Annotated in this window: 44 protein-coding genes; 22 read left to right on the forward strand and 22 right to left on the reverse strand. The window is 65.2% G+C overall.

Going from position 1 to position 42,010, the window contains the following annotated elements; genetic code table 11:
* Positions 1-1,284, forward strand: a 1,284-nt coding sequence (locus tag WEB52_06270; GenBank protein ID MEX2226034.1) for an AAA family ATPase, incomplete at its 5' end; no start/stop codon positions are given.
* Positions 1,285-1,362: 78 nt separating this feature from the next.
* Here WEB52_06270 and WEB52_06275 read toward each other — a convergent pair.
* Positions 1,363-1,974, reverse strand: a complete 612-nt coding sequence (locus WEB52_06275; GenBank protein MEX2226035.1) for an archaellin/type IV pilin N-terminal domain-containing protein — start codon at positions 1,972-1,974, stop codon at positions 1,363-1,365.
* Positions 1,975-2,248: 274 nt separating this feature from the next.
* Between WEB52_06275 and rplU the strand changes: the two genes are divergently transcribed.
* The 4 genes from rplU (at position 2,249) to WEB52_06295 (ending at position 5,031) form a co-directional block, all read left to right on the forward strand.
* Complete coding sequence (gene rplU, locus WEB52_06280; protein MEX2226036.1) at positions 2,249-2,842, forward strand: 50S ribosomal protein L21; 594 nt, start codon at positions 2,249-2,251, stop codon at positions 2,840-2,842.
* A 6-nt stretch (positions 2,843-2,848) separates the two neighbouring features.
* A complete protein-coding gene (gene rpmA, locus WEB52_06285) occupies positions 2,849-3,121 on the forward strand; it encodes a 50S ribosomal protein L27 (GenBank protein ID MEX2226037.1) in 273 nt (90 codons plus the stop codon).
* 26 nt (positions 3,122-3,147) lie between these two features.
* Positions 3,148-3,375: a 50S ribosomal protein L31 gene (gene rpmE / locus WEB52_06290; protein ID MEX2226038.1), complete on the forward strand. Its 228-nt coding sequence runs from the start codon at positions 3,148-3,150 to the stop codon at positions 3,373-3,375.
* A gap of 84 nt (positions 3,376-3,459) precedes the next feature.
* The gene (locus tag WEB52_06295) at positions 3,460-5,031 is read left to right on the forward strand and encodes an amidohydrolase (protein ID MEX2226039.1); all 1,572 of its coding nucleotides are present in this window, start codon (positions 3,460-3,462) and stop codon (positions 5,029-5,031) included.
* 22 nt (positions 5,032-5,053) lie between these two features.
* Here WEB52_06295 and WEB52_06300 read toward each other — a convergent pair whose 3' ends face one another.
* Positions 5,054-6,001: an aldolase gene (locus WEB52_06300; protein MEX2226040.1), complete on the reverse strand. Its 948-nt coding sequence runs from the start codon at positions 5,999-6,001 to the stop codon at positions 5,054-5,056.
* A 149-nt stretch (positions 6,002-6,150) separates the two neighbouring features.
* On the opposite strand from WEB52_06300, the gene WEB52_06305 reads away from it, so the two are divergent.
* Complete coding sequence (locus WEB52_06305) at positions 6,151-7,059, forward strand: DUF1385 domain-containing protein (protein MEX2226041.1); 909 nt, start codon at positions 6,151-6,153, stop codon at positions 7,057-7,059.
* Here the strand turns inward: WEB52_06305 and hisI are convergent.
* From hisI to WEB52_06340, 7 genes are all read right to left on the reverse strand, one after another.
* Positions 7,056-7,379, reverse strand: coding sequence for a phosphoribosyl-AMP cyclohydrolase (hisI, locus tag WEB52_06310; protein ID MEX2226042.1), 324 nt, complete (start codon positions 7,377-7,379; stop codon positions 7,056-7,058). The two genes, WEB52_06305 and hisI, sit on opposite strands and share 4 nt — an antisense overlap.
* A 74-nt stretch (positions 7,380-7,453) precedes the next feature.
* The gene (hisF, locus tag WEB52_06315; protein MEX2226043.1) at positions 7,454-8,212 is read right to left on the reverse strand and encodes an imidazole glycerol phosphate synthase subunit HisF; all 759 of its coding nucleotides are present in this window, start codon (positions 8,210-8,212) and stop codon (positions 7,454-7,456) included.
* A gap of 41 nt (positions 8,213-8,253) precedes the next feature.
* Positions 8,254-8,979, reverse strand: a complete 726-nt coding sequence (locus WEB52_06320; protein MEX2226044.1) for a class I SAM-dependent methyltransferase — start codon at positions 8,977-8,979, stop codon at positions 8,254-8,256.
* Between the two features lie 3 nt (positions 8,980-8,982).
* Positions 8,983-9,354 carry a permease prefix domain 1-containing protein gene (locus tag WEB52_06325; protein ID MEX2226045.1) on the reverse strand — a complete coding sequence of 124 codons (372 nt, stop codon included), beginning with the start codon at positions 9,352-9,354 and terminating at the stop codon, positions 8,983-8,985.
* Positions 9,351-9,698 carry a helix-turn-helix transcriptional regulator gene (locus WEB52_06330; GenBank protein ID MEX2226046.1) on the reverse strand — a complete coding sequence of 116 codons (348 nt, stop codon included), beginning with the start codon at positions 9,696-9,698 and terminating at the stop codon, positions 9,351-9,353. The genes WEB52_06325 and WEB52_06330 overlap by 4 nt, the downstream gene beginning before the upstream one ends.
* A 39-nt stretch (positions 9,699-9,737) precedes the next feature.
* Positions 9,738-10,271, reverse strand: a complete 534-nt coding sequence (locus WEB52_06335; protein ID MEX2226047.1) for a hypothetical protein — start codon at positions 10,269-10,271, stop codon at positions 9,738-9,740.
* Between the two features lie 8 nt (positions 10,272-10,279).
* Positions 10,280-10,903, reverse strand: coding sequence for a ubiquinol-cytochrome c reductase iron-sulfur subunit (locus tag WEB52_06340; GenBank protein ID MEX2226048.1), 624 nt, complete (start codon positions 10,901-10,903; stop codon positions 10,280-10,282).
* A gap of 194 nt (positions 10,904-11,097) precedes the next feature.
* Between WEB52_06340 and rpsB the strand changes: the two genes are divergently transcribed.
* The 13 genes from rpsB to WEB52_06405 all read left to right on the forward strand — a co-directional run bounded on the left by rpsB (position 11,098) and on the right by WEB52_06405 (position 24,107).
* On the forward strand, positions 11,098-11,937 hold the full coding sequence (gene rpsB / locus WEB52_06345) for a 30S ribosomal protein S2 (GenBank protein MEX2226049.1): 840 nt from the start codon (positions 11,098-11,100) through the stop codon (positions 11,935-11,937).
* 18 nt (positions 11,938-11,955) lie between these two features.
* Positions 11,956-12,462 carry a translation elongation factor Ts gene (tsf, locus tag WEB52_06350; GenBank protein MEX2226050.1) on the forward strand — a complete coding sequence of 169 codons (507 nt, stop codon included), beginning with the start codon at positions 11,956-11,958 and terminating at the stop codon, positions 12,460-12,462.
* A 10-nt stretch (positions 12,463-12,472) separates the two neighbouring features.
* On the forward strand, positions 12,473-13,216 hold the full coding sequence (pyrH, locus tag WEB52_06355; protein ID MEX2226051.1) for a UMP kinase: 744 nt from the start codon (positions 12,473-12,475) through the stop codon (positions 13,214-13,216).
* A gap of 69 nt (positions 13,217-13,285) precedes the next feature.
* Positions 13,286-13,840, forward strand: coding sequence for a ribosome recycling factor (gene frr / locus WEB52_06360; GenBank protein ID MEX2226052.1), 555 nt, complete (start codon positions 13,286-13,288; stop codon positions 13,838-13,840).
* A gap of 96 nt (positions 13,841-13,936) precedes the next feature.
* Entirely contained in the window at positions 13,937-14,674 is a 738-nt protein-coding gene (uppS, locus tag WEB52_06365) for a polyprenyl diphosphate synthase (GenBank protein MEX2226053.1), read from the forward strand.
* Complete coding sequence (locus WEB52_06370) at positions 14,675-15,463, forward strand: phosphatidate cytidylyltransferase (GenBank protein ID MEX2226054.1); 789 nt, start codon at positions 14,675-14,677, stop codon at positions 15,461-15,463. It abuts the gene before it with no gap.
* Positions 15,448-16,620, forward strand: coding sequence for a 1-deoxy-D-xylulose-5-phosphate reductoisomerase (locus WEB52_06375; GenBank protein MEX2226055.1), 1,173 nt, complete (start codon positions 15,448-15,450; stop codon positions 16,618-16,620). The genes WEB52_06370 and WEB52_06375 overlap by 16 nt, the downstream gene beginning before the upstream one ends.
* A 40-nt stretch (positions 16,621-16,660) precedes the next feature.
* On the forward strand, positions 16,661-18,046 hold the full coding sequence (locus WEB52_06380) for a M50 family metallopeptidase (GenBank protein MEX2226056.1): 1,386 nt from the start codon (positions 16,661-16,663) through the stop codon (positions 18,044-18,046).
* The gene (gene ispG / locus WEB52_06385) at positions 18,046-19,191 is read left to right on the forward strand and encodes a flavodoxin-dependent (E)-4-hydroxy-3-methylbut-2-enyl-diphosphate synthase (GenBank protein ID MEX2226057.1); all 1,146 of its coding nucleotides are present in this window, start codon (positions 18,046-18,048) and stop codon (positions 19,189-19,191) included. The genes WEB52_06380 and ispG overlap by 1 nt, the downstream gene beginning before the upstream one ends.
* 69 nt (positions 19,192-19,260) lie before the next feature.
* Positions 19,261-20,070, forward strand: a complete 810-nt coding sequence (locus tag WEB52_06390; protein ID MEX2226058.1) for a methyltransferase — start codon at positions 19,261-19,263, stop codon at positions 20,068-20,070.
* The gene (locus tag WEB52_06395; protein ID MEX2226059.1) at positions 20,067-20,987 is read left to right on the forward strand and encodes a hypothetical protein; all 921 of its coding nucleotides are present in this window, start codon (positions 20,067-20,069) and stop codon (positions 20,985-20,987) included. The genes WEB52_06390 and WEB52_06395 overlap by 4 nt, the downstream gene beginning before the upstream one ends.
* A 37-nt stretch (positions 20,988-21,024) precedes the next feature.
* On the forward strand, positions 21,025-22,518 hold the full coding sequence (glpK, locus tag WEB52_06400; GenBank protein MEX2226060.1) for a glycerol kinase GlpK: 1,494 nt from the start codon (positions 21,025-21,027) through the stop codon (positions 22,516-22,518).
* Positions 22,515-24,107 (forward strand): glycerol-3-phosphate dehydrogenase/oxidase, encoded by a 1,593-nt coding sequence (locus WEB52_06405; protein ID MEX2226061.1) that lies wholly within the window; start codon positions 22,515-22,517, stop codon positions 24,105-24,107. The genes glpK and WEB52_06405 overlap by 4 nt, the downstream gene beginning before the upstream one ends.
* Here WEB52_06405 and WEB52_06410 read toward each other — a convergent pair whose 3' ends face one another.
* The 12 genes from WEB52_06410 to WEB52_06465 form a co-directional block, all read right to left on the reverse strand.
* The gene (locus WEB52_06410) at positions 24,108-24,998 is read right to left on the reverse strand and encodes a hypothetical protein (GenBank protein MEX2226062.1); all 891 of its coding nucleotides are present in this window, start codon (positions 24,996-24,998) and stop codon (positions 24,108-24,110) included.
* Entirely contained in the window at positions 24,998-25,729 is a 732-nt protein-coding gene (locus WEB52_06415; protein ID MEX2226063.1) for a DnaJ domain-containing protein, read from the reverse strand. The genes WEB52_06410 and WEB52_06415 overlap by 1 nt, the downstream gene beginning before the upstream one ends.
* Before the next feature lie 36 nt (positions 25,730-25,765).
* Positions 25,766-27,058 (reverse strand): phosphopyruvate hydratase, encoded by a 1,293-nt coding sequence (gene eno / locus WEB52_06420; protein MEX2226064.1) that lies wholly within the window; start codon positions 27,056-27,058, stop codon positions 25,766-25,768.
* Positions 27,059-27,068: 10 nt separating this feature from the next.
* Positions 27,069-27,590, reverse strand: coding sequence for a PaaI family thioesterase (locus WEB52_06425; protein ID MEX2226065.1), 522 nt, complete (start codon positions 27,588-27,590; stop codon positions 27,069-27,071).
* A 66-nt stretch (positions 27,591-27,656) separates the two neighbouring features.
* Entirely contained in the window at positions 27,657-29,576 is a 1,920-nt protein-coding gene (locus WEB52_06430; GenBank protein MEX2226066.1) for a hypothetical protein, read from the reverse strand.
* 37 nt (positions 29,577-29,613) lie between these two features.
* Positions 29,614-30,519, reverse strand: coding sequence for a site-specific tyrosine recombinase XerD (gene xerD / locus WEB52_06435; protein ID MEX2226067.1), 906 nt, complete (start codon positions 30,517-30,519; stop codon positions 29,614-29,616).
* Between the two features lie 203 nt (positions 30,520-30,722).
* Complete coding sequence (locus WEB52_06440) at positions 30,723-31,379, reverse strand: protein-L-isoaspartate(D-aspartate) O-methyltransferase (protein MEX2226068.1); 657 nt, start codon at positions 31,377-31,379, stop codon at positions 30,723-30,725.
* Positions 31,379-33,271: an excinuclease ABC subunit UvrC gene (gene uvrC, locus WEB52_06445; GenBank protein ID MEX2226069.1), complete on the reverse strand. Its 1,893-nt coding sequence runs from the start codon at positions 33,269-33,271 to the stop codon at positions 31,379-31,381. Before uvrC ends, WEB52_06440 begins: the two co-directional genes overlap by 1 nt.
* A gap of 4 nt (positions 33,272-33,275) precedes the next feature.
* Complete coding sequence (locus WEB52_06450) at positions 33,276-34,541, reverse strand: ribonuclease H-like domain-containing protein (protein MEX2226070.1); 1,266 nt, start codon at positions 34,539-34,541, stop codon at positions 33,276-33,278.
* Between the two features lie 2 nt (positions 34,542-34,543).
* A complete protein-coding gene (locus tag WEB52_06455) occupies positions 34,544-35,953 on the reverse strand; it encodes a Zn-binding domain-containing protein (protein MEX2226071.1) in 1,410 nt (469 codons plus the stop codon).
* Entirely contained in the window at positions 35,865-36,818 is a 954-nt protein-coding gene (locus WEB52_06460; GenBank protein MEX2226072.1) for a DEAD/DEAH box helicase, read from the reverse strand. Before WEB52_06460 ends, WEB52_06455 begins: the two co-directional genes overlap by 89 nt.
* Before the next feature lie 182 nt (positions 36,819-37,000).
* On the reverse strand, positions 37,001-37,228 hold the full coding sequence (locus WEB52_06465; GenBank protein ID MEX2226073.1) for a hypothetical protein: 228 nt from the start codon (positions 37,226-37,228) through the stop codon (positions 37,001-37,003).
* Between WEB52_06465 and WEB52_06470 the strand changes: the two genes are divergently transcribed.
* Positions 37,223-39,592 (forward strand): hypothetical protein, encoded by a 2,370-nt coding sequence (locus WEB52_06470; protein ID MEX2226074.1) that lies wholly within the window; start codon positions 37,223-37,225, stop codon positions 39,590-39,592. The genes WEB52_06465 and WEB52_06470 overlap by 6 nt on opposite strands.
* Before the next feature lie 78 nt (positions 39,593-39,670).
* On the opposite strand, the gene WEB52_06475 is transcribed toward WEB52_06470, so the two are convergent.
* Positions 39,671-40,387: a response regulator transcription factor gene (locus WEB52_06475; protein MEX2226075.1), complete on the reverse strand. Its 717-nt coding sequence runs from the start codon at positions 40,385-40,387 to the stop codon at positions 39,671-39,673.
* A gap of 235 nt (positions 40,388-40,622) precedes the next feature.
* Between WEB52_06475 and WEB52_06480 the strand changes: the two genes are divergently transcribed.
* A complete protein-coding gene (locus tag WEB52_06480) occupies positions 40,623-41,201 on the forward strand; it encodes a hypothetical protein (protein ID MEX2226076.1) in 579 nt (192 codons plus the stop codon).
* 197 nt (positions 41,202-41,398) lie between these two features.
* A complete protein-coding gene (locus WEB52_06485) occupies positions 41,399-41,980 on the forward strand; it encodes an archaellin/type IV pilin N-terminal domain-containing protein (GenBank protein ID MEX2226077.1) in 582 nt (193 codons plus the stop codon).
* The last annotated feature ends 30 nt before the right edge of the window (positions 41,981-42,010 follow it).

Below are 42,010 nucleotides of genomic sequence, written 5' to 3' on the forward strand. Positions count from 1 at the left end.
GAGATGTTCGTCGGCGTCGGCGCCAGCCGCGTGCGCGACCTCTTCGACCAGGCCAAGCGCAACGCGCCATGCATCGTCTTCGTCGACGAAATCGATGCCGTTGGCCGCCAGCGTGGCGCCGGTCTTGGCGGCTCTCACGATGAGCGCGAGCAGACGCTGAACCAGATCCTCGTCGAAATGGACGGCTTCGACACCAACACCAACGTGATCGTCGTCGCGGCGACGAACCGTCCCGACATCCTCGACCCGGCGCTGCTGCGCCCCGGCCGTTTCGACCGGCAGGTCATTCTCGATCGCCCCGACAGCCGCGGACGGCAGATGATCCTGGACGTTCATGCGAAGGGTAAGCCGTTCGAGAAGGACGTCGATCTGCACGTGCTGGCGAAGCAGACGCCCGGATTCTCCGGCGCCGACCTCGCGAATCTCGTCAACGAGGCGGCCATTCTGGCAGCGCGCCGGAACAAAAAGAAGATCACGATGGGCGAGTTCAACGAGGCCGTCGACCGCGTGATCGCCGGTCCGGAGCGCAAGAGCCGCGTCATCACGCCGCGCGAGAAGGAGATCATCGCGTACCACGAGGGCGGGCACGCGCTCGTGGGTCACCTCCTCGAGCACGCGGATCCGCCCTACAAGGTAAGCATTGTCTCGCGCGGGATGGCAGGCGGTTTCACACGCTATCTGCCAGAAGAAGACCGTCACCTCATGTCGCGTTCGAACTTCAAGGACGTGCTCGCGTCCAGCCTCGGCGGGCTCGTGGCAGAGGAGTTGATCCTCAAAGGCGAGTCGACGACAGGCCCCTCCGACGACCTGAACAAGGCGACGACGATTGCCCGGAACATGGTCACGCAGTGGGGCATGAGCGAGCGCCTGGGGCCGCGAACGTTCGGCAACAAGCAGGAGTTGGTGTTCCTCGGCCGTGAGATTGGCGAGCAACGCAACTACAGCGAAAAGGTGGCCGAAGAGATCGACGAGGAGGTGCGCCGCCTCATCGATCACGCATATCAGACAGCACGCACACTGCTCGTCGAGAACCGCGAGCGGCTCGACCGGCTGGTGAAGATCTTGCTGGAGGTCGAGACGATCGAGGGCGACGACCTCAAGCGCGTGCTGGACGGTCTCGACAGCGACGAGCCGGCGGCGCCTGACGCGCCGGCCATGCCGGCCGAAGAGCCCGAAGAGAAGGCGGAGCCCGAGACATCGCCGGGACCGCAACCCAAGCTCGGTCCGCCGGGGCTCGCGTGGGGCAGTCAGTCCAACATCAAGCTCGACGCGGACGGCGACTAACGTCCACAAACGCGATCCTGAGTTGTCAGAAGGCTCCCCATGGGAGCCTTCTTGCTTTGTGAGCGTTGGCGGCAGCGGTCAGTTGAGCTGGTTGACGAGCTGGAACGCCGGCGGGGCCGTGCGTTGAATAACCAGATAGGAGCCCGTCGGCGGCTTCACCTCCAGCGAGAACGAAGCATTGGGCCCGACTACCAACCCCTCGGCCGCAAGGTCGATCGTGATGCGTATAAGTTCGCCGGGTTCCAGCAGCGTATCGGCGTCGCCACGAAGCGCGGCGGCGGTGAAATTCACGTCGGGGACAAGGTTGTCCGAGTCGAAGTATGTGATCACGGTGCTGTTGCTTACCGCGGTGGGATCGAGATTCACGGTGTCGCCGCCCGCGGCAAGCGTGAGGTCGAACTCGATCGTGTCAATCTGCGTCAGCCCCGCGTTCGCGTTCGCGACGAGACCGCTGGAGAGCGTCATGGTGCTGCGCGTTTTCGCCAGGCCGGCGTACACCGCCTCCTTGCCGCGCTCCGAGCTGAAAAGCCCCGTGCTGAGCACGACGAACGCAAACACGGCGGCGACGACGACGAACGCGATGAGGATGATCGCCGTTTCGAGGCCGGTGACGCCGTGTTCCTCCTGGAATCGCTTCCAGGCGCTGCGCACGCTGCTCAGGCGACGCGCCGTCGCTTCGATGAATCGCACTGGAGCCACCTCCCGTCCCCGGCGCCTCGTTCCGGCGGGCGTCCCCCGGGGTCAACCTTCGTGGAACCACTAGGTGGAGTCCCTAGGGATGTTTCGGCCAGCCCATCGCGCGGCTTTAGGAGAGCGTGCATAAATTTTGCCGCCACGGCTGCCCGGCCAGCGCAGATTCGCCTCGTTTGACAGATTCAAGATTTCGTCGATAGAATGACCTCCGAGCCTGCCGCCGCGGCAGGTGTTCCCTTGTCTGCAGGTGTTCCCTTGTCTGGAGGAAGCCGTGTACGCCGTCGTACGGACCGGTGGGAAGCAGTACCGCGTCGAAGAAGGCCGCGCCGTGAAGGTGGACCGCCTTCCCGGAGAGCCGGGCGACACCGTGGAACTCGGCGACGTGCTGCTCATGGGCGAGGGTGAGGCGATCACCATCGGCGCGCCGACGGTCGAGGGCGCGCGCGTGCTGGGCACGATCGCCGAGCAGGGACGCGACGCCAAGATCGTGGTCTTCCGCTACAAATCCAAGACGCGCTCCCGCAAGAAGACCGGCCACCGCCAGCACTTCACGAAGATCGTGGTCGATGACATCCTGGCCGCGGGCCAGCAGGCGAAGCCGAAGCCGGTCGCCACGGCGCCTGAAGAGGAACCCGCTGCGGAAGCTCCGAAGAAGCGGGGACGTCGCAAGGCGGTCGCCGAGCAGAACATCGAAGTCGAAGAGCGCGTCGCGGGGCTCGCAGATCCAAGCGCCGAGGCAGCCGAGACTCCCGATGCCGAGTCTGCGGAGGCTGCCCCCGAAGCCGCGGCCGACGAGGCGCCGGCTGAAAACGTCGAGGCGCCGGCGGAAAAGCCAAAGCGTCCACGCAAGAAGACGACGGAGTAACCAGGCATGGCACATAAAAAAGGCGTCGGCAGTTCGCGGAACGGGCGCGACAGCAACTCGAAACGCCTGGGCGTCAAGCGCTCTGACGGCATGATCGTGCGTCCCGGGACGATCATTTTGCGGCAGCGCGGCACGCGGTTTCACGCCGGCGTGAACGTCGGGGTCGGCCGCGACCACACGCTCTACGCCCTCGAGGACGGACTCGTGAAGTTCGAGCCGTACGCGAAGGGCCGCCGCAAGCAGGTCAGCATTTACCCGGCGACATCGGATGCAAGCTAGATAGCAGAGGAACGAGAACAGACGACATGAAAGCCAAGATTCACCCCGAATACACGGAATCGACGGTCCACTGCGCATGCGGTAACCGCTGGCAGACGCGCTCGACGAAGCCCGACCTGCACGTCGAGATCTGCAGTAATTGTCATCCGTTCTTCACGGGGCAACAGCGCATCGTCGACACGGCGGGACGCGTCGAGCGTTTTGCGAAGCGTCTCGAGAAGTCCCAGGCGGCGAAGGCGAAGCGCAGCAAGTAATCTTCTCGACCGAAAGGCGTACGAAGGGCGGTGCTTGTGCACCGCCCTTCGCTTCTCCGCATCGTGCGTGGTATCACACTGCGGATGCACGATCTGTACATCCGCAACGCGCGCATCCCGGTTGGCGACGGAGCGTACGCCGATGCGGCGCTGATCCGCGACGGTCGATTTGCTTTCGTCGGCGCCGAGATCGACGCGAACGTCGCTGCGGACACGCAGACGTTCGACGCGCGCGGCCGCCTGCTCCTGCCGGGGTTCGTGGATGGACACGCGCATCTGCTGGGCACCGGCTTCGCGATGCGAAACGTCGATCTGAAGGAAACGTCGAGCGCTGAAGAGGCGGCGCAACGCGTGGCCGCACGAGCGAGTCTCGGCAAACCCGGTGCGTGGATCCGTGGCGCCGGTTGGGACCAGAACGACTGGCCCCGCGCGCGCTTTCCACATCGAAACGTGCTCGACAGGCTGATACCTGATCACCCGGTCGCGTTGAACCACACGTCTGGACACTGCATATGGGTGAATAGCGCCGCACTGGGCGCTGCGGGCGTGACGCGCGAGCACGAAGCGCCGTTCGGCGGCGCCATCGATCGCGACGAAGCCGGGGAGCTTACTGGCATCCTCCGCGACACCGCGTCCAAGCTGATCACTGATGCAATACCGTCGCCGTCAGCAGCGGAGCGCGACGCCGCGATGTCCGAAGCGATCGCACACGCACATGCGCTCGGCGTCACGGGCGTCCACGCGATGAACGTGGGCCGCGGCGAATACCAGGCTGTGCTGGCGCTCCGTGACTCAGAGCGGCTGCGACTCCGCATTCGTGCGTTCATGACCGCTGATCGCCTCGACGAGTGGTTGGAGCGCAATCTGGCTACGGGCGACGGTGACGACATGATGCGCATCGGCGGCGTCAAGTTCTTCGCAGATGGCGCACTGGGATCGATGACGGCATGGATGCTGGAACCCTACGAAGACGTACCGGACGCCGGGTTCCCGCTGCAGCCCGTCGAGGAACTCGAGATGAAGGTACGCGCGTGCCTCGAGCACGGGCTGGCACCGGCGGTCCATGCGATCGGTGACCGCGCGAACCGCGAAGTGCTCGACCTGTACGAGCGGCTACGGGATGTCGCACCAACGCTTCCGCGGCGGATCGAACACGCCCAGTTGCTCACGCGCCACGAGATCCCCCGATTCGGCGCGCTGGGGGTGACTGCGTCCGTGCAGCCGATCCATGCGACGCAAGACATGCAAAAGGTGGACAGATCGTGGGGCGCACGTGGCGACGGCGCCTACGCGTTTGCGTCATTACTCAACGCAGCCGCGACGCTGGCCTTCGGATCGGATACGCCCGTTGAGACCATGGATCCGATCGCCGGCCTCCACGCAGCCGTAACGCGACAGCGGCGAGACGGCGAGCCATCAGATGGGTGGCATCCGGAAGAGCGCATCTCGCTCGACGCGGCGATCCGAGCCTATACCGCGGGATGCGCACATGCCGTAGCTGAGGAAGACGTTTCGGGCAGGATCGCGGAGGGTTACTTCGCAGATTGCGTCGTTTTATCCGACGACCTGCTATCGGTCGACGACCCCGCACGCCTTCTCGACGCCCGCGTCGACGCTACGATCGTCGGCGGCGAGATCGTGTACGAACGCAACTAATCGGATCGCGCGGCCGCTGCGATTACAGCGAGAACTGCTTCTTGCCCTCGTAGACGTCCATCGCCTCATCGACACTGAGGCCGCCGTAGGTGACGGCCGCGATCGCGTTCGTCATTCGCACGGCTTCCTTCAGCGACTTCTGGTGAATGTTACGCCCGGTCGCACTGCCTGCCGCTCCGGCGATGAAAATCTGATCGTGCAGCGTCTGCAGGAACTTACGCACGTCGGTACTGGAACCGCCGGCCGTGATCACGCGGGTGCGCCCGGCCGCCTTCACGGCTTCCTTGAACGCCTCGGCGGCGGCGCCCTCCTTGGGCTTGGGATAGTTCACCTTCACGAAATCGGCACCCAGCGTCGCCCCGAGCCCCGTCGCGCCGGCGATCAGGTGCGGATCTTGCTCCTCGGGCACGGCTTCGCCGCGCGGGTAGATCCAGAGGACGGCGACCATGCCGCGGCGGTGCGCGTGCATGCACGCCTGCGCGGCTTCGCGCATCTGATCGTGCTCGTACTCACTGCCGAGATACACGGTGTAGCCAACGCCGACGACATTGAGGCCGGCATCGCGGAGCGTGAGTGCATCGTCCACGCTGACCCACGCCAGGCTCTGCGGATCGCGCTGCTTCGTCTTGATCAAATGCGACTTGGAGTTGAGCTTGACCAGGTACGGCAGCGTGGGATAGTCGCGCCCGTAGCGCGCGATCAGCCCGAACTGCGTGGCGAAGCAACCGATCACGCCTTCAGAAGCGATGCGGAACAAGTGCTCCGGATCGGCATCGTCCATGTGGATCGGCTCACCGCTGCTGAGCGCGCCGTAGAAGTCGTCGTTGAGGTGCTCGACTTTTTGGTCGCCGGCAAACAGCATCAGCCTGCCGGTGCCCTTCGTGATGGTCTGGATGTTCTGCTCATACAGGTCCGCGTGCTCCGACGGGACGTCCGCCGGGACATCGACCTTGGTCAAGAGCGTCGTCATTCGGTCCTCCATCGATCGCGGTGGCTTGCCTGCTCCCATGATCGCGTGCCGGCGTGACAGCTTCAAGGCTCGGCACCTTGACAGGAGGTAACAGCGGCGTTCATGAGCCGCTGCTAGCCGCACCCGAACGCAGCGGATAGGCTCCGATGATGGCAGGAGTCAGGCGCCCCGGGACGCGCTTCGGCGGGCAGGCGGTCATCGAAGGCGTCATGATGCGCGCGCCGACGCACATGGCCGTCGCCGTCCGCGCGCCGGACGGTCGCATCGTAACGATGTCGCGGCGATTCGAGCGGGCGGCGACTGGCCGCGTCCGCGACATACCGTTGCTGCGAGGCATCGTCACGCTGTACGAGACGTTGACCCTCGGCGTTCACGCGCTCACCTGGTCCTCGCTCGTCGCCGCCGGCAAGGAAGACGAGCGCATCAACGATGCCCAGGTGGCGTCCACCGTCGCGTTCATGGTCACCATGGTCACCGCCGTTTTCTTCATTGCGCCCGTGCTGTTGACCGCCTGGACCAGCGGGATCCTGGGGAGTGAGTACGCAGAAGTGCTGTTCGAGGGCGTCCTGCGCGTCGTCATGCTGCTCGCGTACATCGCGTTGCTCGGCCGCTCACCGCAGATTGCCCGTGTGTTCGCCTATCACGCTGCGGAACACCGGACGATCCACGCGTACGAGCACGACCTGCCGCTCACGATCGAGAACGTACGCCGGTTTCCGAACGCACACGCACGTTGCGGCACGGCGTTCCTGCTCACCGTCGTAGTGCTCGCGATGATCCTGTTTCTGTTCCTGGGCGCCCCGCCGTTGTGGCTGCGGCTGCTCTCACGTATCGCGCTGGTGCCCGTCGTCGCCGCGCTGGCGTATGAAGTGCTGCGGCTCGGCCAGCGGTTCGAGCGCACGCCGGTGCTCGGGCTGATTTATCGCCCGAACCTGTGGCTGCAATCATTTACGACGCGCGACCCGGACGACGCGCAAATCGAAGTAGCGATTCAGGCGCTCGACGTCGCGATCGCAAACGAGGTGCAGCCGGAGGCCGCGGAACAGCCGTTGACCTAGGCGGTCGCCGATCCTTCGACCTCGTTGAAGAAGCAGGACTTCGCGCCGGTGTGACAGACGGCGTTACCGAGCATTTTGACGCGAACCAGGAGCGAATTGTTCTCGCAGTCCGCCTTGATTGAGCGGACCTCGAGGTAATCGCCGCTCGTCGCGCCCTTGTGCCACACCTCGTTGCGGCTACGGCTCCAGAACACCACCTGGCCGATCTCCTTCGACGTTCGCAGGGTGTCGGCGTTCATGTAGCCAAGCATGAGCACGGCGTCCGTGTCGTCGTCCTGGATGATGGCCGGAATCAGGCCCTGGTCGTTGTAGTTAAGCAACTGCGTGTTTCCTCAGCGCTACGGCCCGCACGGGCCCGATGGACGATTCGTTCGCAGAAGGCGCCGGCACAGCACTACAGCCGCACCGGCAGGCCATGCGCCTGCATGTAGCGCTTCGTCTCGCCAATGGAATACTCGCCGAAATGGAAAATGCTCGCGGCCAGCACCGCGTCCGCGCGGCCGTGGACAATGACGTCGACGAAGTGTTGCGGGTGGCCAGCGCCGCCACTGGCGATCACCGGCACATCGACAGCCTCCCCTATCGTCCGCGTCAGCGCGATGTCGTAGCCACTCTTGTGACCGTCGGTGTCCATGCTCGTCAGCAGGATCTCGCCGGCGCCCAATTCGACCACGCTCTTCGCCCATGCGACGGCGTCGAGGCCTGTTGCCCGCCGGCCACCGTGCGTGTACACCTCCCAGCGCCCCTCCCCCATCGCCTTTGCGTCGATCGCCACCACGATGCACTGCGAGCCGAAACGATCCGCGCTCTTGCCGACGAGCTTCGGATCCGCGACGGCGGCGCTGTTCAGCGACACCTTGTCGGCGCCAAGCTCGAGCAGGACGCGCACGTCCTGATCGCTGCGGACGCCGCCGCCGACCGTGAACGGGATGAATACCTCACCGGCGGTGCGCTCGACCATGTCATACACCGTGGTACGATCGTCGCTGGACGCCGTTATGTCGAGGAAGACGAGTTCGTCGGCCCCCTGCTCGTCGTAGATCTTCGCCAGCTCGACCGGATCCCCAGCATCGCGCAGTTCGACGAACGAAATGCCCTTGACGACGCGTCCATCGGCAACGTCGAAACACGGGATCACGCGCTTGGTCAACATGGTGTTCGAATGGTAGCAAACGTCCTCGCGCCTGAGTCGGGCTATCGCCTGCGCCCGACGGCCAGCAGGTTGACGCGCAGGTGTTTCAGGGCGTCGAAGCGGTTGACGAGTCGCTCAAAGCCGACGCCCAGGGCGTAGGTCGGCGTGCTGAATGCCAGGTACTCCGGTTCCGTCTCGAACTGGAAGAGATGCTCGATCTCCAATCCAGAACGCTCATACAGCCCACGCAGCCGTCCGGCGGTGTTGGCGCGGTAGACCGTCGGGAAGATATCGTCGACGTCGACCCCGCGCGATCGGTTGAAGCGAAGATGGAACCTATGCGGCAGCAGCGCCGCGCTCATCGTCACGTAATGCCACCGGTTCGGCGTGAGGACGAGCAGGCGGCCCCCAGGCTTAAGGACGCGAGCCAGCTCGCTGAACACTGCGTCGGGCCGGGTCAGGTGCTCGGCCACATGACTCGAGACGGCGATATCGAACGTCGCGTCGCGAAACGGGAGCCGCGCGAGGTCAGCGCGCGCGGCCGCATCGACGTTGCGGTTTCCCCGCGGTTCGGAGGTGAGGTCGACGCCCACGATGAGCTTCGGGCGACAGGCATCCGCGAACGCGTACTGAAATACGCGTCCACTGCCGCAGCCGGCGTCGAGCATCACGTCGCCCTTGCGGACGTGATCGTGCACCACGTCGGAAAAGCGGTCATACATGCCGCGAAAGTCAGCCGGATAGAAGCGCTCGCGCAGGGCTTGTTTCTGCCAGCGAAGACGTGACATGTGCTAGGGCCAGACGTAGACGATCGACACGGCGACAGTCATGACCGCCATGGCGGCGAGCGCGAGGAGCATGCGGGCGGGCAGGTGATGGGCGCTGCGCCGTTCGAGGATCAATGCGCCGGCCGGCCGCGTGACCGGCCGCCGAAGCGGCGCCTTGCCCCGAGACGAGCGCAGGGAGCGGCCGAGCAGGGTCGCGTCGCCGAGATCGCGAACCGCTTGCCCGATCGCGGCATCTCCGTCGACGCCGTCAAGTTGCAGCTCGCGCACCTGGTCGCGTATGTGGCCGCGCAGTTCGTCGCGTGCGGCCTGCTGCTCCGCGAACGAGCCGCCCATTGCCCACGAAACTTCGTTGAGATAGCCGTCGATGGGGTTCATCCGCTCTTTGACGTTCGATCTGGTTCAAGCACGAGCGACATCGCGCGCGAGAAGGCGTCCCACTCGCTGCGCTTTGCCTTGAGCTCGGCACGACCCCTGGCTGTGATCACGTAGCGCTTGCGGCTCGGCGTACCCGTCGACTGCTCCCACTCGCCGTCGATCAGACCGCGATCCTCCATCCGATGCAGGATCGGGTAGAGCACGCCCTGGCCCAGCTCCAGCGCGTCGCCGCTGCGACTCCGCATCTCCTTCGCGATCTGGTAGCCGTGCAGCGGCCCCTCATCCAGAATCGCGAGGACGACGGTGGCGGTATTGCCCTTGAGCAGTTCCCGGTCAAAGCGCATGGCAGCACCAGTATGAAGGGACGGAGGCGCAGGCGACAATCATACGGCGGGCCACCGCACTGCCCGCATCGGGTTGGTCGGCGTACCTTCGCGGATCCTGGCCGCATCGATGATAACGTCGCCGAACGGCGTCACTCGCAGCGCGATCGTATCGAGCGAGCGTGGCGGCGGTCCGAAGACGCGGACGCCGGCCTTCGTGAATACGCCGCCACGGCACGGACAGACGAGCCACTCGGAGCCGGGTTGACTGCCGAGGTGGTAGTCATCTCGCCATCGCGCATCGCAATGGAGATGCGTACAGCGTGCGTTGACGGCCAGCAGGCCACCGGGCGCCGCGCCCGCGTGATCGGCTGCGTAGCCTTCTCCGGGCGTCAGGTTCACAAGCAAGACGCGCCCTTCGACGCGTAGCGGAGGCGACCCTGGCGACGGCACATGGTCGCGCGGGACTACGACCTCGTTCCCGCGATTTGTCGCGCGAGGATAGGTGATTGCCACTACTGCCGCGCCGCCGGCGGCGCCCAGAGCGGCGATCGAGCCGGCGAGCGCGATCTTCGCGAAGCGCCTGCGGTCCACCGGCCCGATCATGTTTGGGCCGTCGATCGATACGGCACGGCGCGCGCCGGATTGTCGGTGCCGCCCTCGGTGATGCTTCCCGTCTGCACGATGATGTCACCGCTATCACTCACCTCGATCGCCATCGTATCCATGGAACGAGGTGCGGGGCCGAAGACGCGTACGCCGGCCCGGGTGTAGGTCGAGCCATGGCATGGGCAGAGAAAGACGCCTCGCAGGTCCTTGTAGCGGGCATCGCTCTTCCACGGGATCGTGCAACCGAGGTGCGGGCACTTCTTGTAGAGCGCGACGAGTCCGCCGGGCGACCGCGCCTCATCGCCGGGCATGGCGCCTTCTCCGGACTCGAGGTTCACGAGCACGAACCGGCCTTCCGCAAAGGATCGCGGCGCGTCGCCGGGTCCGGGAATCCGGCTCGCCAGCACGCTGATCGGCCCGCCGAATCCGGTGACGTTCCGCGGGTACAGCGAGTTGAGCACTGAGCCGACGCCTGCCACAACGAGCGTGCCGATCCCCGCCCAGAACGTGGCGATCAGTGCGCGGCGTCGGCTCAGGCGTCCCGAGGCGACGTCGGCGGCGGGCGGGACCGAGACGGCAGGGGTGATCTTCGCGTCGGCGGTGATGATGTCGGGCATGCTGCCCTCCTCTACTTAGATGGTATTACTATCTAGTGAGGGGCGCAAGGCCGCGGGTGCTTCGTGGGGGCGCGTGGAACGCATCGTTTTCACTCGCATCGGGCGCTGATATACTGCGGGCGTTCTGAGAACGAGAGTCCGGACGCTGGGGCCAAGGAAGGCCTCAAATTTATGTCTGGAAGATTGGAGAACCGATGACCACCGCAGCTGCCGCACCCCCACCCGTCTCCATGAAGGCGCTCCTCGAAGCCGGTGTGCATTTCGGGCACCAGACGCATCGCTGGAATCCGCGCATGAAGCCGTTCATCTACACCGAGCGCAACGGCATCCACATCATCGATCTGGCGCAGACAGTCCCGTTGCTCAAGCGCGCGATGGACTTCGTCCGTGGCGTCAGCGCGCGGGGCGATGCCATCCTCTTCGTGGGCACGAAGAAGCAAGCGCAGGACGCGATTGAGACGGAGGCGACGCGTGCCGGCCAGCCGTTCGTCACGAACCGCTGGCTCGGCGGCACCCTCACCAACTTCCAGACCATCGAGAGCCGCATAGACCATCTGATCCGGCTAGAGGATCGCCGCGACCGGGGCGAACTCGCGGTGCTCACGAAGAAGGAGGCCGGCAAGATCCTCGAAGAGGTCGAACGGATGAACCGCTACTTCGGCGGCATCAAGAACATGAAGCGCCTTCCCGGCGCATTGTTTATCATCGACCCGCCGATGGAACGCATCGCCGTCACCGAAGCACTCCGCATCGGCATCCCGATCATTGCCATGTGCGATACGAACTGCAATCCGGACGAGATCGATCACCCGATCCCATCGAACGATGATGCGATTCGCGCAGTGAAGCTGATCGCAAGCCGCATCGCCGATGCCGCGATCGAGGGACGCTCGTTGGGCCAGACGTACGCGGCAGAGGTCGACGCGGGCGAGGTCGACATGGAAGCGATTGCGGCGGGCACCTATTCGGCTTCGCCGGACGACCCGGAGCCCCGGACCACTGCGGAAGAGGCGCCACCAGCGCCCCAGGCCTGACCGAAGGAAGGACACCACGTGGCGGCAACTGCTGAAGACGTAAGACGGCTGCGTGAACTCACAAACGCAGGCGTGATGGACTGCAAGCGCGCCCTCGATGAGGCCGCCGGCAATATCGATCGCGCGGTCGAGATCCTCAAGGAGCGCGGCGCCGCATCGGCCGCGAAACGATCGAGTAGAGAGACATCGCAGGGGCTCGTCGACTCGTACATTCACGCAGGAGGCCGCATCGGCGTACTCGTCGAAGTGAATTGCGAGACCGACTTTGTGGCCCGCACGGACACCTTCAAGCAGCTCGTACACGACATCGCGATGCAGATCGCCGGTATCCCGACCACGCTTGCGATCAGGGAAGAGGAACTGCCCGACGATGCCGAGGGGTCGCCGGAAGAGACGGTGCTTCTCAAGCAGCCGTTCATCCGCAACGGCTCCCAGACCATCGCGCAGCTAGTGCAGGGAGCGATCGCACAGACGGGCGAGAACATCCGGATCAGGCGTTTCGCGCGCTTCGAGCTCGGCCAGTAGGCGCCGGGCGATGGGCGACGGCCCCTACAAGCGCATACTGCTGAAAGTCAGCGGCGAAGCCCTCATGGGGCCGGCTGCGTACGGCATCGATCCGGCGACTGTTCGTGCCATAGCGACCCAGATCAACCGCGTCAACGAACTGGGCGTCGAGACTGCCGTCGTCGTCGGAGGCGGCAACATCTGGCGGGGCGCGCAGGTCAGCGAGACCGGCATGGACCGCGCAACCGCGGACTACGCCGGCATGCTCGCAACCGTCATGAACGCACTCGCGCTGCAGGACGCCATCGAGCAGGTGGGCGGGAGCGTACGGACGCAGACGGCCATTCCGATCCAGCAGGTCGCGGAGCCCTACATTCGACGGCGCGCGATCAGGCACCTCGAAAAGCACCGGGTCGTGATCTTTGCAGCCGGCACCGGCAACCCGTTTATGACCACCGACACCGCGGCCGCCCTTCGCGCGATCGAAATCGACGCGGAGGTGCTGCTGATCGCCAAGAACCGCGTCGACGGCGTGTACGATGCCGACCCACGCAAGAATGCCGGTGCGCGGCGGTTTGCGACGCTGTCGTATATGGACGCGCTCAGCCGCCGGCTCGAAGTCATGGACAGCACGGCACTGTCGTTGTGCATGGAAAACGAGTTACCGATCGTCGTCTTTGACGTCGGATCGGCCGAGGGCATTGTCCGTGCCGTGCAGGGTGAGGGCATCGGCACGCAGGTAGGAGCGACGGAGACGGCGCTGGCGCCTGCATGACGGGTAGAACGGGCTGAGGCGGCGGAGGCGTGATGTACCATGGAGCCGGTCGGAGGAAGCTGAGCGATGATCGACGACGCGCTCCGTGATGCGGAGCACCGGATGCAGAGCGCCATCGCTGCGCTGGACCGCGAACTGGACACAGTGCGCACCGGCCGTGCACGGCCGGCGTTGGTCGAGTCGCTGAAAGTCGACTACTACGGTGCGCCGACGCCGTTGAACCAGGTAGCGACGATTAATGCGCCTGAGCCCCGGATGATCACGATCCAGCCCTGGGATAAGACGCAGCTCGGCACTATCGAGAAGGCGATCCAGAAGTCAGATCTCGGTTTGAATCCGACGAACGACGGCAACATCATCCGCCTCGTCATTCCCGCGCTGACGGAAGACCGTCGCAAAGATCTGGTGAAGGTCGTACACAAGAAGACCGAAGATGGACGCGTAGCCGTGCGCAACGTGCGGCGTGACGCGCTGGAGGAGCTGCGTAAGCTCCAACACGACAAGCAGGTCTCCGACGACGAAGAGCGGCGCGCGCAGGAGCGGCTCCAGAAGTTGACGGACAAGTACGTCGCCGAGATCGAAAGACACGGCCAAACGAAGGAACAGGAACTCCTGGAAGTCTAGGGTTGCCGACGGGCGCCGAACGGGTCTTTGATGCGCATCAACGGGAAACGGAATGCAAAGGGCGCGACCGCTGAGCGCGAAGCGGAAGCGGCGCCCCTGCATGAGCCTACGCGCCACCCGGCACCGCCGCGTCATGTTGCGATCATCATGGACGGCAACGGGCGCTGGGCGGCGGCGCGGGGGCTCTCCCGCAACGCGGGCCATCGTGCCGGCACAGAGAATATACGGCGCATCATCCAGGCATTCGGCGAGCGCGGGGTCGAGGTGCTGACGCTCTACGCGTTCTCGACCGAGAACTGGAGCCGGCCCCGCCGCGAGGTAAACGCGCTGATCCGGCTCATCCCGCGCGTCGTAAGCCGTGAAGTGAAGGAACTGCACAAGCGCGGCGTGAAGCTCGTGCACATCGGCAGCCTCGAACCACTCTCGGCGGACCTGCGCGCAAAGGTCGAGGATGCGATTGCGCTCACCAAGGACAATAGCCGGATGACGGTAGCGCTGGCATTCAATTACGGCGGCCGCGCGGAGATCGTCGAGGCGGCGCGGCGGCTCGTGGCGTCCGGCGTGGCGCCGGAGGAGATCGATGAGGAGGTGTTTGCATCGCACCTCTTCACTGCGGGCCTTCCGGAGCCGGACTTGATCGTCCGTACCGGCGGCGAGGCGCGCATCTCCAACTTCCTGCTCTGGCAAGCGGCTTACGCAGAGTTCTACGCGACGGAGACGTACTGGCCCGACTTCGACGAAGTCGATATCGACCGCGCCCTCGACGCGTACACGCGCCGGGAACGGCGCTTCGGCGGCGTCGAAGCGCGAAATGGCGTGAAGCACCACGCGTAGGTGTTAGCGCAGCGGATCGCGACCGCCGTCGTCGGCGTCCCTCTCATCTTTCTTCTGATTCTCGTTGGCGGGAACTGGTACGTGGCGTTCGTCGCGGCGGCGCTTGCTATCGCCTCTCTGGAGTTCCAGCACCCGCGTCTTGGCTGGCTGCATCACGTGAGCCTGCTCGCGGCGGCCTTCTGCGCGGCGATGGCCAGCGGGGCGCACGTCGGGCTCAACTGGGTCCTCTGGTTCATGGCGGGCGCAATCCTGCTCACGCTCGCGGCATCGCTGATCCCGTTCGACGCAGACCGCATGCTTACGGATTGGCTGTGGACAATCGGGGGGATCGCCTACGTCGGGTTCCTGGGCAGCTTCATCGTGCTGCTGCGAGACTTCCCTAACGGCCGCGACTGGGTGTACCTGGCGCTCTTCAGCACGTTCTCCGTCGATACGACCGCCTACTTCACGGGTCGCGCATTCGGCAGCCACCCGCTGGCGCCCGCCATCAGTCCGAAAAAGACGGTCGAAGGATTTGTCGGCGGCTACGCAGGGGGCTTCGCCGCCGTGCTGCTGCTCAATTATTTCCTTGGCCTGCGTATTGAAGCGTCGCAAGCCGTCTTGCTGGGGTTAGTGTTCCCGCTCGCTGCGACGGTTGGCGACCTCGCGGAATCCGGAATCAAGCGCTCCATGCATATCAAGGACGCCAGCGAACTGATTCCCGGGCACGGCGGCGTGCTCGACAGGCTGGATTCCATCCTGTTTACGTTCACGCTGGTATACTTGTTCACACAATGGATCATCCTGTGACCGGCGTTGCAATTCTCGGGTCCACCGGCTCGATAGGACGCCAGGCACTCGATGTCATCCGCCGGCTTCCCGGGCGTTTTCGCGTCGTGGCGCTGGCCGGCGGCTCCAACCACACCCTCCTCGAAGACCAGGCGCGCGAATTTCGGCCGGCCTACGTCTGGTGCCAGGACGATGCCAGGCACATGGACGTGAAAGCTGCCGCGGGCCGGACCGCGCGCTGGGCGACGATGGAAGAGATGGCGTCGAACCCAGGCGTTGACGTGGTGGTCGTCGCGACGGCGGGCAAGGCGGGCTTGATGCCGACGCTGGCAGCGTTGCGCGCGGGAAAGGCCGTCGCGCTCGCCAACAAGGAAGTGCTGGTCATGGCCGGCCACATCGTCACGAAGGCGGCGGAAACGGGGCATGGCGAACTGCGGCCGGTAGACAGCGAGCACAGCGCCATCTGGCAATGTCTCTGGGGTGAGGACATCGCGGCCGTCGAGAAGATCATCCTGACGGCTTCGGGGGGCGCCTTCAGGGACCTTTCCGCCTCGGAGTTGGCGCGCGTGACGCCGCAGCAAGCGCTTCGCCACCCGACGTGGGACATGGGACGCAAGATCACGATCGATTCCGCGACGCTGATGAACAAGGGCTTCGAGGCGATCGAGGCGCGCTGGTTGTTTAACGTGCCGATGGATCGCATCGAGATCGTCATGCACCGCGAGAGCATCGTGCATTCGATGGTGGAGTTCAGCGATGGCAGCGTGAAGGCGCAGCTCGGCGAGCCGGACATGCGACTGCCCATTCTCTGCGCGCTCACATATCCCGACCGTACGGCCTGTGACGACGTCCCGAAGCTGCATCTCGCACGAAAGGGGACGCTGACGTTCGGAGAAACAGATCTCGGACGGTATCCGTGCCTGCGTCTCGCGCTGGAGGCTGGCGCCAAAGGCGGAACGTGGCCCGTCGCACTTGCCGCGGCCGACGAGGTCGCCGTCGAAGACTTCATGCGGGGTACGCTCGGGTTCACGGATATCGCGAAGGTGGTGGACGCGACGCTGTCGGCGCACGCCGGGCGGGCCGATCCTACACTCGACGAAGTGCTGGAAGCCGACGCATGGGCGCGGGAGTTCGCGCGTGAACATACGAAGACCCCGGCGGCGAGCCGGCACCGTTGAACCAACTCCCACGGCGCGACGTAGTACCTGACGAGGGCCCTTGGACCTACTGACCCAGTCGATCATCCCGTTCGTCATCATCCTGCTGGGACTGATCGTCCTGCACGAGGCCGGCCACTACTTCACCGCCAAGCTTTTCGGCGTGAAGGTGCTCGAGGCAGGGGTCGGGCTACCGCCACGCATCTGGGGATTCACCTGGCGCGGGACGGACTACACGATCAACGCGCTCCCGTTCGGTGCCTTCGTCCGCATGCTGGGCGAGGAAGACCCGAGCGATCCGCAAAGCCTCGCCGCGCAGGTGAAGTGGAAGCGGATCGTCATCATCGCGTCCGGCGCGGTCATGAATCTCATCGCCGCGATCGTGCTCTTCGCGGTCAGCCTCATGGTGCCGCAGGAGGTATCACAAGGTGGGGCCATCGTCACCGAGGTGATCCCGAATAGCCCCGCGCAAGAGGGCGGTCTGCAAGCAGGCGACCAGATCCTCGCGATCAACGGACGCGATGCAGAGAGCGCCCAGGACGCGAGTTACCTCGTCCGGCTCTACCAGGGGTCAAACATCGACTTCACGGTGAAGCGCACGGATCCTCGAAGCGGGCCGCAGGAACTGGTCATCGAAGACGTGTACGCACGCTGGGATCCTCCACCGTACGTCGATGAGTGTGGCGTGGAGCAGCGTCAGGGCATGACGGGCATCGGCCTGGGCGTGCGCCACGGGCAATTCGTGCCCTATAGCGCTGACGACAAGGTAGAACTGCAGAAGATCAATCGCGAGGCGTTCACCGAGTATCGTGAGAAGGTGCCGGGCGATGCGCCGGCATCGTGTTCGGACGGACGAGATTTCGGGTTCATTCCGCTGAACGCAAACCAGTGCGCCGACCTCGATGCGGACGTGCGGGCGCGTGCGGTTGCGCTGAAGAACGAACTGTTCCCCGGATCGACGGCGGACTGCTACCGGTTCGACCCGGGCCAGGACTTCGAGCCGTTCGTACGCACGCGATCGCAGCCGCCGTGGGAAGCGTTCCCGAACGCTCTGCGGCTGAGCTTCGAATCGCTCATCTACACGCGGAATACCGTCTGGAGCCTGGTCCGCGGCTTCGACACGGGTGGACCGGCGCTGGCGGGACCCGTCGGCATCGCGCAGGCGACTGGTGAGGTCGTCGAAGCCGGCGGCTGGCTGCCGCTGATCACGGTCGCGGCTTCGTTGAGCATGAGCCTCGCGATACTGAACATCCTGCCGCTTCCGATGGTCGACGGCGGCCGCCTGCTGTTTATATTCATCGAGTTCATAAGAGGTGGCCGACGCATCGATCCGCAGAAAGAAGCGCTGGTACACTTAGCTGGATTCGCCGCAATGATCGTGCTGGCGCTCGTGATGACGTACTTTGATCTCGCGCGTTGGATTGGTGGAGATAGCCTGCTGCAATGATGAGCCCTCGCCGCACCTCGAAGCCCGTATTCGTCGGCGACGTGCAGATCGGTGGCGACGCGGCCGTCGTCGTGCAGTCGATGTGCGCGACGGACACATCTGACGTCGCCGCGACGGTCCGGCAGCTCGACGAGTTGAAGGAAGCCGGCTGCGAAGTGGTGCGCATCGCGGTGCCAGACCGTGCCGCGGCCGAGGCGTTGCCGGACATCGTGCGACAGAAACCGCTGCCGATCATCGCCGACATTCACTTCGACTACCGGTGGGCGCTCGCGTCCATCGATGCCGGTTTCGATGCGTTGCGCCTGAATCCGGGCAACATCCGGGACGTCGACAAGGTGAAGCTCGTGGCGCAGAAGGCGAAGGAGCGCGGCATGCCGATTCGCATCGGCGTGAACGCCGGCTCGCTGCCGCCGATCCGCGCACTGGCGGACGGCGAACTGCCGCCGACGTTGCCCGACCGCATGGTGGAAGCGGCGCTCTGGGAGATCAAAGTCCTCAACGATGCGGACTTCGATGACATCAAGATATCGATGAAGGCGTTCGACGTGCCGACGATGGTCGAGGCGTACCGGCGCATCGCGAAGCTCGTCGAGTATCCGCTGCACCTGGGCGTCACGGAAGCTGGCACGCCGCGGGCGGGCTCGGTGCGCAGCGCGATCGGGATCGGCATGCTGCTGGCAGAGGGTATCGGCGACACGATCCGCGTCTCATTGGCGGCGGATCCGGTCGAAGAAGTGCCCGTTTGCTGGGACATCCTCAACACGCTCAACATTCGCAAGCGCGGCGCCACGCTGGTCGCCTGTCCGACGTGCGGCCGCATCGAGATCGAGTTGATCCCGCTCGCCAACAAGGTCGAGGAATACTTCACGAGGCGCGGCAAGGAGATCACGGTCGCCGTTATGGGCTGCGTCGTCAATGGCCCGGGCGAGGCGAAGATGGCCGACCTGGGCATCGCCGGCGGGAAGGGCCGTGGCGTCATCTTCCGCAAGGGCGAAATCGTGAAGACCGTCGACGAGCCGGAGTTCATGTCGGCGCTCATCGAGGAAGGCGAGAAGATCATCGCGGAGATGGAAGCGGGCACGTACACGCCGGTCGGTCACGGCGATGACAACGTGATCCCATTGATGGAAGTACCGGGCCGCTAGGCACCGCGACGCGACGAACAAGCACGCGCCCGCGCACGATCGCCCGGGCGTTTTTCGTGGGAGGGGCGAGTGCACGAGTACATGGGGGCGAACCGCCGCCACTGGGACGAGGTCGTGCCGCTGCACGCGGCTTCTGAGTTCTACGACGTCGCAAACTTCCGGGCGGGCGCGTCCACGCTGAAGACCATCGAACTCCAGGAACTCGGCGACGTGAGCGGCAAGACGCTGCTGCACGTGCAGTGCCACTTTGGCATGGACACGCTTTCCTGGGCGCGACAAGGCGCGATCGTGACAGGCGCGGACTTCTCGAAGCAGGCGCTGGCCACCGCGGCGCAGCTGGCCGTTGAAGCTGACCTCGACGCGCGATGGGTACAGTCGAACGTCTACGACCTGCCGAATAATCTCGACGGGCAGTTCGACATCGTCTTCACGTCGTACGGCGTGCTGAGCTGGATGCCCGACATCGGCGCGTGGGCGCGATCCGTCGCACACTTCGTGCGGCCCGGCGGCACGTTTTACATCGCCGAGTTCCACCCGGTGAGCATGATCTTCGATGATTCGGACGGCGCAGACGATTTGATCGTACGCTATCCATACTTTCCGACAGCGGAACCGCTCAAGTGGGACGGTGATGGCACGTACGCCGTGGGAAACGCCAATCTGGAGCATCGCGACACGTACAACTGGCCTTACACGCTCGGTAACGTCGTCACGTCCCTGATCGAGGCGGGACTGCGCATTGACTTCCTTCACGAGTTCCCGTTCAGCACGTACCAGTTCCTGCCTATTACGCACGTCGCCCACGACGGCAGTGTCCGGCTGACACAACACGACGGCTCCGTGCCGCTTGTGTTCTCCATCAAGGCGACCAGGCCGTGAAGCGCAAGCCGCAGGCGAGCGCATCGCGAGCACGGCTGCAAGTGCTCGCGGCCGCCGATGCGAAGAAGTTCCGCGAACTCGTCGGTGAGATGCTCGCGTCGCCGCAACGCCTGGACCGCGAGGCCGCGTTGGAAGCGCTCGTCGAGCGGCCGGACTCGGAGCTTCGACTGGGCCTCCGCGACCTGTACTTCGCGCTGAACGCGGACGGCATCAAGCGCGACCAGGGCGCCATCCAGCGCATCGCGATTATCAAAGTGCTGCGCTCGATCCGCGATTCGCGCGACGTCGATGTCGGCGTAGCAGCAATCGACGCGCGTGAGGTGGCGTTCGGCGAGGACATCGCGTGGGAGTTGCGCGTACACGGACTGTTGCTGCTCGCCGAGATCGCCCCCGACGTCTTTCCGTACTACGCCATCGAGCATCTCGACGATATGGCGGGGCCAGAGGAGAGCGAGCCTGCGAGCACCGCGTTTCAGCTTCTAGCCGGAACCGGCAATGACGTGGCGCTCTACCAGTGGCTACTGCGATCCCCCGGCGGCGAGACCGCACAGCGCGTCTTCGAGCTGTTCATCGAAAAGGCGCCACCGGAGATCGTGCAGCGTTACGCGACGAGCGCGCTCACCATCGCGATCAAACGCGAGGACGATGCGTTATGCACGGTGCTCGTAGAGTCGATCGTGCGGCTGGAGCTGCAGGCGTGCTATCCAGCGCTTGCGGCGATGATGTTCGCAAAGATCTCGGACGAACTGTATGCGTATGCCGGCATGCTGCTTGCCGGCACGAACCGCACGCCACTGCTGGCCATCCTCGAAGACCAGTTGCACCGCGGGCGACGTCCGAAGCTCATTGCCGAGGCGCTCCGCGTCCGGAACACGCCGGAGCAGGAAGCGATCCTGCAGCGATGGGAGGACGGCTAGTCTCGCTCATCGGAGGCAGCTTCCGTACACTGCCGCCATGCCCGAATATATCCTGGCGCTCGACCAGGGGACGTCCAGCTCACGCGCTATCTTGTTCGACCGTGAGGGCCGGTCCGTCGCGCAGGCTTCCCGCGAATTCCCGCAGATCTACCCCCAGCCCGGATGGGTTTCGCACGATCCGGAAGCGCTCTGGTCATCGCAGTTGGAAGCCGCCAGCCAGGTGCTTGCCGGGCGGGACGCGAACGCGGACGACGTCGCCGCCATCGGCATCACGAACCAGCGCGAAACAACGATTGTCTGGGACCGCGCGACGGGCGGCGCCATCAACGACGCCGTCGTCTGGCAGTGCCGCCGCACGGCATCGATCTGCGAAGACCTGCGCAACCGTGGCCTCGAGACGGACGTGCGCGCGCGCACCGGCTTGCTGATCGACGCATACTTTTCCGGCAGCAAAGTGCGGTGGCTCCTCGACAACTCCGGCGATGGCATCGCCGAGCGTGCCGAGCGAGGCGAGCTGGCGTTCGGCACGGTTGATTCGTGGCTCATCCACAAGCTGACGGGCGGCCGCATGCACGTCATCGATGCGACGAACGCTTCGCGAACGATGCTCTACAACCTGCGCGACGGCGACTGGGACGAACGCCTGCTCTCCGAACTGGCGATACCGCGCGCGATCTTGCCGCGCGTCGTGGACAGCAGCGGTGTCGTTGCCGAGACGGAAGCTTCGATCTTCGGGCGGGCGATTCCAATCGCGGGGATCGCCGGCGACCAGCAAGCCGCATTGTTCGGCCAGGGCTGCTTCGAAGCCGGCGCCGCCAAGAATACTTACGGTACCGGTTGCTTCATCCTCCAGCACACCGGGGAAACGGCGGCATTCTCGAAACGCGGCCTGTTGACTACGGTCGCATCGCGCATTGCCGGAACCCAGCGATTCGCCGTCGAGGGAAGCATCTTCATCGCCGGTGCGGCGATCCAGTGGCTACGCGACGGGCTCGGCGTGATCCGAACGGCTGCCGATAGCGAGCCGCTGGCCGGCTCGGTGCCCACAAGCGATGGCGTATACGTTGTGCCGGCGTTCGCGGGGCTCGGTGCGCCGCACTGGGATATGTACGCGCGCGGAACGATCGTCGGGTTGACGCGCGGTAGTACCGCCGCCCACATCACCCGTGCCACGCTTGAGTCGATCGCGCTGCAAACGCTCGATGTCGTCGAACTGATGGAACGCGAAACCGGCACACCGATGCGCGAGCTGCGCGTTGACGGCGGCGCCGCGAGCAACAACCTGCTCATGCAGATCCAGGCCGACATCCTGCAACGGCCGGTCGTGCGCTGTGCGACCGCCGAGACGACGGCGCTCGGCGCCGCCTACCTCGCCGGCCTGGCGGTAGGATTCTGGCGCGACCAGAGCGAAATCAGCAGGATCTGGCGCGCAGACCGCACCTTCGAGCCGCGCATGCCCGCGGGCGAGCGCGACGCACTCGTGGACGGCTGGCGCCGGGCGGTGGATCGCGCGAAGGGCTGGGCTTCGTGAGACGATCGCTCGCCGATATCGCGCCTGCCCGCTTCGACGTGATCGTCATTGGCGGTGGTATCAATGGCGCCGGCATCGCGCGGGAAACGCAGCTCGCCGGCTTTCGTACACTGCTTATCGAACGCAATGACTTCGGCTCCGGCACCACGTCCCGCGCGACGAGACTGATCCACGGCGGCTTGCGATATCTCGAGCATGGTGAGTTTGGCCTCGTCTACGAGTCGCTCGCTGAGCGAGAAGCGCTTGTGCGCGACGCCGCCCATCTCGTGAGGCCGCTTGAACTGCTGGTGCCGGTGTATGCCGGTGACCAGCGGCCGCCGTGGAAGGTACGCGCGGGGCTCGTGTTGTACGACATCCTCTCGTTTCGAAAATCGCTGCCCCGGCATCGCGCTGTTCCATCGCGCAAAATCGATGAGTTGGCGCCGGCGCTGAACCGCGACGGCCTGCGCGGCGCTTTCACCTTCCACGACGCGCAGGTCGAATTTCCTGAGCGCCTCGTCATCGAAGCCGTACGCGACTTCTCGGACGCCGGCGGCGTCGCGCTGAATCACGTATCGGCGCTGCGGCTGGTATCACCCGGCGGCGTGCTGCAAGGCGTCATCGCGCGAGATGAGTTGACGCACGATGAAGCGCAACTCAATGCCGGCGTAGTCATCAACGCCACCGGCCCGTGGGTCGACAACCTGCTTTGCGGCAGCGATGCCGAGCGGCACGAACCGTTGATCGGAGGCACGAAGGGCAGCCATCTCGTCGTGGCCTGGCCCGATGCGCCGAAGCGCGCGATCTTCGCGTCGGCGAAGGCGGACGGACGTCCGTTCTTCATCCTGCCCTGGTATCGCTGCACGCTCATCGGTACGACGGATATGCGTTACGACGGTGACCCTTCGACGGCGCGAGCGACGGCGGCCGAAGTCAGCTATCTCATCGACGAGACGAATCGCCTCTTCCCGACGACGCCGCTTGGTCGAGAACATGTGCTGTATACGTACTCAGGCGTACGTCCCTTGCCGCACACAACAGGCAATGACGAGAGCACGATCACGCGCAGTCATTTCGTCATCGACCACGTGAAGCGCGGCGGTCCCGCGGGGCTTCTGACAATCGTCGGAGGAAAGTTGACGACATATCGAAGCCTGGCCCGCATCGCGCTCGGTGCGGTGAGGAAGCATGTCAAGCCGTCCGGCGATCCGCAGCCGTCGTTGCGTCCATCGCAGGCGCGCGCCGTATCCGCGTACGCGCGGATCGACGATGATCCGCTCGCGCTGTATGGTGCTCGCGCCGATGAAGTGCGCGCGCTCGCCGGCGCCGAGCCGCGCCTGAACGAGCCGATGTCCGATGAGAACCCGGAACTGCTCGCGCAGGTGGCATACGCCATCGACCGCGAGCATGCGGTGACGATTGCCGATGTCCTGCTGCGCCGGTTGCCCTCGGGCTGGGCGAAGGGGCACGCGTTTGATGGAGTCGAACGAGTCGCCGAGGTGATGGCCGAGCGCCTGGGATGGGATGCGTCGGAGCGTCTGCGCGCTATCGATGCGTATCAAGAGGAGTTGCGGCAGACGCTGGTGCCGCTCGATGCGATCTCGCAGTAGCTAGAGCAAGTACTTCTTCGGCGCGCCGGATGGCTGCCGGCGAAAGTTTTGGACGAGCCAGCGCTTGAAGCCATCCTGCTCCACTTCCTCGATGTGCGCTCGGCTGCGGCTCGAGAGGGCCTCGTTCACGCCAGCCGCGTAGTCACCGTAGGCGTCGTGCGCCTCTGGCGTGATATTCAATACATCCGGCATGTGTACCGCGACCGCGACCTGCCGCTCGTTGAGGCGCAGGAGCCATCCGAGCTCGATCTCTGCCCACCCAACGTGGAAGGCCGCCTCGCCAAACGTGTAGGCAAGACGCAGGTTGTTGGACTCCGGCCCGATCTCGAGCAGCGTAGCGCCGAAGTTCGGGCGGCCAAGATCGCTCGATGCGCGATACACGACGCGTAGCTGCTCATCAGCCGCCAGCGTCGTGCCGGCGAAGAAGTGGCCCATCCCGACGTCGAACGCCTTGTAGGCTTCGTCGGGTTTCAGGTGGCCCAGCATCCAGCCGATGAACTCGCCCATCTCCTGGTGCACGACCTGATGCTGCGCCGCGAGCAGTTCGCACGCCGCTCGGACGAGATTCGGAACGCTGACGTAGGAGCCGCGCGTGACGAGCAGTGCAGCATCGGCGAGTGCGCTAAACGTCCGGGACCATTGGCCGACGACAGCGGCGTAGGCATGCGTGCGAAAGCGTGAGTGCGACGAGTCGTTGAGGATCCGGAGCTGCAGGTTCATGCCATCGGCGAAGATCCGCAGGTCGTCCCCGAGTACGAACGCGGTCTGGCGATAGGCGTCCTGCGCGGCGGCAGACGCAGCGTCGTCGGGCCTGGCCGGAAGCGCGTACGTCTCCGGGAAGTCGACGCCGCTGACGCGCTGGCCCGGGGTCGGGTACGGTGGCTGCACCATCAGCGACGCGTCCAGCGGCGGCGGCGCTGACGGACGTAGGCGCTGTCGGTCGCGGGCACCACGCGTCGCTTCGTCGGCTCGTAGCCGGCAATCTTCACCGGGATGACGCCCGTCCACTGGTTGCCGACAAACAGCGCACGCGCGATCCCCGGGAACGTCACCTTTCGCGCGACGACCTCAATGGGGAACTCGATCGTCTCGCCGGGGCCGGCCGTAAGCTTGCCGACGGGCCCCCACACCCACGGCTCGGATGTCGATACGTCGCCGGTGAGCGTACAGGCGCAACGATTCGTGATGCGGATCGTGCGCCGCACACGCGCCGACGCACGCAGTTCCGCCATGTCAACTTCGATCTCGAGCGGTGCGATGAGAGGCTCGGTCGAATGAGCGTGCGCCGCGCGCCTACCGGGCACGTTCGCCGCGACGATGTCTTCCCAGTCCTCCTGCTCTGCCCAGTGCGCGTACATCCGGTCGTTTCGCATGCGCGTGGAACGCGGCTTCACGACCGCCGGCGCCCGCTGTTCGTCGTAGGTACGCCGTTTCACCGGGTCGCCGAGCGTCTCGAAGGCGTGATTGATGCGCGCGGCCTTGCGCGTCGCTTCCGGGTCGCTGACGTTTGCGTCGGGATGCACCTCTCGCATCAGGCGGCGATAACGCCGCTTGATCTCGTCCTGCGTAGCTGTGCGCGGCAGGTCAAGCGTCGCGTAGTGGTCGGATTCGGGGTTCCTCACGCCTTCATGGTATCGAACGGCGCTGCGTAGGCGGCGCTAGGGGCGAGTGACCTTCAGCGCGCTCCATCCAGCGTATCGGCCATTGCGGCCGAGTTCTTCTTCGATCCGCAGGAGCTGGTTGTACTTTGCTGTCCGGTCCGAGCGCGCCGGTGCGCCCATCTTCGCCTGGCCGATACCTGTAGCCACCGCCAGATCGGCGATCGTCGTGTCCTCGGTCTCGCCGCTGCGGTGGCTCATCACCGACGTCCAGCCGGCGTCGGATGCCATGCGAATCGCTTCGAGCGTCTCCGTAAGCGTGCCTATCTGATTGACCTTGATCAGCACGCTGTTCGCCGATCGCTCGCGGATGCCCCGTTCTATCCGTCTGGTGTTGGTGACAAACAGGTCGTCGCCGACAAGTTGCACGCGCTCGCCGAGGCGCTGCGAAAGCACGGCCCAGCCGCGCCAGTCGTCCTCCGCCATGCCATCTTCGATACTCACGATAGGAAATTGCTCACACCACGATTCCCAGTGCTGCGCCAATTCGTCGCTGGTGAGCGACATGCCCTCCCTCGACAGCACGTACCGCTCCTGCTTCGCGTCCCACAGCTCGCTCGATGCCGGGTCGAGCGCGATTGCGAGATCCTTCCCGGGATCGAAGCCCGCTTTCGCGATCGCCTGGAGGATGACGTCGATCGCCGGTTCGTTGCCACCGAGCGAAGGCGCGAAGCCGCCTTCATCGCCGACATTCGTCTGATGGCCCATCTTCTGCAGCACAGCAGCAAGCGCGTGGTACACCTCGACGGCCCAGCGCAGGCCTTCCTTGTAATTCGGTGCGCCGAGGGGCATCACCATGAACTCCTGGAAGTCGGTCGAGTCCGTGGCATGCTTACCGCCGTTGAGGATGTTGAACATCGGGACGGGGAGCAGGCTCGCGGTGGGGCCGCCCAGATAGCGCCATAACGGCTCGCCGGCCGAAGCCGCCGCTGCGCGTGCATTCGCCAGTGATACGCCGAGGATCGCGTTGGCGCCAAGACGGCCCTTGTCCGCCGTGCCATCGAGTTCGACGAGCTTGCGGTCCAGCCCTGCCTGGTCGCCCGCGGACATTCCGATGATCGCGGGCTCGATCTCACGGTTCACGTTGACCACGGCCGTCAGCACACCCTTGCCGCCATACCGGCGTCGATCGCCGTCACGCAGCTCGGCGGCTTCGTACTCGCCCGTGCTCGCGCCCGAAGGAACGCCCGCGCGCCCGAAGGCGCCGTCGGACAGTCGCACGTCGACTTCGATCGTCGGATTGCCGCGCGAATCAAGGATCTCGCGAGCGTGGACGCTTGCTATCTCTGCCACGTGTTCCCTTTCACGTTCCCGGCACGGTCGACGGCCTGATGACCGCAAACGATCCGCTCGCTGCGGCGACCACAGCTCCCACGTCATCGGTAACCTTCGACTCGAGAAACACGACGTTCTTGCCGCGCTTGATAATCTCGGTGGCGCACGTCAGGCGGCCGCCGCGCACGCCTGCGAGGTAGCTGATCTTGACTTCAATCGTTGCGCAGATCTCGCCCGGCGGGAGCACAGACATCGTCGCACCGCCCATGCTGTAGTCGACCATGACGTAGACGGCGCCGCCATGCAACACGCCGTGGGGGTTCAAAAGGTTGGGCGCGACATCGAGGTAGTAGGTGGCGCGGCCACCGGCCATGCCGCCGTTCGTGATGTGCAGTTGCTCCGCGAGCGGTCCGATGCTTGAGCCCGGCGACCGGGCGTTCTGGACGTTGGTGCTGATCGAACCCGCCCAATCCAGCAGCCGCTGCCGCTGCGCGTCGTCGAGGCGCTCGATGGCATGGTCCAGCCGCGCGCGGATGGTCTCGTCAGGCATGGCGGCGTTGACGGCTGGGGATCATGGTTCGATGAGCATACCCCCGCGCCAGACGAGGCGCGAGCGTCACTCGCGCAGTAGCTCGATGCTGTACGGCGCCCGCTGCGTCGTACCCTCGGTGGACGCGGCAACGGCGACCACGACGTCCTGAAGCCCCACGGTGTCGAAGGTCAGCGTGCCCGTCCCGCCAGGCGAGATCCTCGCATCAAGTACGACTGGCTCGCCGTCCGAACCCTCCGCGATCAGACGCACGATCCACGTCTGCGGCAGGGCCCTGTCGATGCGCACCCATCCGTCGAAGTCCCAATCCGGGTCCGTCCCGTCAAGGTCAGTGAGACCGGTGCCCTCGATCGCGATGTCATCGACGGCCCAGCCATCGCCGTGCGTCGAGCCGTCGGTGACATACTCGAACCGCAACAGGATACGTTGTCCGGCAAACTCCGCGAGGCTGATGCGCTCGTCCACCCACTCGGCGACGTCGGCGCCGCCGCTCGTGTCGGTGTAGCCGGGCCCATATGCTACTTCGACAGGATCGTCATCGGTCGTATTCGCGCCCGCCAGCGCACGCCACGTGTTGCCGCCGTCCGTTGAAACGGCGACGTATCCCCAGTCATACCAGGGCTCGATCTTAAACCACGTCCTGAACGTCAGCGCGGGCGTCGTCGCGTCCGTAAGGTCGATGGCGCGCGTGAGCGTCGTGTCGACGTCGTCCTGTGCATTCGACCAGAGCATCGGCCCGCCGGCGGGGGACGTTGTCGGCAAGATCGCGACCTCCGACGAACCTTCAAAGCGGAGCGTGTGCGGTACGTCCTCTAACGCCTCGAACAGATAATAATCGGTGCCGAACTGAGTCGCTTCGGCATCGATCCTGTCGCCCGGCGCGAGTGTGTCCTCGATGCGCAGATCGAGCGGGCTGCCCGGATTGCCGTAGGGGCCCTCGACGCGATCGAGCGCGTTCGCGGCTATCCAGTCCGCAAAGACGTCCCGAAAGGAAGGTACGCCAGCCACACCTGCAAGGAACTCATCGATGCCTGCTGCGCCATCGCTGCGCGCCGCGGCGATCTCACCGAGCGCCGCGTTGCCGCCGAACCGGTGCGCGAGATACCGGGTGAACGCGGCACCGGCTCCGTAATGCGCGGAGCTATCCTCGCTCGACCATGTGTTGAGCTGGATCGCAGGCTCGGCGGCAAAGCTCTCGACCGACGACATGGCGCCGCCAACCAGCGCTGACGCTGCCTCCGCCAGGCCTTCGTTCACCCACGCTTCCTCGCCGCTGTCGAGGTGCGCATGCACGAGATGCTGCAGCTCATGCGCGAGCACGACGTTGAACGCCGCGCCGCCGATCCGCAGCGACTGGTCGAGATAGACCATTTCCGCCTCATTGCTCAGCCGGCGGACGGAACGCAGGAATGCGTCGTCAGGCGAGTAGTAACCGCCGACTGCGCCACCAAGGTCCGTCTGTAGCACGATGATGCGCGGATCGCCGTCGACACCCGGGATGGCCGGGAGTCCGAACACGCGTGTGACTTCCGGCCAGACACCCCGCTCGAACGCATCCGCCGCCGCCTGCGCGTCCGCAGCACCCACATCCAGCGCATCGTCGACGTAGAAGTATGCGTGGTCGCTCTTGGCGAGCAGCATAGCCGTGATGGTTGCGTTCTCCGGCGGAGCGTCGCCCCGATACGCCGCCGCGCTGATGCGCTGGACCAGGAACTCGCGATCGTCTCCGAGCGTGGCCTCACCTGCGAAGGGCTTCGACGACGGCGCGCGTCCCGGTGTAAGCCCGTAACGTTCGGCCAGGTCGATCGCGTCGTTCGGAGGCAGTTCGCCGCGCACGCCGATGCTCTCCGCGAGATCGGCGACCGGCGTCGGCGAGGGCTGTGTCGGCAGTGGTTCGGTCGTCGCGGTGGGCGGCGGAGAGGCGTTGTCGGCGTCGTCACAGGCAGCCGTGAGCGCCCACGCTAACAACAGGAGAGCCGCCCACATGAGAAGGCGGCTCCACAAGACTCGAATGGCGGGAAGATCAGCGTGCGCGGGGATGCGCCTTCTCGTACACGTGCCGGACGTGCTCGTTCGCAATCTGCGTATATACCTGCGTCGTCGAGATATTGGCATGCCCCAGAAGTTCTTGCACGTGGCGCAGGTTCATTCCGCCCCTCAGCATATGTGTGGCGAATGAGTGCCGCAACGTGTGAGGCGTGACGGGCGTTGCGATGTTCGCTTCCTTCGCGTACTGCTTGAGGATGAGCCAGAAACCCTGGCGTGTGAGACGCTCGCCCCGGCGATTCACAAAGAGCGCCGACTCTTTGCGCGCCTTCACGAGCGCAGCGCGACCATCGTTCATGTAGTCAGCAACAGCGCCGGCTGCTTGTTCATGGATCGGAATCGTACGCTCCTTCGAGCCCTTGCCCATGCAGCGCACGTACGGCCCCGACATGTTGATGTCGTCAACCTCGAGCGACACGAGCTCGGTCACGCGCAGACCTGTCGCGTACAACAACTCAAGCATCGCGCGATCGCGCTTTGCTTCAGGCGTGTTCCGTTTCAGTGGCTGCTCGAGAAGTTCGTCGACTTCCGTCACCGACAACGGTTTCGGAAGCGAGCGTCCAACGCGAGGTGATTCAAGGCTCTCGGCAGGGTTGCGACGGATCGTGCCCTCTGCCTGGAGGTACTGGAAGAACGATTTGAGCGCAGCAACCTTGCGGGCGACCGTCGCCTCGGCGTAGTTCTTGCGCCGCAGTGCGAGCAAGTAATCGACGATCGCGTCGCGGTCGAGCTTCTCCCAATCTCTTACTCTGCCGTTGGGACTTGCTCCCGTGAGATAACTGTCGAACTGCTGCAAGTCGTTCTTGTATGCCGCGACTGTGTTGCCCGATGCACCCTTCTCCACCGACATGAAGTTGAGAAAGTGCCCAATGTGATCATCCATTGAAGCCCTCGCCGGACTAAACCAGATTTTGAAGCGCCAAGGGGGGTGGAAAGCAAGGGCGATTGTAACACCAATCCCGTTCCTGTCCAGCGGTAGCGTCGCTCAATTTCGAGTCGCATCGATACGAGTACAAGATAGGGGTGCGCCCGCGCGATTCGTAGTAGTTATTGCACCTTGAGCCTTATCGAAACACCGGCGCGGGCTTATCCGGCCTCGCGCCATGCTTCATCGCCGATCAGCGGCACGAATGCGCAGGGACCGTGACGCCGCAGTTCCACCCCGCGCGGCGTCGACTGCGCCGTGACAAGCTCCTGCGAGCGCGGCCCGCCGACGGGAATCGCGAGCCGGCCGCCGGGCGCGAGCTGTTTCAACAGGATCCGCGGCACGTGCGGCGCGCCCGCAGAGACCAGGATCCCGTCGTACGGGGCATCTTCCTGCCGGCCGAGACGGTCGCCCGCCGGATATGAACGGATGTTGCTCAGTCCCAGCGTTTCCAATGTTCGTCGCGCAAGGTCCAGCAGCACGTCGCTCCGTTCCACCGTCACGACCTCAGCGACCAGCTTCGAAAGCACTGCGGCTGCGTAGCCCGAACCCGTACCGACTTCGAGCACGCGACCTTTGGGATCGGGTTCGAGCGCCTGGATCATCAGACCGACCATGAGGGGTTGCGAGATCGTCTGTCCCTCGCCGATGGGCAGCGCGCGGTCCTCGTATGCCTGATCGCGCAGTTCGGCGGGCACGAACGCCTCGCGCGGCACCGCCGCGATCGCTTCGACGACGCGTTGGTCGTGGAGCTCGCGCCGCAGCGAATCCAGCAGGCGGCCGCGCTGAGCCTGGAACTGGCCGCCCTTCGCTTCCATCAGACTTGGGCCTTTACCTTCTCAGCCAGCGCAGCGGTGAAGCCGACCGTCGCGGCAATCTCCTGCACGGATGCTTCGCGGATGCCACGCACGGAGCCGAACTTGCGCAGCAGTGCCTTCTTTCGCTTCGGTCCAATGCCCGGGATGGTGTCGAGCGCGGACTGCATGCCCGCTTTGCTGCGGACACCCCGGTGATACGTGATGGCGAAGCGGTGCGCCTCGTCGCGAATGCGCTGGACGAGGTACAGCGCCTGGGAGTTGCGCGGCAGCACAACGGGCTCCGACACGTCCTGCACATACATCTCCTCGTGCTGCTTCGCCAGTCCGACGGTGGGGATGTGCTTCACCCCCATCTCGCGCATTACGTCGAGCACGGCGGCGAGCTGACCCTTGCCACCGTCGATGATCACGAGGTCGGGCAGAGCCGCGAATGACTCGTCGGGCCGCTGCCGCGGCGCCCGGCCGTTCTCCGGCGGCGCTTCGACATCCGGCGCCGTCGCGCCCGTCTCGGCGAGAAGTTGCTCACGCGCACGCCGGAACCGCCGGCGGAGCACCTCGGCCATCGACGCGAAGTCGTTCGCGCCATCGACGCTCTTGATCCGAAAACGACGGTACTCCTGCGGTCGGGGGTGGCCGTCGGTGAAGACCACCATCGACCCGACCGAAGACGTGCCCTGGATATTCGAGATGTCATAACACTCGATGCGACCCGGCAGCGACGGGAGATCCAGTTCGTCCTGGAGTCCTTCGAGGGCTGAGCGAGTCTTGCCGGTGTCCGCGAGCCACTTCACGCGTGCCATATCAAATGCCTCGCGGGCATTCGTCGTGGCCATCTCGACCAGGCGGCGCTTCTCACCGCGCTGAGGCACGAGCACCTCGACGCGCGATCCGCGCCGCTCGGACAGAAATTCCTCGATCAGCGACTGCTCGGGCAGACGAGCGGGCACGATCACGCGCCGTGGGACGTACGTCGCCGACTCATAGAACTGCTTGATGAAGCTGGCGATGATCCCGTCGTCGGGCTCGTCCCGGGTGCCGTCCAGCGTGAAGTTGTCGACACTGACCATCCGGACGCCGCGAATGAACAGCACCTGGACGACGGATTCGTCGTCCCCACGCGCCAGACCGAAGACATCTTCGTCCGATGGGCGGGTGCTGGCGACCGCTTGCCGCTCGGTAACACGCTCGATCGCCTGGATCTGGTCGCGAATGCGGGCAGCGCGCTCATACTCCATGCCGGTCGAAGCATCCGCCATCTCACGCTTCAGGCTTCGTACGACCTCCTCGGTCCGGCCTTCCAGGAAGAGGATCACCTGGCGGATGACCTCGTCGTACTCCTCCTTGGAGCAATACGCCGTGCATGGCGCGATGCAGCGGTTGATGTAGTAGTCCAGACACGGCCGCGGGTCGTGGCCGGTGATCGTCTTCGTGCAGGAGCGCCATGGGAAGAGCTTGTTGACGATATCGAGCGTCCGGCGGACCGAGCCGGCGTTGGCGAATGGACCGAAGTAGCGGCCGCCATCTTTCTCGACCCGGCGGGTGATGTAGACCCGGGGCCAGGGATCCGCCAGGTCGACCTTCAGGTACGGATAGTGTTTGTCGTCCTTGAGGCGGACGTTGAAGAGCGGCTGATGCCGCTTGACCAGCGCTGCCTCCAGGTGCATCGCCTCTTGTTCGGTGTGCGTAACGACGTACTCAAAGTCGTCGATCTGCTCGGAGAGCAGACGCGTCTTCCCCTCCATGCTCGCGGGCGAGCCGAAGTACGACCGCACCCGGTTTTTCAGGTTGGCCGCCTTCCCGACGTAGATCACCTGGCCATCGCCGGCACGCATGACGTAGACGCCGGGATGGGAGGGCACGCGGGCGAGTTGTTCGGCGAATCGGCCGCTCACGCGTTCATTCTAACGAGCGGCGTCCAATGCCCCCGCCCGGCCACGACGCGACCCTGCCCCCGGCACCCGCCGAGCGAGCCAGCTTACGCTCCAGGCGGCGAAGTCGGTTATGCAGTGATTCTTCCTCTCGACCCTCCGCGGCATCGAGCAAGCGCAGCACCACTTCCCGCGCGGACGCAGCATCGCGCTGCCGGTGCTCGCGGTGCTTGGCCAACTCCAGGCCGGCCATGCGATCCCCGCGCTGCCACAGCTGCTCCCATAGCGGTGCAGCCTCGTGGCGCAGGCCGGCGCGCTTGCACAGACGCGCGTGCCGGGCCGCCGCCCACGACCAGTCGTCGCCGCCCTCGAGCCATGGCAGCGCGGCGCGGTAGAGCGCGATCGCGCGTTCGGGACGGCGCGCGTACTCCCACCAGCGCGCCGCAGCGATCGCATCGTCCGGGTTGAGTTCGGCGGCCGAGAGCAAGCGCGCACACCCGGCGAGTACGCCGACCAGCGAGAGCACGTCGTCCGTGTTATGTCGAAACACGGCGCGTAGCGGCGCCGCGCGGCCGGCACGGACATAGTCGAAGTACAACGGGGGAATCAGCGAACCCGGGACGTCGTCCTGCCGATCGATGCGAAGGAGATGCCGTTCTGCTTCAGACAGGCGGCAATTCGGCATGCGATGCCGGTAGAGGCGCCGCACCGCATGGAGCAGATCGAGGTGCGCATGCCTCTCGCACGGATACCGCACGCGCGCCAGCGTCATCCGGGTCTGCACGAAGGGCATGTCGAACGAGCGGCCGTTGTATGTGACCAGCCCTTCGAATCTCTCCAGGTCGGCGGCGAGCATGCTGAGCATCGCCCGCTCGTGCGCGATGTCAGCGAGGAAGTACTGGCGCATGCGGAATGCACCATCCTCATACGACCCGAGGCCCGCCAGGATGACCCAGGTGCCCGTACCGCCGGAAAGACCTGTCGTCTCGATGTCGAAGAAGGCCATGCTTGAGGCACGCGGTGCATCGGCGGCGCCAAGCAGGTGCGCGAGCGCTTCCGGCGGCGCGTCGAGGGCCGCCCGAAGCGGAGATGAGCCATGGCGGTGGTCAAGCGGGAACCATTCGTCGCGGATGAAGATGGGGCCGTGATCGGTCTCATGCCAGTCGCCGCGCAGGATCACGTCGATGGGCGGCAGACTGGCAATCGAGTCCGGTGGCCGGTTGGAGGCCCGCTGGATGGCCGTGTGCTGCGTCACTGCATGCCGCAGGCGTGCCAGACGAGTGTCGATGACCACGCTCAGGCCACCGCGACCGTCGCGGGTTCTCGCAACCGGGACAGCAGCAATGCCGCGGCGCGCTTGTTGGTGCCATGTTCACCGATCGATGGCCCGACGCACCCCGGGCAGCCGGCCGCGCATGTGCAACCTGTGACCAACTCCTGCGCCGCGCCCATGAGACGACCGTGGATCTCAAAGAGGCGGCGTGGCATGCCCACGCCGCCGGGCTGGTTCTCGTACAGGAACAGCGTGGGCCGTTCCGTAAAGGGAGAGCGGATCTGGGCGACCGCCTGCAAATCCCGTGGATCGCACATGAGGAAGATAGGCGCCAGGTGACGCAACAAGTGCGCTAGGCCCCACAGTCCGTCCTGTAACTCGGTCCGCGAGAGGCCCGTAGTCGCAGCGTCATCAAGCGCGAACCAGTAGCCCGTCGTGTGTCGCGACTCTTCGGGGATGCTGATCCGGCCCCAACCGACGTTCTCGTTCGTGTCGAGTTTGATCTTCTTGAAGATCGTCGCGACCTCGCGTACGGCGACTTCGCCATGGTCGACATGGCAGCCAGGTGCCGGCGCACGTTCGAACGATTCGAGCACCTCCAGGTCGACGGCGAGGTTGGCGTCGGTGTAATAATCGACGTCGACCTTGCGCACGTAGGCCTTCTTTTCGTGCCAATCCAGGCGGTCGACATGGTATTGCGCACCGCCATGCATGTAGATCGCCTCTTCGTGGATCAGAAGCGGCGCCGCCGGACGATCGACCTCGCCGATCACGCGTGGCTTCGGCCCCTGCTCAATGACCACGAAGTTGTCGATCGCGGCGGACCGGAGACTCACCGATTCGGCCGGGAACACTTCCGCCATCCAGTGGTAGCGGCCTCCCGCCTTCACCAGCACGCCTTCGTCCGCGAGCAGTTCGAGGAGTTCGGTGGTATCCGCGCCGAACTCCTCGCCCTCCTCGAAGGGCACTTCGAAGGCGGCACACTTGATGTGGCTGATCCGGACGAGGAGATTGTCCGGATCTACGAGGCCTGCCTCCGGCGACGCCTCGAACAGGTATTCGGGGTGTGTCGCCACGTACTGGTTGAGCGGTGACGACGACGCGACGATAACGGAGAACGCGAGGCCGCTCCGGCGCCCGGCGCGCCCCATTTGCTGCCATGCGCTCGCCAGCGTGCCCGGATACCCCGTAAGCACGGCCGCGTCGAGGCTGCCGATGTCTATGCCGAGTTCCAGCGCATTCGTCGCCACGACGCCGCGGATGCGGCCTTCTCGCAGCCCGCTCTCGATGGCGCGCCGCTCGTTCGGAAGGTAGCCGCTGCGGTAGCCCTCGACCTTCGGCGCCTCACCGATGCGCTGCTTCAACGATTCCCGCAGGTAGCGCAGCAGAAGCTCCACCCGCACGCGCGACGGTGCGAAGACGATCGTCTGCACGCCGGCCTGGAGCAGCTTCGACCCGATCTTGCGCCGCGCCGACTGAGCCTTCGCGGATCCCCAGCTCGCGATTGACGATCGGCGGGTTATAGACGGCGACCACTTTGCGCGCTCGTGGTGCGCCATTGTCATCGATGAGCGCCATCGGCTTGCGCACGAGAGCCTCGGCTAACTCTCGTGGATTGGCGATCGTCGCCGAGCAGCAGATGAAGATCGGGTCGGAACCGTAGAACTTGCACGCGCGATGCAGACGCCGGAGCACGTTGCCGACGTGGCTGCCGAAGACGCCCCGATACTGGTGCAACTCGTCGATCACGACGTAACGCAAGTTCTCGAACAGCTTCACCCACTTGGTGTGGTGCGGCAGGATGCCTGTGTGCAGCATGTCCGGATTCGTGACGACGATATGCCCCGCCTCCCGCACTTTGCGACGGGCATCGCCGGGCGTGTCGCCGTCGTACGTGAAGGTTTTGATATCGACGCTCAGGTCCGTGATCAGCGCATGCAACTCCTGCATCTGGTCCTGCGCCAGGGCTTTCGTCGGAAACAGGTAGAGAGCACGAGCCTCAGGCTGTTCGAGGATCGTCTGCACGACCGGCAGGTTGTAGCAGAGGGTTTTCCCTGATGCCGTCGGCGTCACGACGACGACGTTCTGGCGCTGCAGCACCGCCGCGAGCGTCTCCGCCTGATGCGTGTACAGCCGGTCGATGCTCCTCCGGGCGAGCGCCTCGACCAGACGGGGGTCGGTCGCCAGGGGAAAGGGAGCGTGGCGCGCGGCCTGCTCCGGCATCACGCGCCACTCGACGAAGCCATCGGCGAGGTCAGCATCGGTGCGCAGGGCTTCCAGCGCTTGTTCGAGGGGCATCCATACCTCGTTCGCACGTGCGTTCGAATGCCGAGTATAGGATCAGAACGAGCGTTCGTCAACGCCCGACCGCCGACGAGACGGGCGACGCGCGGCATTTAGGGGTTTCGCCCCTGACCCGCCTGGGTGCTAGCACCGACGATAGATACGTCGTTATGGGAGCAACAGGCGCCCCTCAACTGTCACAGGATGGCGACGGTGACGCTCGCGTTGGCGGGAGGCTGGCGCTCGCCTCCAGGTGGCGGCTTCGTGCAGGGCTGCATCGTCCGTCGTCCCTCGTAGTCGCCGCTACTGTCGTCTGCCTGGCAGTTGGGTTCGTCGCAGTTCTGACGTACTTCGGCGCGCGCGCTTTCACGAGCCGGGCCGCCGATCAGCGGGCCGCCGAAGAGGCTGCGTCGTTCGCCATGCACAGCTCGCTCCTTGCGACCGGCGATGCCTTCAACGGCTATCTGCAGATCCTGCGCTACTCGGAAGATCCGGCGCTCCGATCGCGCGCCGCCTCGCCCGAGGCGCGACGGAATGCAATGCAGCAGTTGCTCTGGCTGAACACGAACAAAATGGCTGTTCTCGCCGTCGCGGACCGCTCGGGGCTGGTGCTCGAGAGCACGGACGGATCGATCCAAAGCGTGCGAGGGAGCGCGGCCTTCAACGAGTCGCGCGCGAACTTGGGGCCCGCTAACTCGGACATCGTGTTGCCTGAGGGGGGCGAGCGTGGTTATGTCGAGTATAGTGCCCCGCTGCGCGATCCCGATGGAACCGTGTGGGGCTTCCTGTACGCGCGTGCCGAACCGCAGGTCCTCTGGAGCGACACGCTCAACGCCTCCATCGATGGCGGCCACAACGTCATCATCAACAGCGAGGGCGTTTTCTCAGCGGGTGTCCCCGACGAATTGCTGAGGCAGCCGTGGAGTGGTTCGACCCTGGGGAACGGCAGTGTGCGAGCAGAAATCGCCGGCGTCGAAGCGATTTGCGGGCTCGGCGCCATCGGCAGAGACACGCAGATCGACCACGGCTGGTTCGTGGCCTCGTGCTTGCCTGCGTCCCTGATCCAGGTGGAAGCCGGGCGGGCGCTCGGGAACCAGGGTCAGATCACGATTGCCGGCGCCGTGCTGGCAGTTGTCATCGCGATCGGCCTTCTGCGTATCGCGCTCGGCTCGCCCGCGCCGCCTGCAGTCGCGCAGCATCCCGATGAGATGGAGGACGCCGACGCGCCATTTGAAGTGGAGGAAGGCGGCCTAGCCGCGGAAACGCACGCCGTGATCGAAGCACCGGAGGCGTCGCCGGGTGAACCGGAAGCCGGCCCGGCGGAACCCGCAGCACCCATCGTCGTTATCGCAGACGTCGACGCACTGGCCGTGATGGACGCGTACGAGCGCCGCAACGCGCTGCTCTCGAACGAGCTGCGAGAGAGCATTCAGGCACGCCTGATGATCGCCGTCACGCAGGCCGAGGAGGCCTACAACCTCAGTGCCACGGATCCGGACCGGGCGATCGCGTTGCATCGGGCGGCGATGGATGAACTCGAGTCAGTGCGTGAACGCGGGTTGCGCGGCATGGGCCAGGAGTTGCACCCGAGCCTTGTGCGGCTCGGACTTCCGGGCGCGCTCCGGTCGCTCAAAAAGGAGTTCGCGGACCGTGTCACGATCGACCTCCAGGTGGATGCGAACGTCGACGGGGCGTCCAGTCGCGGGGGCAGGGTCACCATCGACAACAGGCTGCGGCTCATCGTGTACCGCGTCATCCGCGATGCGGTCCGGACTGCGTACGCCGGTCGTGCAGACAGCGTCACGATTGCGATCCAGCGAGACGGCCTCGAGATCACTGCTGCCGTGACCTCGAAGCTGTCGGGCGGCGACGCGGACGCTGCACGTGAAACACTCCTGGCAGGGGAGGTGGCGCTGAGGGCGTTCGGCGGCAGCCTGACGGTCGACACCGAGGGCGCGCTACGCGTCATCGCGCGCGTGCTCGCGCCTAACGTCGCGCAGCCTGAGCCACTGATAAGCGCGCGGACGGAGGACGACGACGCCATCGTCGCGCAAGGCACCCTGCATGCCGATTCAACTGCCAGCCGGATCGAAGACGATCTCCAGGCCACCGCGCACGAACTCGCCTCCACAGTCGACATCCGGTTCGTGTCCACGGCGGATTCCGCTTCCCTGCGTCCGGCGGATGAGCTCTGCATAGCGATGATCGACGTACTACGAGTGGCGGCCGCAGGATTCAGCGAAGCCGGCGCGAACACCTGCGATGCTTCGCTCAAGCTCGAACACGATGCGGGTGAACTGAGGATCAGCGCCCGCACGCTTCTGAGCATGGAGCGCCTCGACGATATCCGTCAGCGCGGGGAACAGGCCGGCTGCTCCATCTCGATCGCGCGCGATGCATCCGGCATGTCGATCGCGCTGAGATTCGATCTGCTGCCTCAGCCCCGGCCGGCCATTGTGCGCTTCGCGCTGCCCGAAGACGAGCCCAGCGTCATTCCCGTCTCCGAACCCCCGCCCTATCTCGCCCCCGTGCTGCCGGCCACGGCCGTCACGTTTCGCATCCCCGACGGCGGGGCACTGTTCGAGTCGATGGACGAAGCGGCTGGGATGCCGGTGGCGGCGGTGGACGATGTCCTGCCGAGCGTCGTCCAGGTGTCGTCGCTTGCCGAGGTCATCCCCGCCGATGCGGATGCCGTCGAAGGCGAACCGTCGGAAGCAGACGCTGAGGTTGACGCGACCGCGCTCGGTGACGGCGATGGGCGACGCTCGCCGGACGAGGACGCGGCGTAGCGGTACGGCCAAACGGGTCTCGGATGCGGTTGCAGTGGGGCTTGGTAAGCAACGGGCGCGAGACGGGCCGCGGTGAAGTCAGGCTGCCTTGCGGCTTCGTGCCTCGGGTTGTGCCTCGTCGGATTCGTCGGACGTGCCCAGCGTTTCCTGCAGGTACAGCAGGACAGCCTTCACGCGCGGGTGTGCGGCATTGTCACGGCTGAGGTTGAGCTGTCCGAAGATGGCGTTGATGTGATTCTCAACGGACTTCTCTTCGAGGACCAGCGAACGGGCGATAGCGGCGTTGTTGTACCCCTTCGCCATGAGCGAGAGCACTTCGAGCTGCCGCCTGGTGAGCGCCGAGAGACGGGTTTCGCGTCGCCCGAGGCTCTCGACGACAAGCGGATCCAATACGACGAGGCCCATCGCCGCGCCATCGATGGCCCGCACCAGCGTTGCCACGTCAGTCACCGACTGCCGTAGTAAGTACGACCAGCCAGCAGCTCGGAATGCGGGTAGCGCGGCCAGGGTGCGGCGGTCCGGGCGTTCGCCAAGGAAGACGATGCGCGAGCCGGCCTTCGCGCCGGAGATTGACTGCGCAATCCTCAATGCGTCGTGCTCACTCTCGGCATCGAGGCCGATGAGCGAGACGTCGGCGCGCTCGCTCGACGCCATGCGCATTGCCTCGGCGGCATCACCCGTCGCGCCGACGAGCAGGAGCCGAGGCTCGCTCGAAAGCACGGTGCGCAGCATGTCGCGAAGGAGGCCATCGGCCTCGATCACCAGGACGCGGATGCGGTTGTCTTGCTTATCCATGCCTACCTGAGCAATTGTCGGCCCACGCGGCTTCGCCCACATAAGGGTGTTCGCTGATTCTCCCCGTTCCTGCGAAGGCTGAGGATGCGTTTCGCGGCAAGTGGCCGTATGGGTGCAGGCACCCAAGGTCGGATGGGTGGCATCACCGTGCGGCTCCTGGGTGCTGATCACGACCTTAATACAGGTGCATGAAGCGCCTGAGCGATGCATGCGACCGCATGGAGGCGACACGCGGATGCACACCCGCAACCTGATCCGAAGACTGCGCCAGGAACACGGCATCACCGGCCTTGAGACGGCGATCGTCCTCATCGCCTTCATCACGGTGTCGGCTGTCTTCGCGTTCGTCGTGCTCAGCACCGGCCTCTTCAGCGCGGAGCGAGGGCGGGAAGCAGTGTTCGCCGGCCTGTCGAAGACGCGCGGCTCGATCACGTTGACCGGTGGCATCCTGGCGACGTCCGACCAGACGGAGATCACGGACCTGACGTTCTCGGTCGTGCTCGCTGCGGGCGGCGACTCTGTCAGCATTGATCCCGCGGCATCGAACGGCCGCACGGTGATCAGCTACATCGACAGCGCGATCGCCGATCCCGATCTCGAGTACACGGTAACGGCGGTGGTCGGGAACGCGGACAGCGTGTTAGGACCGGGAGAGATCATGGAGGTTGGCATCGACCTCACGCAGAATGCGCAGATCTCCCTTGGCACAAACGACACCTTCACGCTGGAGATCAAGCCGCCCTCCGGGTCGTACCTCGTCGTGCGGCGGACCACGCCGGCATCTATCTCCGACACAATCATCGATTTGAACTAACCAGTCCCTTGATCCTCACAACGCGGCGCCCTTGACTCACCGAGCAGGCGCCGCCGTTCGCCGCGATACGCGCGTGGGCGCTCACACCCACGCAAATCGGGTGCGCGTACCGTGAGAACTTCTCCTAGGGAGAACGACCTTTATCACGTAGGGGAATACACGAACCGATGGGTCTCCCCTCCCAGGAGGTGTTAGTCATGAACCGAGTCAAGCAGTTCGTGCACAGACTGCGCAACGAGCGCGGCATCACGGGCCTCGAGACGGCAATCGTCCTCATCGCGTTTGTGGTCGTGGCAGCGGTGTTCGCCTTTGTTGTGCTCAGCACGGGCCTCTTCAGTTCGGAGCGAGGCAAGGAAGCAGTCTATGCCGGTCTGGCGAAGACACGCGGCTCGATGTCGTTGACCGGCGGCATCATCGCCGACTCCAACGGCACGTCGATCACCGATCTTCGGTTTGGCCTGACGCTTGCGGCCGGCGGCGACTCGGTGAACCTGGACTCGACAGACGCATCGAACCGCACCGTGATTTCTTATGTCGATGAGACGGTGTTCACGAACACGATGGACTACACCGCGACCGAGGTGCTCGGCGATGGCGATCTGCTGCTTGAGCAAGGGGAGCTCGTGCAAATCGACATCGACATGGCAGCCGAATGCGGCTGCACAATCACCGAGAACTTCAGCTTCACGCTGGAGCTGAAGCCGCCGACGGGCAGCTACCTGGTGATCCAGCGGCTGACTCCGGCGTCACTGGCAGAAAGCATTATCGACCTCAACTAGCTAACCCTCCGGGAAGGAACCCGTGCGGCG

The sequence above is a fragment of the Dehalococcoidia bacterium genome, from assembly GCA_040902535.1.
In the GTDB taxonomy this organism is placed as follows: domain Bacteria; phylum Chloroflexota; class Dehalococcoidia; order DSTF01; family JACRBR01; genus JBBDXD01.

Bases quoted from the DNA above. Each gene is read 5' to 3' on its own strand.
- rpmA (MEX2226037.1), top strand. From the start codon at position 2,849: ATGGCACATAAAAAAGGCGTCGGCAGTTCGCGGAACGGGCGCGACAGC.
- rpmE (MEX2226038.1), top strand. From the start codon at position 3,148: ATGAAAGCCAAGATTCACCCCGAATACACGGAATCGACGGTCCACTGC.
- WEB52_06295 (MEX2226039.1), top strand. From the start codon at position 3,460: ATGCACGATCTGTACATCCGCAACGCGCGCATCCCGGTTGGCGACGGA.
- WEB52_06300 (MEX2226040.1), bottom strand. From the start codon at position 6,001: ATGACGACGCTCTTGACCAAGGTCGATGTCCCGGCGGACGTCCCGTCG.
- WEB52_06305 (MEX2226041.1), top strand. From the start codon at position 6,151: ATGGCAGGAGTCAGGCGCCCCGGGACGCGCTTCGGCGGGCAGGCGGTC.
- hisF (MEX2226043.1), bottom strand. From the start codon at position 8,212: ATGTTGACCAAGCGCGTGATCCCGTGTTTCGACGTTGCCGATGGACGC.
- WEB52_06320 (MEX2226044.1), bottom strand. From the start codon at position 8,979: ATGTCACGTCTTCGCTGGCAGAAACAAGCCCTGCGCGAGCGCTTCTAT.
- WEB52_06325 (MEX2226045.1), bottom strand. From the start codon at position 9,354: ATGAACCCCATCGACGGCTATCTCAACGAAGTTTCGTGGGCAATGGGC.
- WEB52_06330 (MEX2226046.1), bottom strand. From the start codon at position 9,698: ATGCGCTTTGACCGGGAACTGCTCAAGGGCAATACCGCCACCGTCGTC.
- WEB52_06340 (MEX2226048.1), bottom strand. From the start codon at position 10,903: ATGCCCGACATCATCACCGCCGACGCGAAGATCACCCCTGCCGTCTCG.
- rpsB (MEX2226049.1), top strand. From the start codon at position 11,098: ATGACCACCGCAGCTGCCGCACCCCCACCCGTCTCCATGAAGGCGCTC.
- pyrH (MEX2226051.1), top strand. From the start codon at position 12,473: ATGGGCGACGGCCCCTACAAGCGCATACTGCTGAAAGTCAGCGGCGAA.
- WEB52_06375 (MEX2226055.1), top strand. From the start codon at position 15,448: ATGGATCATCCTGTGACCGGCGTTGCAATTCTCGGGTCCACCGGCTCG.
- ispG (MEX2226057.1), top strand. From the start codon at position 18,046: ATGAGCCCTCGCCGCACCTCGAAGCCCGTATTCGTCGGCGACGTGCAG.
- glpK (MEX2226060.1), top strand. From the start codon at position 21,025: ATGCCCGAATATATCCTGGCGCTCGACCAGGGGACGTCCAGCTCACGC.
- WEB52_06410 (MEX2226062.1), bottom strand. From the start codon at position 24,998: ATGGTGCAGCCACCGTACCCGACCCCGGGCCAGCGCGTCAGCGGCGTC.
- WEB52_06425 (MEX2226065.1), bottom strand. From the start codon at position 27,590: ATGCCTGACGAGACCATCCGCGCGCGGCTGGACCATGCCATCGAGCGC.
- WEB52_06430 (MEX2226066.1), bottom strand. From the start codon at position 29,576: ATGTGGGCGGCTCTCCTGTTGTTAGCGTGGGCGCTCACGGCTGCCTGT.
- xerD (MEX2226067.1), bottom strand. From the start codon at position 30,519: ATGGATGATCACATTGGGCACTTTCTCAACTTCATGTCGGTGGAGAAG.
- WEB52_06440 (MEX2226068.1), bottom strand. From the start codon at position 31,379: ATGGAAGCGAAGGGCGGCCAGTTCCAGGCTCAGCGCGGCCGCCTGCTG.
- WEB52_06460 (MEX2226072.1), bottom strand. From the start codon at position 36,818: ATGCCCCTCGAACAAGCGCTGGAAGCCCTGCGCACCGATGCTGACCTC.
- WEB52_06470 (MEX2226074.1), top strand. From the start codon at position 37,223: ATGCACAGCTCGCTCCTTGCGACCGGCGATGCCTTCAACGGCTATCTG.
- WEB52_06475 (MEX2226075.1), bottom strand. From the start codon at position 40,387: ATGGATAAGCAAGACAACCGCATCCGCGTCCTGGTGATCGAGGCCGAT.
- WEB52_06480 (MEX2226076.1), top strand. From the start codon at position 40,623: ATGCACACCCGCAACCTGATCCGAAGACTGCGCCAGGAACACGGCATC.
- WEB52_06485 (MEX2226077.1), top strand. From the start codon at position 41,399: ATGAACCGAGTCAAGCAGTTCGTGCACAGACTGCGCAACGAGCGCGGC.